The following is a 57671-nucleotide window of genomic DNA, read 5'->3' as shown; positions in this document are numbered from 1 at the left end:
TGCACCAGGTCCTTGGTGCCGACGAACAGCTCACTGGCTCCGGCGGCGCAGATCTCCGCGGTGGCGTGCACCGCCGCGGGCGTCTCGACGAACGCGGACAGCGGCACCTCGGGCGGCAGTCGCAGGTGCTCCCGGAGCTGGGCGAACTCCTCCGCGTCGTTGACGAACGGGACGGAGAGGTGCACCCGGTCGGCGTCCTTGCCGAGCCGCTCCCGGAGGGACCGCAGCACGGCGTGCAGCGCCTCCCGGTAGGCGGCCGACCCGAGCAGCCAGCGAGCGCCGTGCAGGCCCAGTTCGGGGTTGGGTTCGACCGCGACGGGGGCCAGTTCGGTGACGCCGGCGGCGTGGTCGGAGCGCAGGTCGAGCAGCCTGAGGACCAGCCGCTGGCCGGGCAGCAGCGCTTCCACGAAGGTGCACAACCGCCCGGCGACGGCCCGGCCGTAGAGCTCGATGGCGGCGTGGCCGCCGTCCAGCGAGTCGAGCGGCCGCAGGCCCGCGGCCAGGCAGAGGAACTCCTCCCGGATGAAGAAGGTGTCGACCTGCTGGGCGTTGGGCCCGCAGGCGTTGATCGTCTCGATGTCCTGCAGGTCCGCGATGACCGCGCAGGCCGCGCCGAGCCTGTCCAGCAGCGGGCCCCCGGCACCCGGGTCGGGGGCCCCGGCCGCGCTTTCGGACCCGATCACGATCGACTGGCTCTCCAGGTACAGCGTCACCTCGCCGACCAGGTCGTCGAGATCGGCCTGGTCGACGCGGAGCACGGGAATTCCCCTGCCCCGGCAGATGGACTGCATGTGGCCGGTCAGTCCGCCCGCGCCGCAGACGACGGCCCGCGCCGCCACGATCGCTTCGTACAATCCCGCCTCCAGCGAAGGGGCGACGAGGATGGACCCCTCAAGTGGACTTCTCGTGCGGTTACAAGTGCCTCGCAACACACTCTCCGTACCACCGGTCAGCAGGAATCCCTGAACTCGTCGCCCGTTCAACTAATCCTCCAGGTCTTCGGCGCTCGCTATCCCCAGCTGTCGACGCAACTGCCGCGGGGTCACCGAGACGTCGGTGAGCCGTTCGACGGCGGCCCGGTTGACCAGGACCCTCATCAGGCGGTCACGCAGGGGGGTATCCATGGACAATGAGGAAAGTTCGCCGACGAACCGAATGCGCTCGCCCAAACGCGAATCGAACACTTCCCGTTCGCTCCGATTACGTGCGGCCAACCTTCTCACCTCCAGGCCTACAGCCTCCTCGAATCCCCTCCGGGCCGCTTCCTCCATATTGCTGACATGCCCACGGAATTGGGCCAGGCGTCGATCCAATCCGCCTTCCCGCAGTTCCAGTTGCTCGATCGCCCGTGCGGCGACGGCGATCGACTGGTTCTTGATGGCGGCGAGATTGAAGGTGAATGCGCCGGTCCGGCCGTTCCGGACGATCTCGTCACCCTCACGCAGCACGCCGACCGCGGAGATCGGGCCGGCCGGCTTCCCGGCCGCGCTCAGCAGCACCCCCTGCTCGTCGACCTCCAGACCGCGCCCGGTCCGCCCGTGCGGCACCGCGATCCCCCGCCGGAGGAGGTTCCGCCAGAGGCGCTGGCCGACCCTGCTGTAGTCCGACTCCCGGCCGAAGTTGGACACCACCAGATCGGCCTCGACGGCGTGCTTCTCGTCCGGCGCCGCGACCGAGACGACCAGCCGCCCCGACTCCGTCGGCGTGATCCGCTCCACGTTGCCGACGACCAGGTCCACCGAGCCGTCCGCCGGGTGCATGGCGCGCTCGATCACCGCCATCGTGTACTCCACCGCGCCGACCCGTAACGCGGCGATCGCCGTCCCGAACTCGTCGAGCAGACAGCGTAGTTCGGCGGAGGGAATCTGCTCCAGCGCCTTCGGGAGGTGCGGCTCCCACGCCTTGGCCACCCGCTCCGACACCACCACCGGGTCGATCCCGGGGTGGTCCCGGAGGACCGCCGCGCAGGCCGCCTCCCACTCCCCCCGGACCCGGGCGAGAAACTCCTCCCTCTCCCGGTACGGCTCCAGCAGCGAGACCGGGCACGGAAGTTGCACCACCCCGTGCTCGTGGCCACCGGGGTACGTCCGGAAGATCGTCCCGGTCCTGGAGATCAGGCTGATCCTCCCGGTGTGCCCCTGGCGCAGCAGCAGGCCCGCCGAGTCGTAGGCGCTCAGCACCGAGCCGACGATCGCGACGGTCGCCTCGGGCGGGAGCCCCTCCAGTGTGCGGACACCGGCGGCGGAGTACGGGTTCCGCACGAAGGACGCGTGCCCGGCCACCTCGGCGGCGAAGGGCGGCTCCCGCATTTCCAGACCGGTCGCGAGCACCACGTGGTCGGCGGGCAGCACGGTCGTCCCGCGCTCCGGCCCGTCCTCGGCGGCGCCCGCAGATAACTGATGAATCGTCACATCGACTCCGGTCGGGCGTACTTCCAGATCGACCGCCTCCCCGTCCGCCTCGACCAGGACGACGCCCGGGCAGGCCTCCCGCCGGGCCTCGGCCAGCCGGTCGACCAGGTAGTCCTGGAAGAGCCGCCGGGGCGCCGGACCCTGCTCGACGAACTCGAACCGGGCCCAGGGCGCCGGCCAGTCCGTCCGGTCCGCCTCGCGGTTGGCCCAGCGGACGAAGTCGTGCACGTCCTCCCGGAACGCAGACATCCGACCCGCCTGGATGTTGAACACGTGGTCCCAGGGATTGCCCTCCCGGTGGTAGGCGACGCCGGCGGACCGGTATTCGGGGCGGCGCTCCAGCAGGACGACCTCCAACGGGCTGCGCGCGAAGCGGAGCAGCCGGATCGCGGTGGCGGTGCCGGCCAGGCCCGCCCCGACGACGAGCACTCTTGGACTCAAGCCTGTTCGACTCATGGTGATGCCTCTCCGTTGAGCGAAGGGAACCCCGGATCTGCTGTCCCACCCCGGACACGGGCGCTGCTGACGGAGTGCGACTCCGGCGGGAAGTGCCGTCCGGACTGGGGCGATCCGTCCTCCCCGGGGACTGACCATCGGTGCTACGGACACGGAAATTCCGTGCACAAGGCTAGGGGCAATGCCGGTGGATTCAGGGCGTCTTCCGCAGGATCGCGGTGGCCGGCGCCGATTCCGCGGCCGTCCGACGACGAATCCGAGCGGGTGCGCGGGGCGCCTCGGACGCGGCCGGTGGCAGCGCGGCGCGCCCGGCCCAGGCCCGACCCGGGCCCGGCCGCAGTCCACCCGGTGTCAGGGCAGGGCCGTCCGCGGGCCCGGCTGCCGGCCCGTCACCGTCGGGGCGGCCGGACCACCGCACCCCCGCGGTCGTCCGGCGCCCGACCGGGGTCGCCGGCAGCTCCGGTGCGACCGGGCCCCGGCAGCCCCTCCCCTACCGGGCCCCCTGCAACTCCCGCTGCCACAGGGCCTCGCAGAGCAGGTCCAGCCCCTGGCGCAGGTGCCGCCGGTAGGTGCCGTACGGCAGCCCGAGGCGGCGGGCGGCGGCCTCCTGGGTGGGCGCACCGGAGAAGTAGCTCGCTGCCAGGGCCTCCCGGGCCCGCACTCCGCGCGGGTCACGGGCGAGCTCGTCGACGGCCTGGCGCAGCAGGGCACGCAGGTCCTCGGCGGGGTCGTCGGAGTCGGCGACCAGGCGGGCCCGCATCAGGGCGCAGACGGCGAAGGGGCCCGGGTCGCGCCAGTGCGGCAGCGCCTCCCGCACTGCCTGGTCGAACGCGGTGCGCGAGAAGCCGGACGGTCCGGAGGGGGCAGCAGGCACCTCGGTGGCCGCGATGAAGTGGCGCAGCCAGGTCTCGACCGGCACCCTGCGCCAGTCGACGCCGAACACTCCGTACGTGTAGTCACCGACCCGGGGGCGCGCGCCGGTGTCGGCGAGGCTGCCCTTGACCCGCTCGGACCACGTCTCGGCGTCCCGCCAGACGGCGAAGCCGTAGGCCCGACCGCGGGCCCGGGCGGATTCCGCCTGGGCCCGGGAACTGCTCAGGTCGATGACCCGCGAGGGCACTTGGTACCGCTCGGGGTAGACCGAGAAGCGGCTGATGCCGATGTGCTCGCCGGGGGCGACCGGTGCGGTGGCGTCGGTGTGCGCCCAGGCGGCCGCCACGACGGGATCGGTGGCCAGGTCCACGGGGTCCGGCGGGGCCTGCAGGGCGAGTCGGGCCGTGAATGCCACGATCCGGCCGGTGCTCACCAGCCGGTAGACGCTGAAGGCCTGGGGCTGGCGCTGCACCCAGTGGCGGACCAGCTCCGCGGAGGCCGCGCCCTCGGTCTCCTCCGCCATCCGCAGCACGAGGTCGACGTCGTCCGGTTGCAGGGGCCGGTCGTGCACCTCGTCGTCGCGGGACCAGGTCCGCAGGCGGGCCACGATCTGCCCCTCGCGGAAGAGGTGGAAGAGCTCGTCGGTGACGGTCCAGACCCGCTCCTCGGGGGCCTCGCGCAGCAGGCGCAGGTACTCCTCCGCCAGGCGTTGGCGCATCGTCACGAAGGCGTTGGGGGCCCGCCAGCGCAGGTCGGCGGCCAGTGTCTCGCGTGCGGCGTCGTGCGGGTGGAGCCCCCGGTGGGTGGTCTCCACGAAGGGCAGGTCCCGCAGCCAGTCGAAGAGCAGGTGGGCGTCCTCGTCGGGCAGCACCGCGGTCAGCAGTTCCTCCGAGGTCGAGTAGGCCTGGGCCGCCACCTCCAGGGCGCGGCGGTGGGCCGCCGACGGCACCTCTCCGATCAACCCCACCAGCAGGGTGCGCAGGAGGTCGGCCGAAGGCGCCCAGGTCTCCTCGCCGCTCCAGCCCGTGGAGCCGGCGGCGGCCGCGAGCGACAGGGCCAGCGGATTGCCGCCGGCGAAGCGGAGCACCAGGTTGCGCATCTCGGGCCGGATCTGCGCCGCGGCCAGCAGGCTCCGGGCCTGCTCCTCGGAGAACTGCTCCAGTTCGGTGGTGTGCAGGAGGCCGGCCCACGCGGGGTCGGCGGTCCACTGCGGCTGCGGCGCGAGCCGGCCGCCCAGGACGACCAGGGTGCCGTCGGCGGCGCGGGGCAGGAAGCGCTGCCACAGCCAGCTCTCCAGCCACTGGCAGTGTTCGAACGAGTCCACGAACAGGACCGTGCCGGGGACCTCCAGGAAGGCACCGGCCGCCCGTTCGAAGTCGGCCGGGTCCCGGCTGACGAATCGCCCGTCGAGTTCGAGCAGGGGCCGGCCCGCCGCCCGGGCGCGATCCGCCAGCCGCCGTAGCAGCGTCGACTTCCCGATCCCGCCCGGCCCGTGGACGTAGAACGCGAACGGCGCCGCCGGGTCGTCGGCCAATGCCTCGGCGAAGCGCCGGAGTTCCTCGTCCCGGCCGATGAAGGCCTGTATTCGCGCCGTGCTCAGTCTCTCTCCGACGGACACCACAGCAGTTCCCCTCCCCATGTCCCCCCGGCACCGGACAACGCGGTCCGGCGGCCCCCACCGGGCCTCGCGGCGACAGGGGCCGGCAGGAGGCACCCGCGACGGCGGCGAAGTCCGCCCTCGCGCCGGCTGCTCCGACCGGTCGGACCGCCTGCACCGCGGTGGTGTCTCGTATCCACCGTTTCGGTAGCGATCCTAACCACGGCGCCGGCCGCGTCGACGGGTGGCACGACCTCCGGGGGAGTTCGTGGACGGCGTACGGCTGTACCGGGCGGCGGTTCGCAGGGAACCGGATTTCGGACGGGACGGACGGGGTCGACCCGCTCGGACCGGGTAGGTCGGACGGGCCTGCGGGGCGCCCTGCGCGCCGCGGCCCCCCTACCGGCCCGTCCGCCTCACTTGATGTGTCCCAGGTTCCCGTCGTCGGCCCGGCCGGCGATCAGCAGGGTGGTCTCCTCGACCCGCTGGAAGCGCCCGTCGGGGGCGAACTCCGCGAACAGGTACACCTCCACGCGGGCGGTGTGGCCGTCGTGGTGCTCGACGGTGACGGTGTGGCGGTCCGCCTAGCGCCGACCGTCGCGGAACTCGTCATGGACCTCGATGTGCCCGCCGCGGACCACGGAGCGAAGCCGGGTCATGTGCTGGGCGAAGGAACTCCGGTCGCTCCACACACCGTCGGTGCGCTGGCGGTAGTCGGGGGCGAAGTGCCGGTCGAGAGCCTCGGCGAGGTCGAGGCCCGGGGTGAACAGCAGGTCGTTGATGGCTCGGGTGATGTCGGTCGGGGTCGTCACGGTCTTCTCCCTGGGAGGGTGGTGGTGCGGGAAGGCCCCGGCGCCCGGGGCCGGTAGGGGCACGACGCCGGCCCGCCCGGTGCAGGGCCGGCGTTGACCGGCCTCAGCCCCGGCCGGTGGCGCCCGCGTGGACGGGGACGAAGTCGAGCGGCAGGCAGACAGGGCCCCGGGTGTACAGGCCGGCCTCCCGGTAGCGGGAGCCTGGGCTGTGGCGGACCTGTTGGAGCAGGGGAAGCAGCAACGCGGCCACGGTCTCCGTCTCGGCCCGGGCGAAGGCCGCGCCGACGCACTGGTGCAGGCCGGTGCCGAACGCCAGGTGCTGGGCAGCGGCGGTGAAGGAGCGGGAGGTGCCCAGGTCCGGGCGGTGGATGTCGAAGTCGTCCGGGGCGGTGAACACCTCGGGGTCGCGGTTCGCCGCGCCGATCATGCAGAAGACGGTGGCGCCCGCCGGGACGACCGCGCCGCCGAACTCGGCGTCCTGCTCGGCCTGGCGGGGGATCAGCTGGACGGGCGGCGTGTACCGCAGCGTCTCGGCGATCGCGGCGGGCAGCAGGGCCGGATCCTGGCGGACCTGCGCCAGTTGCTCGGGGTGGTCGATCAGGTGCTTGAAGAGGAGGGCGAGGGTCTTGTCGGCGGGCTCGACGGCGGCGACCAGCACATTGATGATCAGCGCGGTGACATCGCGGTTGCTCATGGCGATGCCGTCGAACTCCGCCGTGCACAGCTTCGATATCAGGTCCTCGCCGGGGCGGCGGCGCCGCCGCTCGATGACGGGGACGAGGTAGGCCTCCAACTGCTCGGCGCAGTCCAGGCAGTGGCGGCGGCGCTCGGGCGCGAGGTCGATGCCGGTGATGAACTCGCCGATGCCGCCGAGCCAGGCGCTGACCTGCCGCTGGTCCCGGTGGTCCAGGCCGAGGACGTCGAGGGTGACCCGGACGGCGAAGGGCTTGCCGAAGTCGTTGACGAGGTCCATCCGCCCCCGGGGCAGGAAGGGCGCGAGGAGCTCGGCGGCGTTGGCGCGGACGGCGCGCACCTGGTCCTCCAGCGCCTGCCCGGTGAAACCGCGGACGACGATCTTTCGCTTGGCGGTGTGCTCGGCCCCGGTCATCTGGGCGAGGACCGGCCCGCGCATCACCGGCTCGGCGCGTACCTGCAGCGTCCGGGTGCTGAAGGCCTCATGGTCGGTCAGCACCCGCTTCACGTCCTGGTGCCACGAGAGGAAGTAGCTGTCGATCGCGGGCTCGTGGTGCACCCGCGACCGCTCCCGCAACCCGGCGAAGTACCGGTAGGGATCGGCGGCGAAGTCCTCGGACAGGATGCTGAAGCGGGGATCGGCCATGGCGGGCGGAGACCTCTCAGGGGGAACGGGCGCAGCGGAACAACTCGCTCGGCCCCGCCCGCCGCGTGATCCATTATTGCCGGTCGTCGGGGCCGCCCAGGAACTCGACGAGGACCGGACCCGGATCGTCGGCGAGCAGGCTCCTCCGGTCGCCGTCCCGGCGAAGCTCCGTCGGCCGCCCGCCGAGCCGCCCGGACCGGAGGAGGGCGTCCTGGGCTCCGGCCGCCGGCTCCCACCGGTCCACCCGGTCCACCCGGTCCACCCGGTCCACCCGGTCCACCCGGTCCACCGGAATGGGGGCACCGCCGGTGGCACGCCCCGGACATCGTGCCCCGCCCCCGGCGGACGGCCGGATCAGTGGCTCGACGCGGCCCCGGCCGCCGCCCGCCCCGCCCGCCACTCGGGCGCGAGCACCGACCAGACCTCCTCGTCGTGCCGCTTGCCCCGGTAGAGGTAACTCTCGCGCAGCACACCGTCCTTGGTCATCCCGAGCCGGCGGGCGACGGCGATGCTGGGCGCGTTCTCGGCGGACACCACCCACTCCACCCGGTGGATGCCCCGCTGCTCGACGGCCCAGTCGACGATGGTCCGCACGGCCCGGGTCACCAGCCCCTTGCCGGCGGCCGACGGCTCCAGCCAGCAACCCGCCTCGGCGGTGCCCTGCGCGACGTCCATCCGGCGGAAGATGACGGCGCCGACCAGCGTGCCCTCGGTGCGGATGCCGTAGATCCGTCCGGTGTCGGCCGCGGTCCTGTCCGCATAAGCCTGGAGGAACGCCCGGCTGGACGCCAGGTCGGTGACGACGTCGGGGAGGCCGTTGTGCTGCCCGATGAACTCCCGTCCCCGGTCGATGTGGGCCAGGAAGTCCTCGGCCTGCCACGGTTCGAGCGGGGACAGCTCGGCGCCGTCGTCCCCCAGGGAAATCGCGTACATGGTCACTCCACGGTCGGTCCCGGTGCGCACTGCCCGGGGATCCTCTCATGGGCCTGCGCGGACCGCCGGGGCATTTGGCGGCGTACTGCCTCGAGGGCCGGGCCGCGCGGGCCGGCCCGGCCCCACGATCACCAGCGGTCGTGGACCGAACCGCGGATCCGCCGGTCGTACAGCGCGGTGACGGCGGCCAGGGTCGCCGCGGGGAGCGGCGGCAGGGCCGCGGCGGCCGCGTTGGCCCGCGCCTGCTCGGGGTTGCGGGCGCCGGGGATGACGCTGCTGACGCCCGGCTGCTGGATGATCCAACGCAGGGCGGTCTGGGCCGGGGTGGCACCCTCGGGGGCGAGCGCGGCGAACTCGACGGCCGCTTCGACGCCGGTGGCGAAGTCGACGCCCGAGAAGGTCTCGCCCTGGTCGAAGGCGGAGCCGTCCCGGTTGTAGGTGCGGTGGTCGTCCTTCGGGAAGACGGTGTCGCGGGTGTAGCGGCCGGAGAGCAGGCCGGAGGCGAGCGGGACGCGGGCGATGATGCCGACGCCGGCGGCCGCGGCGGCCGGCAGGACGTCGTCCAGCGGCTTCAGCCGGAACGGGTTGAGGATGATCTGGACGCTGGCCACCCCTGGGCGGGCGATCGCGGTGAGCGCTTCGGCGCAGGTCTCGACGCTGACGCCGTAGGCGGCGACGCGCTGCTCGGCCACCAGTGTGTCGAGCGCGTCGAAGACACGGTCCAAGGAGTAGACCGGGGTGGGCGGGCAGTGCAGCTGGACCAGGTCCAGCCGTTCGACGCCGAGGTTGGCGCGGGAGCGGTCGGTCCAGGCCCGGAGGTTGTCCAGGGTGTAGTGCTCGGGGAGCTGCTCCAGGCGGCGGCCCGCCTTGGTGGCGACCAGCACACCCGCGTCCGGGCGTTCGCGCAGGTAGCGGCCGATGAGCTGCTCGCTGCGGCCGTCCCCGTAGACGTCCGCGGTGTCGAAGAAGGTGACTCCGGACTCCACGGCCGCGTCGAGGACGGCGAGGGCGTCCTCCTCGCGGACGTCACCCCAGTCCGCGCCGAGCTGCCAGGTGCCGAGGCCGACGACGGAGGCCTTGCGGCCCGTCCTGCCGAGTACGCGCTGTTCCATGCCCAGAGCCTCTCACTTCGGACCGCCGGAGGCGGTCTCCGGGGTCCGCGTGTCCGTGGCTCCCGGCCGGGCACCGGTGACGACCGCCGGGGCCCGTGCTCGCCCGATTGTTAACGCTAACAATCCGCTCGTCAAGCCCCCGCGCAACATCCTCCGAATCGCCCCCTCCGCGAGACCCAACGGTGATCTCGGGCCACTTGACGAGGTTTCTGTGAGCGTTAACACTCATGTAACGCCAGGCCGGAGCGGCCGGGCGGCGACACCGCGGCGGACTCCCGCGGACCCGCCCGGCACCGCCGGACGGCACCCGGGAGCCCCCGCCCGGCCGACACCCCGAACCCGTCGGCCCAGGGCTCGCCCGCCCCCGCTCCACCCGCCCCGGGCCCACACCGAGGCCGCGCCGACCATGGCAGACCACTGGAGGAATTGTGCGGAAAGTACTGACGGGCCTCGCCACGGCCGGCCTCGCGTTCTCGCTGGCAGCCTGCGGCCAGAGCGCCAACGGCGTCGGCGACGGCGCGAGCGGCGGCAGCGGAGACACCAAGGGCGGCCTGGTCGGCATAGCGATGCCGACGAAGTCCTCGGAGCGCTGGATCAACGACGGCAGCAACATGGTCAAGCAGTTCCAGGCCAAGGGCTACAAGACCGACCTGCAGTACGGCGACAACGTGGTGGAGAACCAGGTGTCGCAGCTCGAGAACATGATCACCAAGGGGGCGAAGCTCCTGGTGGTCGCCGCGATCGACGGTTCCTCGCTCACCGACGTGCTGCAGAAGGCCGCCGACGCCCACATCCCGGTGATCTCCTACGACCGCCTGATCCGCGGCACCAAGAACGTCGACTACTACGCGACCTTCGACAACTACAAGGTCGGCGTCCTGCAGGGCACGTACATCGCCGACAAGCTCGGCCTCAAGGACGGCAAGGGTCCGTTCAACGTCGAGCTGTTCGCCGGCTCGCCGGACGACAACAACGCGCAGTTCTTCTTCAACGGCGCGATGAGCGTCCTCAAGCCGTACCTCGACAGCAAGAAGCTGGTCGTGCAGAGCGGGCAGAGCGACTTCAACCAGGTCGCCACGCTGCGCTGGGACGGCGGCCTCGCGCAGTCCCGGATGGACAACCTGCTGAGCAAGTCGTACACCTCGGCCGGCGTCGACGCGGTGCTCTCGCCGTACGACGGCATCTCGATCGGCATCCTCTCCTCCCTCAAGGGCGTCGGCTACGGCGGCGCCGGCAAGGCGATGCCGGTGGTGACCGGCCAGGACGGCGAGCTGGCCTCGGTGAAGTCGATCATCGCGGGCGAGCAGACCCAGACCGTCTACAAGGACACCCGCGAGCTCGCCAAGGTCGCCGTGCAGATGGGCGACGCCCTGCTGACCGGCGGAAAGCCGGAGGTGAACGACGAGAAGCAGTACGACAACGGCGTCAAGGTCGTCCCCGCCTACCTGCTGCAGCCGGTCAGTGTCGACAAGGACAACTACCGCCAGGTGCTGGTGGACGGCGGGCAGTACACCGCCGACCAGCTCAAGTAGTCCCGGGGCCCGGGACCCCGGGCCGCGCCGAGCCGGGCGCGTACGGGCCGGCGGCCGCTCACCCGAGCCGCCGGCCCGTACCGCCCCCGTCGAACGGATGCACCACCATGGCCGGACCCGTCCTTGAGATGCGTTCGATCAGCAAGTCCTTCCCCGGGGTCAGAGCCCTCTCCGACGTGAACCTGAGCGTCGCCCCCGGCGAGGTCCACGCGATCTGCGGCGAGAACGGCGCCGGCAAGTCCACCCTGATGAAGGTACTGAGCGGGGTCCACCCGCACGGCTCCTACGAGGGCGAGATCCGGTTCGAGGGCGAGCCCTGCGCGTTCCGGGACATCCGGGCCAGCGAGCGGCGCGGCATCGTGATCATCCATCAGGAACTCGCCCTGGTGCCCTACCTGTCGATCGCCGAGAACATCTTCCTCGGCAACGAGCACGCCCGCCGGGGCATCATCAGCTGGCACCGGACCGTCACCCACGCCACCGCGCTGCTCAAGCGGGTCGGCCTGCACGAGAACCCGCACACCCGGGTCGCCGACATCGGGGTGGGCAAGCAGCAGCTGGTCGAGATCGCCAAGGCGCTGGCCAAGGAGGTCAAGCTGCTGATCCTGGACGAGCCGACCGCCGCGCTGAACGACGAGGACAGCCGCAAGCTGCTCGACCTGATCCTGGAGCTGAAGGCGCAGGGCATCTCCTGCATCATCATCTCGCACAAGCTCAACGAGATCGCCCGGGTCGCCGACTCCGTCACCATCCTGCGCGACGGCCGGACCATCGAGACCGTCGACGTGAAGGCGGCGGGGATCTCGGAGGACCGGATCATCCGCGGCATGGTCGGCCGCGACCTGGAGCACCGCTACCCCGAACGCACCCCGGAGATCGGCGAGGTGGCGCTGGCCGTCGAGGACTGGACCGTCCACCACCCGATCGACCATCAGCGCAAGGTGGTGGACGGGGTCTCGCTGCACGTCCGGCGCGGCGAGATCGTCGGCATCGCCGGCCTGATGGGCGCCGGCCGCACCGAACTGGCGATGAGCGTCTTCGGCCGCTCCTACGGCCGCTGGGCCGGCGGCCGGGTGCTGCTGGACGGCAAGGAGATCCGCACCCGCACCGTGCCGGAGGCGATCGGCCACGGCCTCGCGTACGTCACCGAGGACCGCAAGCAGCTCGGGCTGAACCTCGCCGACAGCGTCAGCCGCAACATCTCGCTGGGGGCGCTCGGCAAGGTCGCGCGGCGCGGCTGGATCGACGAGCACGAGGAGACCAGGGTCGCCGAGGACTTCCGGCGGAGCATGAACATCAAGACCCCCTCGGTGTTCGCGCAGACCGGCAAGCTCAGCGGCGGCAACCAGCAGAAGGTCGTCCTCAGCAAGTGGATCTTCTCCGGGCCTGAGGTGCTGATCCTCGACGAACCCACCCGCGGCATCGACGTCGGCGCCAAGGCCGAGATCTACACGGTGATCGCCGGGCTGGCCGCGCAGGGCAAGGCGGTGCTGGTCATCTCCTCCGAGCTGCCCGAGCTGCTCGGCATGTGCGACCGGATCTACACGATGGCCGAGGGCCGGCTCACCGGTGAGCTGGACCGCGCGGACGCGACCCAGGAATCCCTCATGCGCCTCATGACCGTGAGCGCGGCGACCGAGAACGAGCAGGTGTAAGGCATGGCCCAGACCGAGACCACGCAACCCCCCGCGAGCGCGGCCCCCGAGCCCGCCCCCGGCAAGAGCGGCGGCGGCGTGGGCGCCCTGCTGGCCCGCGCGCTGCACGGCAACATCCGGCAGTACGGCATGCTGCTGGCGCTGGCGCTGATCGTCGTACTGTTCCAGATCTGGACCGACGGCACGCTGCTGATGCCGCTCAACGTCACCAACCTCATCCAGCAGAACAGCTACATCCTGATCCTCGCCATCGGCATGATGATCGTCATCATCTCCGGACACATCGACCTCTCGGTCGGCTCGCTGGCCGCCTTCGTCGGCGCGGCGGCGGCCGTGATGATGGTCCGGCACGACGTACCGTGGCCGCTCGCGCTGGTCGTCGCGCTGCTGATCGGCGCCGCCGCCGGGGCCTGGCAGGGCTTCTGGATCGCGTACGTCGGCATCCCGTCCTTCATCGTGACGCTGGCCGGCATGCTGCTGTTCCGCGGCGGCACCCAGATCCTGCTCCAGGGCCAGTCGGTGGCGCCCTTCCCCAAGGGCTTCCAGAAGATCAGCAGCGGGTTCCTGCCGGAGGTCGGCCCGCACACCAACTACCACAACCTGACCCTGCTGCTGGGGCTCGGCGTGCTGGTGGTGGCCGTCCTCCAGGAGGTCCGCGGGCGCCGGCAGGCCGCCGGGTACGGGATCGAGCTGCTGCCCATGGGCTTCTTCCTGGCCAAGCTCGGGGCGATCGCCGCCGCGGTGCTGGTGTTCACCCTGCTGCTGGCGAGCTACCACGGGTTCCCGGTCGTGCTGCTGATCCTGGGGGCGCTGCTGGTCGGCTTCGGCTACCTCATGCGCAACTCCATCCTCGGCCGTCACACCTATGCGATCGGCGGCAACGAACCGGCGGCGAAGCTCTCCGGTGTCAAGAGCAAGCGGGTCGTGTTCCTCGCCTTCGTCAACATGGGCGTACTGGCCGCGCTCGCCGGGATGGTCTTCGCGGCGCGCCTCAACGCCGGCACCCCGCAGGCCGGTATCAACTTCGAATTGGAGGCGATCGCCGCCGCGTTCATCGGCGGCGCCTCGGCCAGCGGCGGCGTCGGCACCGTACTGGGCGCCGTGATCGGCGGCCTGGTGCTCGGCGTGCTCAACAACGGCATGTCGCTGGTCGGGGTCGGTACCGACTACCAGCAGGTCATCAAGGGCCTGGTGCTGCTGGCGGCGGTCGGCTTCGACGTCTACAACAAGCGCAAGGCCGGGTCCTGATCCACCGTCGGTACCCCCACCCGCCGGACCGCCCAGCACGGCGGTCCGGCGGCGCTCCGCCCGGTCCCGGTCCGCCGGCGACCGGGCGGAGCCGGTCCGCGCGACGCCCGCCCGGGCCCCCGGACGGCGCCCCTCCCACCCTGGAGTGCCGCGCATGACCCCCTGGCTCACCCGGACCGTCGTCAAGGCCCTGGCCCTCGGCCTCGCCCTCGCCTACCTCGCCCTGGCCGGCCCCGCCGCTCTCGGCCGGCCGGCGGCCGGGCCCGCCGGGCAGCACGCCGCCCTCGACGCCGAGCAGGCCGCCGCGCCGCCGCCCCCGATGGGCTGGGCCAGCTGGAACAGCTTCGCCAGCAGCATCGACCTCGCCACCGTCAAGGCGCAGGTCGACGCCTTCGTCGCTGCCGGCCTACCCGCAGCCGGCTACCGGTACGTCAACCTGGACGACGGGTGGTGGCAGGGCGCCCGCGACGCCGACGGCGAGATGACCGTCGACCCCACCCGCTGGCCCGGCGGGATGGCCGCCGCCGCCGACTACATCCACGGCAAGGGGCTCAAGGCCGGCATCTACACCGACGCCGGCCGCGACGGCTGCGGCTACTACTACCCCACCACCCGCCCCGCCGCCCCCGGCACCGGCATGGAGGGCCACGAACTCCAGGACGCCGTGCGGTTCCAGCGCTGGGGATTCGACTTCCTCAAGGTCGACTGGTGCGGCGGCGACGCCGAGCACCTCGACCCGGAGCGCACCTACCGCGGCGTCGCCGCCGCCATCGCCGGGGCCACCACCGCCACCGGCCGGCCGATGCTGCTCTCGGTCTGCGAATGGGGCGTGGGCCGGCCCTGGAACTGGGCCGCCGGCACCGCCGCGATGTGGCGTACCGGCTACGACATCATCCACTGGGGCGAACGGCCCTCGGCCGGCGCCGTGCTGGCGAACTTCGACCGGAGCCTGCACCCGGCCGCCCAGCACACCGGCTCCGTCAACGACCCCGACATGCTGACCGCCGGCATGGACGGCCTCACCGACGCCCAGAACCGCACCCAGCTGAGCCTGTGGGCGATCGCCGGCGCGCCGCTGCTCGCGGGCAACGACCTGACCCGGATGACCGCCGCCACCAAGGCCACGCTGACCAACGCCGAGATGATCGCGATCGACCAGGACGCCCGCGGTCTGCAGGGCGTCAAGGTCGCCGAGGACAGCGCCGGCCTGCAGGTCTACGGCAAGGTGCTGAGCGGCACCGGACGGCGCGCCGTCGTCCTGCTGAACCGGACGGCCGCCGCGGCACCGGTCACCGTCCGCTGGACCGACCTCGGCCTCACCGGCGCGCCCACCGCCGTCCGCGAGGTCTGGGCCGCCGCCGACCGGGGCGCCCCCGCGACCGGCTGGACGGCGAACGTCCCGGCCAGCGGCTCCGTCCTGCTGACCGTCAGCGGCACCGAGGCGCCCGGCAGCGCGTACGAGGCCGAGGCCGGCACCGGCGGCGCCGCCTGTGCGAGCTGCTCCGGCGGGGCGGCGGCGGGGCCGCTCGGCAACGGCGCGGCGCTCACCCTGACCGGCGTCGAGGCGGCCACGGCGGGCATCGCGCTCGCCGACATCGCGTACGTCAACGGCGACCCGGTGGCGCGCACCGCGACCCTGCGGGTGAACGGGCAGGCCCCGACGGTCGTGTCGTTCCCGCCCACCGGCTCCTGGACCACCCCCGGGACGGTCTCCGTGCTGCTCTCGCTGGCCAAGGGGGCAACCAACACGCTCGGCTTCGACAGTCCGTCCGCCCCGGGCCCGGCCCTCGACGCCGTCCGGCTGCGGCCACTCCCCGGCACCGCGGGCACCGCCCTGGTCGCGGCCGGCTCCGACCGCTGCGCCGAACTGCCCGGCAACGCCGTCGCCGACGGCACCCGGGCCGTGCTCGCCGACTGCACCGGCGGCCAGAACCAGACCTTCACCGCCACCCCGCGCGGCGAACTGGTGGTCTACGGCAACAGGTGCCTGGCCGCACTCGACGACGGCGACGGCATCGCGGTGGACATCCGGGACTGCAACGGCACCGCCGGCCAGGCCTGGAGCGCCCACCCGGACGGGACCCTCCGCAACGGCCTCGCCGGCGCCTGCCTGGACGCCCGCGGCAGCACCGCCGCAGGCACCCCGCTCGGCCTGTGGAGCTGCGACGGGACGGCCGGCCAGCGCTGGCGGCTGGTCTGAGGGGATCCCGACGGGCGGGGAGAGTCGGTCCGGCGGGTACCGGCCGGAGCACATGCCCGATGATCTTCCCCTGCTAGATTCTCGGGACCGTCCGACGTCGAACCCGGGGAACCCGATGCCGCGCAGTGCCCGACACCACCTGCTCCTGACGGCGGCCGCCGTGCTCAGCCTCTCCGCGTGCGGCGGCGGCACCGCCTCCGACGCCCGCTCGGCGGCCCCGCCCCCGGCCACCCGGCCGGCCGCACCGCAGGGCCCGGCCCTCGCCGGGAAGGACCGGATGATCGTCGCCTGGTGCGAGCGGTTCGGCGCCCCCTCCCCGGTGTCCGGCGACGGCAAGGTGCACGTGATCACCGTCGAGGCGCTGTCCGTGCCGGACGGGACCAGGCTCGCGAAGCAGCAGGTCACCCTGCCCGAACGCGGCTCGGTGGACACCCTGTGCGGACAGCCCCGCACCACCACGGCGGCCGCCGCCCGGGCCCTGTTCAACGCGGACTTCACCCTGATCGCGGGCACCGCGCCCGGCCCCGGCGGGGACACCCCCGGCGCGACGGCCTTCAACCTGGCCGGCACCCCGGTGGAGGCCCCGAAGCCCGCCGCCGCGGGCCCGGACAGCGCGCCCGCGTTCCAGCCGGGCACCTCCGTCCTCTGGTACGCCACCGGCGACCGGCAGGTGACCAGCCGTGACCTGGGCACGCCGGGGTCCGCACCCGCCTCGCACGGAGCCGCGCCGGGGCCCGACTTCGTCCTCGCCGGCGACCAGCCCTGGCTCCGGCGGCCGCTGGAGAGCAAGCCGGACCAGGTGGCGGTGTCGCCCGACGGCACGACGGCGGCGGGCTCCGGCCCCACCCTCTGGCGCCGGACCGACCCGGCGTCCTCCTACGCGGCGGAGTACGTCGAGCCGCTGCTGATCGGCCGTCCCGCCAACGGCCGCGCCTCCCTGCCCGGCTCGGAGCGGGTCCAGTACTGCGAACCGGTCCAGTGGATCGACGACCTCACGCTGCTCTGCAACGGCCGCGACAACATCCACCTGCTCGTCCTCGGCGCCGACCGCGGGCGGCTGGAGACGACGACCGCGCTCCTCCCGCCCGACGACCACCGCTACGTCGAGAGCGTGACACTCTCCCCCGACGGCCGCTCGCTGGCGTATCTCGAGAGCGAGGACAAGCACACCGTCCTCTTCAGGCTCGACCTCGCCCCGGGCGCCGAGCCGAGCGTGGTGGGCCCGATCGGCATGCCCCCCGAGGGAGTGGTGAACCCCCTCACCCCGCGTCTGATCGCCTGGCTTTGACGGCCACCACCGTCGATGTCGGTGGCACGCCGTACGCTCGCCGACCGTGACCACTTCCACTCCGCAGCCGCCCGCGGCCGGCCCGCCGGGCACCGGCTGGACGGCCACCGGCCTGCGCTGGCAGGACGGCCGCCCGGTGCTCACCGCGCGCAACGGCGGCCGGGAGCACGCCCGGGCCGTCGCGAGCGGGACACCGGTGGGCTGGCTGGTGGGCGGCCCGCGCCGCTGCACCGGCGTCCGCACCTCGGGCGGGCATCATCCGTGCCCGTTCGCGGCGGTCGTCGAGCCGGCCGGCAAGGCCGTCCAGTGCCAGTCCTGCCAGGACGCCGACCCCGGGCTCGCCCTCGCCCGGGACCAGGTCCTGGACAACGGCCGCACCTACCGGCTCTACCTCGCCTGGTTCGGGCCGGGGGTCGTGAAGGTCGGCATCACCGCCGACCAACGCGGCACCACCCGGCTCCTGGAACAGGCCGCACTCGGCTGGACCTTCGTCGGCCGCGGCCCGCTGCCCGGCGTACGACGGGCCGAGCTGACGGTCGCCCAGGCCGGACTGGCCCGCGAACGGCTCACCACCCGCGCCAAATCGGCCTGCTGGTGGGACCTGCCGGACGCCGCGCTGCGCCGCCACGAACTGGCCGAGCTACGGGCCTCGGTGCTGCGCCTGCTGGCCGGCCACGCGATCGAACTGCAGGCGGACGAGCCACTCGTCGACCATGTGGAGCTGTTCGGGCTGGCCGCGGGCGCGCCGCCGCTCTACCGCGAGATCACCGCGCTCGACGACGGTGCCACCCTGGCCGGGACACTCCGCCCGCCGATCGGCCGGCACCTCTTCCTCGACACCGGCCCGCAGGACCCGCCCCTGCTGCTGGACACCCGCCTGCTCACCGGCTGGACGCTCGCCCCCGCCGGCCCGGCCTCGTGCACGGGGCTGGCGACGGGCGTGCGGCGCCGACCGGAGGACAAGGGCGCGCAGGAGCCGCTGTTCTGACGGGCCGCCGTCCTCGACGGATCACCGGGAGGGTCTTGGGCCGAGGGGGAAGGCCGAGGGCGAGGAGACGTACGTCGCAGCGCGGCTCGGCTGTCGCCGAACCTGCCCGGGCCCGCCGTACCCCGCCGCACAGCCCCCGATGTACGCCCGGTCGCCGCCCTACCGCTGCGCGGCGGGCCCGGTGCTGCGGCGCAGCACCATCTCCGGGGAGACCAGGGCGTGGTTCGGGCTCGCGCCTGCGTCGCCGTCGAGTTCGGCGACCAGCAGTTCGAGGGCCCGCCGGCCGAGTTCGCCGAAGCCCTGGCGGACGGTGGTGAGCGGCGGGGTGAAGTAGGCGGCCTCGGGGATGTCGTCGAAACCGACCACGCTGACGTCCTCGGGGATGGCCCGGCCGGACTCGTGCAGGGCGCGCAGCAGGCCGAGGGCCATGTGGTCGTTGGCGCAGAACACCGCGCTGACCTGCGGCTCCTCGGCGATCCGGAGGCCGGCCTCGTAGCCGGAGCGGGAGCTCCAGTCGCCGGTCAGCACGGCGGGCACCCGGGCGCCCGCGGCCTCCAGCGCCTTGCGCCAGCCGTCCTGCCGGGTGGTGGTCTCCAGCCAGCCGGCCGGGCCGGCGATGTGGTGCACGGTGGCGTGCCCGAGGTCGAGCAGGTGGCGGGTGGCGGCGAGGGCTCCCGCCTCGTTGTCCACCGCGACCATCGGCACCCGGGAGCGGCTGCCCGAGCCGATCGCGACGACCGGCACCGTGGTGGTCAGCTTGGCGACCGCGCTGACCGCCGAGATCTGCGGGGCGAGGACGACGACACCCTCGACGCCCTGGTCGCGCAGGCGGTCCACCGCCTCCTGCACGGAGCGGCTGTCGAGCGAGCGGAGACTGGCCACGCTCACGAAGTAGCCGGCGCTGCGGGCGGCCTGCTCGATGCTGTCGAGCATCGAGGCGGGCCCGTAGAGCGCGCTGCCGAAGCTGACCACACCGAGGGTCTGCGAACGCCGGGTGACCAGCGCCCGGGCCGCCGAGTTGGGGCGGTAGTCGAGTTCCCTGATCGCGGCCAGCACCCGGTCCCGGGTGTCGGGCCGGACGTGCGGCGCACCGTTCAGGACCCGGGAGACCGTCTGGTGGGACACTCCCGCGACCCGGGCCACGTCCGCCATCACGGGCTGGCGCGGCTCGGGCTCGGTGCTTCCTGCTGCCACTCGTGGCCCCCTTGTCGGTTCGGCACCACGACTCTCTCATGAGTGCGAACGGGAGTGTATTGGTTCACGCTCACAACGGCCGGCCCCGGTGCCGGGCGGCCGCCGGCCGGGCCGGGCGGGCAGGCGTGGCGGAGCGCGGTGGGGCGGCCGCCGGCTCAGTTCGCGGGACGCCCGGCGTCCGCCGGTCCGGGCAGGCCCAGCAGGCGGTGCATCCGGGCGTACTTGGCGGTGAGCCGCTCCCCGGTGGCCGGGTCCAGGGTGGACAGCCGGACCGGGTCGGCGTTGTGGGCGAGGTCGGCCTGCTTGACGAGCAGCGCGCCCGGGGTGGCCAGGATCCGCGCCGCGTACTCCTCGGGGGCCTCGCCGGGCCGCTTGGTGACGGCGGCGACGATCGCCTTGGCCGCCGGCGGGAGCGGCGCCGCGTCCAGCCACTCCTGGGTCAGCGCGTCGTCCTCGACCGCGTCGTGCAGCCAGGCGGCGGCGATCTGCTCCGTGCTGCCGCCGCGCTCGCGCACCCCGCCCGCGACGGCGGCCAGATGCTCGGCGTACGGCCGGCCCGCCTTGTCCACCTGCCCGTCGTGGGCCCGCCGTGCGATCGTCTCCACCTCGGCCAGGCTCAGAAAGTCCATCCCGACATGCTAGGGCCCGGGCCGAGGGGGCCGTCGGCGGGCCCGCTCAGCGGCCGTCGCCGGAGTCGAGGTCGCTGCCGAGCAGGCCCGCGAGCTCGTCCAGCGCGGCCTGGGCGTGCGCGTGGTCGCCCTCGGTGGCGAGTTCCAGGGTGTCGCCGTGGCAGGCCGCGAGGGTGAGGACGGCGAGCAGGCTACGGGCGTCCACCGGGTTCCGTCCGGGCTTGCGGACGGTCACCCGGACGGGCTGGCGGGCGGCGGCCCGGGCGAAGAGCGCGGCCGGGCGGGTGTGCAGGCCGGTGGGCGAGCCTACGGAGACGAGGAGTCGGGGCACGGGGGCCTCTCCGGGTGGTGGCGGCGACGGGTGGCGGTGGCGACCGAAGGCGGTGGCGCGGGTGAGGGCGGCGGGTGAGGGCGGCCGGCTCGGGTGCGAGCGGCCCGGGCGCGGCCGGCGGCGGGGCTCCGGGATGCGGCCCGGTGCGGGGACGGGACCGGGCCGCCCGGTGGCTCGGGGGCACGGCACGGACTCGGCGCACATGTGGTTTCACGTCCGCAAAAGGAGCGTTTCGATTGGTTCTACGCCCGACTTCATGATCGTGTCAACAGATTCGGGCATTCTGAGACGGCCCGATGTCCTTTGCTTCTCCGCCGGCCGCGCGTATCGTCTGGGTTTATCAGGCGTAATCGGACACGAAACGGACCCAAACCCACATGTATGCAGCGGAGCGGCAGCAACAGATCCTGCTGCTGGCCCAGCAGCGCGGCAGGGTCGACGTACCCTCGCTCGCCGAGGAGTTCGGCGTCACCCAGGAGACCGTCCGGCGCGACCTGAGCGCGCTGGACCGGGCCGGGCTGCTGCGACGGGTGCACGGCGGTGCGCTGCCCGCCGGCGGCCTCCACCTGGAGCCCGGACTGGCCGAGCGCGACAGCACGGCGGCCGGCGAGAAGGAGCGGATCGCGAAGGCCGCGCTCGGCCTGCTGCCCACCGAGGGCAGCGTGCTGCTCGACGCCGGTACCACCGTCTCCCGGCTCGCCGCCCTGCTGCCGGCGGACAGCACCCTGAACGTGGTGACCAACGCCCTGCCGGTGGCCGCCCGGCTCGCCGACCACACCGACCTCACCCTGCACCTGATCGGCGGACGGCTGCGGCACCGCACCCAGGCCGCCGTCGACGCCTGGGCCCTGCGGGACCTCGCCGACATCCACGCCGACCTGGCGGTGATCGCCACCAACGGCTTCGACGCCGAGGGCGGGCTCAGCACCCCGGACCTCGCGGAGGCCGCGGTGAAGCGCGCCATGGTCGGGGCCGCCCGGCGGGTGGTGCTGGTCGCCGACTCCGCCAAGTACGGCGCCCGGCACTTCGCCCGATTCGGCTCGCTCGGCCAGGTCGACGTGCTGGTCACGGACACCGGGCTGACCGACGAACAGGCCGCCGAGATCGAGAGCCTGGGACCGCAGGTGATCCGCGCGTGATCGTCACCATGACGCCGAACCCGAGCCTGGACCGGACCTACGAGCTGGCGCGGCTGCACCGGGGCGAGGTCAACCGGGCCGCGTCCGACCGGGTGGACCCGGGTGGCAAGGGCGTCAACGTGGCCCGCGCGCTGACCGCCGCCGGACACCGGACCACCGCCGTGCTGCCGCTGGGTGGCTTCCCCGGGCTGCTCCTCTCCGACCTGCTGCTCCGGCAGGGGATCGACGTGGCGACCGTACCGGTCCGGGGCGAGACCCGGACCAACGTCACCGTGGTCGAGGGCGACCATGTGCTCACCAAGATCAACTCTCCGGGGCCCGAGCTGACCGAGCAGGAGTCGGCCGCCCTGCTCGCCGCCGTCCAGGAGGACTTCGCCGGCACCCGGCCGGACTGGCTGGCCTGCTGCGGCAGCCTGCCGCGCGGCCTGGCCCCCGAGTGGTACGCCGAACTGGTCGACCGGGTGCACGCCCGCGGCGCCCGGACAGCCGTCGACACCTCCGGCCCGGCCCTGCTCGCCGTCCTCGGCGCCCGGCCCGACGTGGTCAAGCCCAACCGGGAGGAGCTGGCCGAGGCGGCCGGCCGGGAGGTGGCCAGCGTCGGCGACGCCTTCGAGGCGGCCCGCCATCTGCTCAAGCAGGGCGCCCAGCAGGTGCTGGCCAGCCTCGGCCCGGACGGCATGCTGCTGGTCTCCGAGGAGGGCAGCTGGTTCGGCACCGCGCCGGTCGCCGCCGTCCGCAGCGACGTGGGCGCGGGCGACGCCTCCCTCGCCGGGTTCCTCGGCGCCGGCGGCTCCGGGCCCGGGGCACTGGCCGCGGCGCTGGCGCACGGCGCCGCCGCCGTCCAGCTGCCGGGCAGCGCGATGCCCACCCCGGCCGACCTCGATCCGGACGCGGTCTCGGTCACCGAGGACCTCCCGCTGGAGCGGCCGCTGGCCGGCTGACCGCGCGCGCGAGGCGCCACCTGCAGACACCGGCCGCCCGCGGACCACGGCCGGGACGGACCCCGGGGGCAACGGGACCCACCAGGCACCGACCGCTGAAGGAACACCACCATGCACGACTCCGGCAGACTGATCACTCCCCCGCTCGTCGACCTCTACCTCGCCCCCGGGGAGAAGGCCGAAGCCCTGCGCTCGCTCGCCCAGCGGCTGCTCGCCGAGGGCCGGATCACCGACCTCGACGGATTCCTCGGCGATGTGGCCGCCCGAGAGGCCCAGGCGCCGACCGGGATGGGCGAGGGCATCGGCATCCCGCACTGCCGCTCGGCGTACGTCACCCGGCCCAGCCTCGCTTTCGGGCGCAGCGCGCGGGGGCTGGACTTCGACGCCCCCGACGGCAGCCCGGCCGACCTGGTGTTCATGATCGCGGCGCCGGACGGTGCGGACGACGACCACCTGCGGATCCTCGCCGCGCTGGCCCGCCGGCTGACGGACCCGGAGTTCACCGGCGCCCTGCGGGCGGCCACCGACCCGACCGCCGTCGCCGCCCTGGTGAACGGCGAGGACACCCCCTCGGCCCCCGCGCCGGACGCCGTACCCGCTGCCGTACCCGCCGCCGTACCCGCCGCCGAGGGCGCTGTACCCCCCGCTGTACCCGCCGCCGGCCCCGGGGCCGGGTCGCGGCCGCGCCTGGTCGCCGTGACCTCCTGCCCCACCGGTATCGCCCACACGTACATGGCCGCCCAGGCCTTGGAGCAGGCCGCCGCCCGGGCCGGCGCCGAGATCCAGGTGGAGACCCAGGGCTCGGCCGGCTCCACCCCGCTCGCCCCCGAGGTGATCGCCGCGGCCGGCGCGGTGATCCTCGCGCACGACGTGGAGGTCAGGGACAAGGGCCGGTTCGCCGGCAAGCCGACCGTGGACGTCGGCGTGAAGGGGGGCGTCCACCGGGCGGACGAGCTGGTCGCCCGGGCGCTCGCGGCCGCCCGGGCCTGCGACCCGGCCGGGTCGCCGGCCCGCCCTGAGCCGACGGGCGCCGGTGCCCCGGCAGGCGCCGGCGGCGGACCGCCCGCCGGCCGCCGGGAGGACCACTGGGGCAACCGGCTGCGGCAGTACCTGATGACCGGGGTCAGCTACATGATCCCGTTCGTGGCGGCGGGCGGGCTGCTGATCGCCCTGGGCTTCGCGATCGGCGGGTACGAGATCTCGTCCGCGCCCTCCGTGGTCGGCCACTTCGACTGGACGGCCCGGCAGAGCTGGGCCGCGGTGCTCTTCCAGTCCGGCGCGGCCGCCTTCGGCTTCCTGGTGCCGATCCTCTCGGGCTACATCGCGTACGCCATCGCCGACCGGCCGGCGCTGGCGCCGGGCATCGTCGGCGGCGCGATCTCGGTGACGGTCGGCGCGGGCTTCCTCGGCGGCCTGGTGTCCGGGCTGGTCTCGGGGTTCCTGGTGCTCTGGTTGGTGCGCCGGCGGGTGCCGAGGGCGATCCGGGGGATCATGCCGGTGGTGGTGATCCCGCTGCTCTCGGTCGCGGTGGTCGGCTTCCTGATGTTCGTGGTGGTCGGCTCGCCGATCGCCTCGGTGATGAGCGGGCTGACCGACTGGCTGAACGGCCTGTCGGGCACCAACGCGATCCTGCTGGGCGTCCTGCTGGGCGCGATGATGGCCTTCGACCTGGGCGGTCCGCTCAACAAGGTCGCCTACACCTTCGCGGCCGGCGCGCTCACCACGGCCGGCGCCGCCCCGGACGCGGGCAGCCTCAGGGTGATGGCCGCGGTGATGGCCGCCGGCATGACCCCGCCGCTGGGGATGGCGCTCGCGACCACGCTGCGGGCCCGGCTCTTCACCCGGGAGGAACGGGAGAACGGCAAGGCGGCCTGGGTCCTCGGGGCGTCCTTCATCACCGAGGGCGCGATCCCGTTCGCCGCCGCCGATCCGCTGCGGGTGATCCCCGCCGCGATCGCCGGCAGCATGACCGCCGGCGGCCTGGTGATGGCCTTCGACTCCACCCTGCGGGCCCCGCACGGCGGGATCTGGGTACTGCCGCTGATCGGCCGCCCCGTCCTGTACGTGCTCGCGGTCGCGGCCGGCACCCTGGTCACGGCGGCGCTGGTGCTGCTGCTGAAGGGCTTCCGCGGGGCGGCCCCGGCAGCCGTCCCGGAGCGGGAGGGCGTGCCGGCGGGCGTCTGATCCGTACGGTGCCCGGGCGAGGGCGGGGCGCGGCCGTCGGACCGCGCCCCGCTCCTGGTCCGGACACCACCTCGTCCGGCCGGCCACCGGCCCCTCGTCGGCCCACGCACCGGCGCGCCCGGACTGCCCGCACCCGGTCTGCCCGCACCGAGCGCCCGCACTGCCCTGAGCTGACTGCTTTGACCTGACTGCCTTGTCCTGACTGCCTTGGCCTGACTGCCTTGGCCGACGGTCGCCGCCCGCTCAGCCCCCACCGCCGGCCGGCCGTGCCGCGGACCGGTCGGGTCGGTCGGGTCGGTCGGGTCGGTCGGGTCGGTCGGGTCGTCAGTAGATCAGGTAGGCGGGCCGGTGTCCCTCGTCGTCGATCTCGCCGACGACCTGGCTGCGCAGCTTGCGGGAGAGTTCCTCCAGCGCCCGGGCGGCCGCCATCTCCTCGCCGATCCGGGCCAGCGGCCGGTCGTCGGCGCTGCGGACGGACTCACCGCGGGCGTTCAGACCCGGCGCCCGCGCGCCGACCAGTCTGGCCTCGCACTCGGTGTGTACCCCGTCCTCCTCGAAGCTCAGCTCCACATCCCACTGGTTGTGCATGCCGCACCTCCTGGCGCAGACCCCCCTCGTCGCACCCGCTCCCACCAGCGTGCGCCCGCGCGGGGCCCGGCGGCAAGACTTGGCGGGCAGCGCGACGCGCGACGCGCGCGCCGTCGGCGGACCGGCCCCGGCCAGGCCCCCGGCGGTAGGCTGGCGGCAGCGCGCCGTGGCACCGGACCGGCCGGACCGGCTCGGATACGGCGCAACCACCAGACCTTTGGGTGGTCCTCCGTGGTGGTCTTCCTCCTGGCTGTCGGCGCGGCCTGCTGCCTGGGTCTCGGGTTCGTCCTCCAGCAACAGGCGGCCCAGCGCGCACCGCGCTCCGACCTGCTGCACTGGCGGCTGCTGCTGGACCTCATGCGGATACCGCAGTGGCTGCTGGGCACCGCGTTCATGGTCTGCGGACTGGCGCTGAGCGCCTTGGCCCTGGACAAGGGCGAGGTGTCGCTGGTCGAGCCGCTGCTGGCCACCAACCTGCTCTTCGCGATGGCCCTGGCCCGAATCCTGACCCGCCAGTCGCTCGGCCGCTCCGGCTGGTGCGGGGTGCTGCTGCTCGCCGCCGGCGTGACGGCGTTCATCGTGGCCGGCAAGCCGCAGGGCGGCGGGACGGAGGCGGGCGCGCTGCGGCACTGGCTGACGGTGGGCATCGTGGTCGGGCTGACGCTGCTGCTGGTCTCGACCGCCCGCCGGATGCCGCTGCTGGAGGAGGCCACCCTGCTCGCGCTGGCCGCCGGCCTGCTCTACGGCCTGCAGGACGCGCTGACCCGGACGGTCGCCCAGCGGCTGGACGACCACGGGCTCGGCGAGGTGCTGCGGACCTGGGAGCCGTACGCGGTGCTGGCCGCCGGTGTGGTGGGGCTGCTCCTGGTGCAGAGTGCGTTCGAGGCGGCGCCGCTGCGGATGTCCCTGCCCGCGCTGACGGCGGCCCAGCCGCTCACCGGGATCGCCTGCGCGGTGGCCTTCCTCGGTGACCAATTACGGGTCACGCCCGGGGCGCTGGCCTGGGAGGCGGCCGGGCTGGTCTGCATCGTGGTCGGGGTGGTGGTGATCGGCCGTCACCCGGCCATGCCCGGCTCCGGCTACCAGCACGGCCACGGCCACCTGCACCGCACCGAGGACGGCCCCGACGACGGCACCGGGACCGGCTCGGGGCCCGACTCCGGCTCCGGCCCCTCCGGCGGCCCCGGTCCGGACGGCGACCGCGGCACCTGACCGGACCGCCCCGTCACCACAACGGCCGCAGCCCGGCGGTTCCGGGCCGCCGCTCCGCGGCCGGAGACCTATCGTGGACGCACCCACCCGCTCCCCGGCCACCGGTGCCGGCCCCGCCGGCCAGGCCCGACGCCGCTCCGAGGCGCCGCGGCGCCCGCCGGCCGCTCCCGGCCCGGGCCCGCCGAGGGACCGGCAACCGCAGGAGGCCCCCGATGTGCTGGAGCGCCGAGGCCGACCTGGTGGCGGGCGTCGTCGTCAGCGGCCTCGGCCTGGCCTGCCTGGCACGGGTCCGGCGGGCCGGGCAACTGCCGCTGGCCGCCCTCCCGCTGGTGCTGGGGGTGCACCAGCTGATCGAGTCGGCGGTCTGGCTCGGCGTCGACGGCCGGATCGGCCCCGGTCCCGCGCAGTGGGCGCGCACCGCCTGGGCGGTGATCGCCCTGCCGCTGCTGCCCGCGCTGGTGTCCGTCGGCGTGCTGCGCGCCGTCCCCGGGGCACGGGGGCGTGGTCGGCGTACGGCGCTCGCCGTCCTCGGGGTGCTCGTGGCGGCGGCGCTGGCGGTGGCCGTCGCGACGCACCCCGTCGCCGCCCGGGCGGACGGGCACACACTGTCGTACGGGGTGGGCGTCCCGTACGCGCCGGTGCTGATCGCCGGGTATCTGACCGCCACGGTGGGCTCGCTGGTGCTGAGCGGCGACCGGGTGCTGCGACTGCTCGGTCTGCTCACCGGCGCCGCCGCGCTGGCCGCCGCCCTGCTCTGGCGGCTGGCCTTCGCCTCGGCCTGGTGCGCGCTGGCCGCGCTGGTGAGCGCGGTGCTGCTGTGGTGGGTGCGACAGGACGGCCGCCCCGGCGCGGCCCGGTTCACCGCCCGGCGTGTCCCAGGGCGCGTAGGGCGGAGCGGGCCGCGTTGAACCCGCACATCCCGTGCACCCCACCACCGGGCGGGGTCGCGGCCGAGCACAGGTAGACCCCCGGGACGCCGGTCCGGTAGGGGTCGAGGGCGGCCCGCGGGCGCAGCAGGGTCTGCCGCAGGGTGTTGGCGCCGGTGCCGATGTCGCCGCCGACGTAGTTGGCGTTGTGCCGCTCCATCCCGGCCGGCGAACGGGCGGCCAGGCCGACGATCCGCTCCCGGAGGCCGGGCGCGAAGCGCTCCAGCTGGTCCAGCACGGCCTGGGTGGCGTCGCCCTGGTGGCCGTGCGGCACATGCGCGTAGGCCCAGACCGGATGCACGTCGCCGGCCGAGCGGCCGGGGTCGGCGAGGTACTGCTGCGAGACCAGGACGAACGGGCGCCGGGGCATCCGGCCGCGGTGCACCTCCCGCTCGGCGAAGGCGATCTCCTCCAGCGTGCCGCCCAGGTGCACGGTGCCGGCGCGGCGGCAGGCCTCGTCCGTCCAGGGCACACCGCCCTCGACGGCGAGGTCCAGCTTGAAGGCGCCCGGCCCGTACTGCCAGCGCCGGTACGCGCGCCGGACCCGGGCGGGCATCCGCTCCCCGCAGATGTCCGCGGCCGCGCCGGGTGACACGTCGAGCATCACGGTGGCGGCCCGCGGCAGCTCCTCCAGCGAGCGGACCCGCACGCCCGTCTCGATCCGGCCGCCGAGCTCCCGGAGCCCGGCGGCCAGCGCGTCCGTGACGGTACGGGAGCCGCCCCGGGCGACCGGCCAGCCGAACCGGTGCCCGGAGGCGAGCAGCATCAGGGCGAAGGCCGAGGTCATCGGGCGGTTCAGCGGCTGCATGGCGTGCGCGGCGGCGCCGGCGAACAGCGCGCGGGCCTGGTCGCCACGGAAGCGCCGGGCCGTCAGGGCGGCGGGCGGGAGCGCGCGCAGTCCGAACCCGACCGTCCGCAGCGGGTGCCGGGGCACCCGGAGGGCGGGCCGCAGGACGTCCTCGGCCAGCTCGTCGAACCCGGCGGTCAGCGGCCCGAACAGCTGCTGCCAGGCCGGTCCGTCGGCCCCGAGCCGCTCCGCCGTCACGTCCACCGGGCGGACCAGCACGCCGGCCGGGGCCGCGTCCAGCGGGTGGGCCAGGTCGATCTCGGGCCACCGCCACTCGACCCCGTACTTCTCCAGGCCGGCCGAGCGCAGGAACGGCGAGCCGACCCCGAGCGGGTGCACGGCGGAGCAGTGGTCGTGCAGGACGCCGGGGACGGTCAGCTCGCCCGACCTGGTGCCGCCGCCGATCTCGGACTCGGCCTCCAGCACGGTGACGGCGATCCCCTCCCGGGCCAGCACCAGCGCCGCCGCCAGCCCGTTGGGGCCGGAGCCCACCACGATCGCCTCACCGGTACGAGCTGCGTCCATGCTCCGCATCGTCGCAGACACCGGGCCGGTTTCCACCGGCGGCCCGGCCCGGCCCCCGGCACAAAGAGGTCAACCGGTCATCGACCAGACCGTCAGCTTGCCGACGATCTCGTAGAACTCGTCCGTCGGGTTGAGCGCGGTGATCTCCACCATGGCGAGGTCGCCCTTGGTGGTGACGGTGCACAGCAGGGTGCCGACGGGCATCACGGTGGGCAGCTGCTTCATGGTGACCGGGCTGCGCAGGGGGGCGCCGTCGGCGGCCTCGCGGCACTTCTCCGCCGTCTTGTCGGCGCTCTTCCCGGTGCCCTCCTCGAAGATCAGCTCGCTCCTGTCGGCGGCCTGGAAGTACTCCCACTCCTCCTCGTACACGTCCTGGCCGTTCTTCACCTTCGGCGCGTCGAGGTCGACCGTGGTGTAGAGCGTGTGACCCGCTCCGTTGACGGTCAGCGGCCGGTCCTCGAACTTGACCACGTAGCGTCCGGGCTTCGCGGCGCCGCCGGAGGGCTTGGCACCTCCGCCGGCCTGGGCGCCGCCGGAGCTCTGGGCGGCGCCGGGTACCACCGCCGCAGGGCTCTGCGTGCCCTGCGCGTCACGGGTGTCGTCGTCCTTGCTCCCCTGCCCCACGATCCAGCTCACCGCCGAGACCGCGACCACCGCCGCCACCACGGCGGCCAGCGCCAGGCGGACCTTCCGGTTTCCTCGTGCGGCCGGCGTGGGCACGGTCGGGGCGCCGAACGGCGGCGGGGCGGCGCTCCCCGGGTACGGCGGCGGGGTGGGGGTGCCGTGGAACTGCGGCGGCGTGGGAGTCCCCTGGTACGGCGGCGGGGGCTGCGGCGCCGCGAACGGGGCCTGGGCCGGCTGCTGCGGCAGGTGGCCGGGCTGCGCCTGCGGCTGGTGGCCGGACTGCGGATAGCCGGTCGGGGGCCCGGTCGGGGGCCCGGTCGGGGGCGACTGCGGGGCGTTCGCCGGGGCCGCCGGCGGGACGGCCGGCGCCGGCGGGGCCTGGGTGACCGGAGCGGCGGTCGGCGCGCTCAGCGGGCCCTGGTCCGCCGTCGCCTGCGCCTCACGGGCCTGCTCGGCCCGGCGCGCGATCTCGGCCATCACCTGGTCGGGAAGCCAGCCGGTGAAGTCGTGCGGTGCCCGGCCGGCGGCCTCCTCGCAGAGCGCGACGAGTTCGCCGGCCGTCGGCCGGTCGGCCGGGTCGGCGGCCAGGCAACGCTCCAGGATGCCCCGCAGCGGCTCCGGGTAGCGGCTCAGCTCCGGCGGCCGGAACGCGGTGTTGGCGATCTTCGCGACCAGGGTGATCGTCCCGCCCTCGCCGTACGGGTGCCGGCCGGTCGCCGCCACCGCGGCGACCAGGCCGAGCGAGAAGATGTCGCTGGCCGGGGTCAGCGGCTCCCCGCCGGCGTGCTCGGGCGACATGAACTCGGGGGTGCCGATCAGCCCGCCGCTGCGGGTCAGCTTGGTGGAGTCGGCGGCGCGGGCGATCCCGAAGTCGATCACCCAGGGCCCGTCCGCGCCGAGCAGGATGTTGCTCGGCTTGAGGTCACGATGGATCACCCCGGCCGCGTGGATCGCCCGCAGGGCCTCCGCCACCGCGGCGACCAGCTGCAGGCTGACCGTCACCGGCAGCGGACCGCCCAGGTCGAGGGTCTCGTCGAGGGCCAGGCCCGCAACGAACGTCGAGGCCAGCCAAGGGCGTTCCCCCGTGGTGTCGTGATCCACCACCGGGACGATGTGGTACCCGGACACCTGGCGGGCCGCCCGCACCTCGTGCTGGAAGCGGCGGCGGAACTCCGCGTCGTCGGTGTACTCCCGGCGGATCACCTTCAGGGCGACGGGCTGGTTGCCCCGCGTCCTCGACAGGTAGACCACTCCCATGCCGCCCGCGCCCAGCCGGGCGAGCAGCCGGTAGCCCGCCAGCTCCTGGGGGTCGTCGGGGCCTGTCGGCCTCAGATACCCGTTGCTTCCCACGCCGTTGATGTGATCGCCCTCCCCGGTCTGATCGCAGAGTGATGGTACTGGCGGCCGGGCGACCGGGGGAACGAATCCGCACTCCCGGCGGGTTCGGCGGCCCGGCCGGCCGCCCGCCCGGCCGCTCCGTCGGACGCGCTGCGAACCCGCCCGCGGGCCGCGCCCTCGGCGTACAGTGCCAGCTGGGTACGGCGCCGGCCGGACCGGCGGTTCGCCGCCCGCCGCATGACGGGCGATCAGCGCTTGGCTGGAGGCGTGGTGGAGAAGAATCTGACGTCCTCGGCGGACCGGGCCGACTACCTGGTCGACCTCTCCAACGTCGTCCGCGACACCACGCTCGGCGGGACCGGCCCGCGGTCGCTGCGCCGGCTGGAGCTGGTGGTCAAGGCACTGGTGGCGCTCACCGGGGATCCCGGGGTGACGCTCTACCTGGTGGCCGACCGCAGCCTGCTCGCCGGGGCACGGGAGTTCACCGATCCCGAGGACGTCCGGCTGCTGCGGCACTGGGTCGGCGAAGGGCTGGTGGAGGAGGTCGGCGACGCCGACGAGCGGGTGCTGGAGATCGCCGGGATGACCGGCACCCGGGTCGTCACCGGCGACCACTACGTCCCCTACCGGGACGAGCACCCCTGGCTGCAGGGCAACACCTGGCAGTTCCTCAGACCCGAGCGGCGGCACGGCCGGCTGCCGGGGCCGGGCGTGGTGGTGCTCGTCCCGATGGACATGGGGCACCGCAGCGCGGTGGAGATCTCCCGCAAGCTGGAACTCGACGCCCTGAAGAAGCAGGGCCTGCTGGACGCCCGGCGGACCCCGCTGGCCGAGGTGGTCCGGCGTTCCTGGAGCTGCCCGGAGCCGCGCTGCTCGCTCTACGACACCCGCAGCGGCGGGCGGATCCTGCTGCCGCGGATGCGGCGCGGGGTGCCCACCTGCGAACTGCACGGCGCGGCGCTCCTGGAGGCCGGCCCGCGGACCGGGACGGCGCAGCTGAAGGCGGTGCTCGACGGGCTCTGCGCGGCCCGCTACACGCTGGACGAGGGCTCGCTGACCGTCGTCGGACGGAGCCCCGGCGCCGACGGCATCGCGCTGCACGCCCTGCTCCCGCCCGAGCGTGCGGCCCGGGTCAGCCGCCGGCACCTCGGGGTCTCGGTGCGCCAGGGGACCGTCCGGGTCGAGGACGTCAGCACCTACGGCACCCGGATCCGGCGGGCCGACCGGCGCGGCCGGCTCGGGCTCTGGCAGCAGCTGCCCCCGCGGACCGAGCAGGGGTTCCGGCCCGGGGACGAACTGGAGCTCGCGCCCGGGGTGGTCCTGGTGCGCAGCGGCCGGCTCTTCCCCGCCGAGCTGTCCGACGTCTGGCGCACCGCGGTCGGCCGGACCCCGCCGCCGACGTACGCCTCCAGCCCCACCCGGGTGCCGGACCGACGGCTGCCCTGACCACGGCGGCCGCGGCGCCGGCACACCGGGTGCCGGCGGGGTGCGAGGGCGGTTCCGGCCGGTGCTGCGGGCTGTGGGTTGTCTCACCTGTGCCGGAGGTCACATCGGCCTGCGGGGCACCATCGGCAACCGCGCTCACCAGGCACTTTGTCGGCGAACGAGCCGCCCGGCGGGCGGCATATGCCAATTTCGGTGGTTGCGCCGGACCAGCGGTTTACCGCAGGCTCCACCTTCATCGGGCTCTCATCCGCTCCTGCTGCGGATGGGGCCTGCCACGTTGAGGGGGGGTAGGAAAGGTTCCCCCACAGCATGCTCAATAACGCGAAACACCGCCGCAGCAAGCCGGCCGCCTGGAAGCGCGCGGCCGCCGCCGGGCTCGCCACCGCGACCGTGGCCACCGGTGCCGCCGTCTGGGCGGTCCAGTCCCAGGCCGCGACACTCCCCGTGGTCGTCGACTCCCTGACGCTCTCCACGGACACGCCCTCGGCCACCGCCCCGGTGACCGCGACCGCCAAGGTCCATGCCGGCAAGCGGATCAGCCTGCAGAGCCTGACCGTCGCCGTACGAGCGGCCAACGGCGCCAACTACGACTTCCCCGGGGCGATCCAGACCACGCTGGGTACCTCGCAGACGACGTTCAAGCCCGACAGCCGCACCTTCCCCGCCGGCAAGTACACGTACTTCGTCGCGTACAAGGCCGGCGGCGTCTGGAAGAACCTGACCCCGGTCGGCACCTTCACCTCGGGCACCGGCACGCCGGCACCGTCGCCGACGCCGACCCCGACCAGCACGCCGACCCCGACGGCCACGCCGACGCCCACGCCCAGCGCGACGGCGACGCCCAGCCCGTCCGCCACGGCCACCCCGAAGCCGAGCCCCTCGCCGACCCTGACCCCGTCGCCGACCGCCACGGCCACGCCGACGCCGACCCTGACGCCGACGCCGAGCCCGAGTTCCTCCTCCTCCCCCGCCGGCAGCGGACCGCTCGGCATCGCCGGCAGCTGGCGATCGGTCTTCGCGGACGAGTTCAACAGCAGCAGCCTGGACAGCTCCAAGTGGACCCCCAACTGGCTCGGCTGCCCGACCTGCACCACGCCCCCGGTCACCGGCTCGGAGACGGCGGCCTACGCCCCGTCCCAGGTGAGCGTCGGCGGCGGCTCGCTCCACCTGACCACCGCCAAGCAGGACACCGTCGCGAACGGCAAGACCTACCCGTACCGCTCCGGCATGGTGCAGTCCAACGGCAAGGCCCAGTTCACCTACGGCGCCTTCGAGGCCAGGATCTACCTGCCGGCCGCCGGCACCACGATCGCCAACTGGCCGGCCTTCTGGACCGACGGCCAGAACTGGCCCACCGACGGTGAGATGGACATCATGGAGGGCCTGGGCGGCGACGCCTGCTACCACTATCACTCGCCCTCCGGCGGCCCCGGCGGCTGCACCCCGGGCAACTACAGCGGCTGGCACACCTACGGTGCCGAGTGGAAGCCGGGATCGGTCACGTACTACTACGACGGCAAGCAGGTCGGCCAGATCACGTCCGGCATCAGCACCTCGCCGCAGTACCTGATCCTGAACAACGCGGTCAGCCCGGAAGGCGGCCAGATCGTGGCCCCGGCCGACATGCAGGTCGACTACGTCCGGGTCTGGCAGCACTGACCCGACCCCGGCGGCCCCGCCGCCGGCCATCCGTCCCGCCGTACCCGCCCGTCCTCGTGACGGGCCGGGTCCGGCGGGACGGCCGCGTCCGGGCCTCCCCAGCAGGCCGGGCCGGGGGACGGAAGCGGACTGCGTGTCACATCGGAGGCCCGCCAGGCCGGTTGTCCGGACCAAGGAGCGGGACGGACCGTCGCGCGCCGGGCCCGGCACCCCTATCCTGATCCCGACCGGGAGTGATCAAGGAGCGCGGAGGCAGCCATGGCCGAGAACACCTCATGGATGGACGGAACGGCGGAGGACTTCCGCCCGCCCAGCGATCTGCGGCCCGACATCCCGCACCCGGCCCGGATATACAACTACTTCCTCGGTGGCAAGGACCACTTCCCCGCCGACCGGGAGGCCGCCGAGAAGGTCCTGGCCTTCGCCCCGGCGACGCCCTCGGCGGCCCGCGCCAACCGCGCCTTCCTGCAGCGTGCGGTCCGGTACGTGGCGGGTGAGGGGATCACCCAGTTCCTGGACATCGGCACCGGCATCCCGACCGCGGGCAACACCCACGAGATAGCCCAGCAGGTCGATCCCGCGGTGAAGGTCGTCTACATCGACAACGACCCGATCGTGCTGGCCCACGCCCGCGCGCTGATGGCGGGCCCGGGCCACGGCGCCACCACCGTGCTGCAGGCCGACCTGCGCGACCCGAAGTCGATCCTCACCGACCCCCGGGTCCGCGAGGCGATCGACCTCGACCGGCCGGTCGCGCTGATGCTGGTCGCCGTCCTGCACTTCGTCGACGACGAGCAGGACCCGCAGGGGATCGTCCGCACCCTGCTGGACGCGCTCGCCCCGGGCAGCTTCCTGATCCTCTCCCACGCCACCGGCGACTTCGACCCGCCGGAGCACTCGGTCGCCGGGAAGGCCGCCTACCAGAAGGCCGCCGCCCAGGTCAGCCCGCGCCCGCACGCCGAGGTGCTGCGCCTCTTCGACGGCCTCGAACTGCTGGAGCCGGGCCTGGTCGCCCTGCCGAAGTGGCGCCCGGAGGACCTGGAGTCCGCCGATGCGTGGACCCCGGGCTACGGGGCCGTCGCCCGCAAGTCCTGACCTGCCGGGCCCGGTCGGCGGCCCACCCGCGACGGCGTGGGGGCGGACGGCTCCGGCCCCGCGCCCGCCGCGGCCCGGATCAGCCGGCGGGGGCGGCCGGCGCGGCCGCACCCGTACCCCTCGTGGCCGCCTCCGCTCCCGCGGGCCCGCCCGGGTCCGTGGCCCGCCCGCGGCCGCGCAGGCGGTCCATTTCCCGCCACTCCGGCCGCAGGCCGGTCAGGTTGGTGGTGAGGAAGTACGCGGTACCGGCCACCAGCAGCGCCGGGGCCAGGCCCACGGCCGTCACCGCCGCCCCCGCGAGCAGCCCGCCGAACGGGATCCCCGCCCAGGCGAGCGAGTCGCCCAGCGCCCGGACCCGGCCCAGCAGCCTGGCCGGCACGCGCTCGAAGGAGAGGGCGCCGAGGATCGGGTTGAGGAATCCGGAGCCGAACCCGCCGACCGCGAAGACCGCCAGGACCGCCCACATCGGCGAGCCGAACGCCAGGACCAGGAAGCGCGGCGCCCCGGCCAGCAGGAACCCGGCGAAGAACACCACCCGGCGCCGCATCCGGTGCGCCACCGCCGCCGCGATCAGGCTGCCGGCCACCGCCGCGATCCCGAACACGCTGCTGACCAGGCCGATCCCGGCCGGGCCCTGCCCGGACTCCTTGGCCCAGACCGGCACCAGGACGGTCATGAAACCCGCGTCCAGCACGTTGGTGACACCGACCATGATGATCACGGTCAGGAGCAGCGGCTCCCCGCGCAGGAAGCTGAAACCCTCGCCGAAGCGCCGCCAGTAGCCGGGCCCCGGCTCCCCCTCGGGCAGCTTCGGGAGGTCGGTGGCGCGGCCCATGCCCTTGGGCAGCGCGATCGCGATGATCACCGAGCCGAGGCCGAAGGCCACCGCGTTGACCACCAGCCCGGACATCGGCCCGAGCAGCGCCACCAGCGCGCCGCCGGCCGCCGGCCCGATCGTCGAGGCGAGCCGCTCGGTCACCCCGCTCAGCCCGGTGGCCCGCTCCAGCGGCACCCGGCTGCGTTCGGCCGCCTCCGGGATCATCACCTCCTTGGCCAGGTCACCCGGCCCGCGCACCGCGCCGACCACCGCGACCAGGGCGAGCAGCGCCCAGAAGGAGAGCAGGCCCTGGCTGTGCAGCAGCGGGACGAGCCCCACCGCGACCGCGCTGACCGCGTCGGTGCTCCAGGACACGACGCGCGGCCCGAGCCGGTCCACCACCGGTCCCGAGAACGCCTTGACCAGCACGTACGGGGTCATCTCGCAGAAGACGACCAGGCCCGTCCGGGTGGCGCTGCCGGTGGTGGCGAGGACGAACCAGGGCAGGGCGATGGCCGAGACCCGGGTGCCGGTCAGCGAGACGGCGAGCGCCGCCAGCAGTCCGGCGAGCGGCCGGGTCCGGCCCCGGCCGGCTATGCCGGCGGGCGTCGGGCTGCCGCCGGTCATCGGTCCTCCCGGAGGTCGGCGGGGGCCGGAGGCCCGGCCGCGGGGGCGGGGGTTGCCTGCGCCTCGGGGTCGGCGGCGGGCCCGGGGCCCTCGGTCGGCTGCGGCAGCAGCTGGACGACCACCGACACCCGGCGGGTGTCGTCCGGCGCGGCGGCCTGGTCCTCCGGCCGGGCCTGCCGGTACCGGCCGACGAGTTCGACGAGCTCCGTGCCCAGCCGGGTGGCCTCCTCGGGCGTCAGCCTCAGCGCCCAGTCGTTCAGGTCGAACACGTCCCGCCAGGGGCGGGGCATCGTGGGCAGCGCGCTCAGCGCCCGCTGCGCCGTCTGCGCGTGCGCGGTGACGATCGACTGCAGATAGCCGAGGGCCGCCTCGGGCTCCTGGTCGGCGAGCCCCATGTCGGTGAACCAGGTGCTCCGGTGGACGGCGTGCCACCAGCGCTCCCGGGCGTTCCCGCGCTCGGTGTCCTCGGCGACGAAGCCGGCGGCGGCGAGCTGGCGCAGGTGGTAGCTGGTGGCGCCGGAGGTGAGGCCCATCCGTTCGGCGAGCCGGGTGGCGGTGGACGGTCCGTGCGTGCGCAGCAGCCCGACGAGCTGGACCCGGACGGGATGCGCCAGGGCCCGTAGGGCCTTGGCGTCGAGCACCACGGCTCCCTCGGGTCGCGGCGGCCCGGCGGGCAGGCCGGCTTCTTCGTCTGTCATGGCCGAAATCCTAAACCGCAAAGAGTTGTTTGCAAAAGTCTCTTCGCAAAGAACTCTTTGCGATCCAGGAGGCGGGCCCCCACCGCGGGCGGCCCGCCTCCGGAAGCCCGCTCAGCCGCGACGCTCAGGGGCCTCGCCGTCCACCGCCCGCAGCACCAGGACGAAGGTCAGTCCGCCGGCCGGGGTCTCCTCCACCCGCAACCGCCCGCCCGCCGCCCGCGCGGCGCCCTCCGCGCCCTCGACGGCCGTCCAGTACTTCGCCTCGCCCGGCCGGCTCGCGCCCCGGTCGACCACGCGGATCTCCACCCGCCCCGCTCCCCCGCTCGCGACACCGGCCACCGCATCCGCCCTGACCAGCACCTTCGTCCCCGGCGGACGGCGCCGCAGGGCGTGCTCCAGCAGTGCGGCCACCGCCAGCCGCAGCTGCGCGCCGTCGGCGGAGACCGGCGGCAGGTCGGCCGGAAGCTGCACCCGCACCGCCGGGACGCGCCCGCCCCCGGCCGCCAGCCGGACCGCCTCGGCCGCGTCGGCCACCACGAGCCGCGCCCCGGGCCGTCCCGGCGGGTCCGATGCCGCCGCAGGCGCCCCCGCCGTCCCCGGCCTCGCCAGCGGCGCCCCGCACCCGCCGGGGTTCCGCCCGGCGTGGACCTCGGCCAGCGCATCGGCCGACAGCACCTCCGGGACGGCGATCGGCGCACCACGGCCGGACCGGCGGTCGGGCCTGCCGGTCAGGAAGGTCCAACGCTTGCCCTGCGGCATCTCGGCTCCTCGTCACACTGAACAATCCGTCCGGGGTGGTCGCGGACTCCCCCCGGGCGGTCACACCCGGCCCGTCCGGCCCACCCGAGCGGGCGGGCACGCCGGCACAGCCCGGACCCGCCGTCCGGAACCGGCAGGCCGACCGACCGACGGCGGCGCCGGCCCGGGGCGGCAGTTCACCCGGTGCGAAGTGCGCGGACCTGAACAGGATGTGACGTACCGGGCCAGTCTGGGTGAATCCCGCCCCGAAGTCGTCGCACTGCGGTCCCGTACCGACCCGCCGAACGGCGGGGTACGGACCGGCCGCGAACGCCCTCCCGCCCTAGACTTGGCGCCATGCCCCGGCTCAACGACGAGGTCAAGGCACTGCTCCAGGAGTACGCGGACCTCATCTCGATCACCGGCGGGGACGCCTTCCGGGCCCGCGCCTACGAGAAGGCCGCCCGGGCGGTCGGCGGCCACGCCGAGGACATCGGGCAGCTGGACGTCAAACGGCTGCAGGAGATCCCCGGCGTCGGGAAGTCCACCGCCGAGAAGATCGGCGAGTACCTGCGCAGCGGGCGGATCGAGGCGCTGGAGAAGCAGCGGGCGAAGATCCCGCCCGGGGTGCGCGAGGTCATGGGCATCCCCACCGTCGGACCCAAGAAGGCGATGGCCCTCCACCGCGGCCTCGGCATCGGCTCGGTGGACGAGCTCGCCGAGGCGGCCCGGGCCGGCCGCCTCGGCGAGGTGGCCGGCTTCGGCGAGCGCAGCGCGGAGCGGATCCTCCAGGGCATCGAGCTGCGCCGGCAGGCCGGCGGCCGGATCGGGATCGGCGTGGCGACGGCGCTGGCGGAGGAGATCGTGGCCGCGCTGTCCGCCGTACCCGGGTGCGTCCGCTGCGCCCACGCGGGGTCGCTGCGGCGGATGCGGGAGACGGTCGGCGACATCGACGTGCTGGCCACGGCCGAGGACTCGGCGCCGCTGATGGCCGCGTTCACCGCGCTGCCCTACGTGGCCGAGGTGATCGTCGGCGGCCCCACCAAGACCTCGGTGCGTACCGCCGAGGGCGTCCAGGTGGACCTGCGGGTCGTCCCGCCGGAGGACTGGGGCGCGGCGCTGGTGTACTTCACCGGCTCGAAGGCGCACAACATCAGGCTGCGCCGGATGGCCGTCGAGGCCGGCCTGAAGCTCTCGGAGTACGGGCTGTTCCGGGCCGGCCCGGACGACGACAAGCTGGCCTCCGCCTCGGAGGAGGAGGTGTACGCGGCCCTCGGACTGCCCTGGATCGCACCGCCGCTGCGCGAGGACGGCGGGGAGATCGAGGCCGGCCTGCGCGACGAGCTCCCCCTGCTGGTGACCGAGCGGGACCTGCGCGGCGACCTGCACACCCACACCGACCTGACGGACGGGCTGGCCCCGCTGGAGGAGATGCTCGCCGCGGCCGCCGCGCGCGGCTACGCCTACTACGCGGTCACCGACCACGCCCCGGACCTGGTCATGCAGCGGATGACCGACGAGAAGATGCTGGCCCAGCGCGCGCTGGTCCGCGAACTCGACGGCCGGTACCGCAGGATGCGGGTACTGCACGGCACCGAGCTGAACATCGGGCCGGACGGGGGCGTGGACTGGCCGGCCGAGTTCCTGGACGGGTTCGACGTCTGCGTGGCCTCGATCCACTCGCACTTCGGGCTGGACCGGGCCGCCCAGACCCGGCGGCTGGTCCGGGCCTGCGAGAACCCGCACGTCCACGTGATCGGGCACCCCACCACCCGCCTGATCGGGCGCCGGGCACCGATCGACGTGGACCTCGACGAGGTGTTCCGGGCCTGTGCCCGGACCGGTACCGCGATGGAGATCAACGGCTCACCGCACCGGCTCGACCTGCGCGACGAGCACGTCCGGCGGGCCCGGAGCCTCGGCGTCCGGTTCGCCGTCGACAGCGACGCGCACTCCACCCGCGACCTCGCCAACCCGAGGTACGGCATCGGCACGGCGCAGCGCGCCGGGCTCACCCCGGAGGACGTCGTGAACACCTGGCCCTGGCAGCGGCTGAAGCGGTTCCTGCGCAAGGATTCGCCCCGGTGAACCCTGGTGTCTGCGCCCGATCGGGCGCACTATGGAAGTGGACCCGCGAGGTAGGCGAGGGAGTTCGACCGCAGGAGGCAGTGGCGACAGATCGAGGTCTGCCGCTGGTACCTCGGTCGACGATCGAACTGAGCGGCCGGAGGACGATGGTTGAGTCCGGAGGCCAACCCCCACCCCGCGGGTCCACCCATTCCCCCGGCCGGTGACACCGCCCGGGGGTTTCGCACGACCGGGGCTTCCCCTTCCGGGGCCTCGACCAGGGCGTCGACCGGGGCGTCACGGCCCGTCCCGGGCGTGTTCATCCACGGCTCACCGCGGACCCGCGGGCCGGCCACCGGCGGTTCACCGGACGGGAACAGGCTGCGAGGCGCTCCGTCACTGCGTCGTCCCGCTCTCGAAGGGCCCGGTCGTGAAACCCTCCGCCGCATTCTCCGCCACCCTGTCGGTGGCCCTCTCCGCCACCGTGCTGCTCGCCGGTGGCCCGGCCGCCGCCCAGGGGCGGCACGGTGGCGGGCACCCGGACGGGGAGCCGTACCCGTACGGGACCAAGACCCCCTACGAGCCGCAGGGCCGGCCGAAGCAGTACGAGCGGGCGCCGAAGGGCTACCTCCCGGTCTTCACCGAGAACGTCGCCCGCCACGGCTCCCGGGCCATGACGGACAGCGAGGACGGCGACCGGGTGCTGGCGGTGCTGGCGAGCGCCGAGCAGCGCGGTGCCCTGACCGGGCTCGGCGCCGAGCTGGCGCCGCAGGTGCGGGCGCTGCTCGGGGCCGCCTCGGCCGTCGGCTACGGCAGCCTCGCGGGCCGCGGGGTGACGGAGCACCGGGAGACCGCCCTGCGGATGGAGCAGCGCCTGCCCGAGCTCTTCCGGTCCATCGCGACCGAGCACCGGTCCGTCGTGGTGGAGACCTCGGGGGTGGCCCGGGCGGTGGCCAGCGCGAACGCGTTCACCGCAGGGCTGACCGAGGGGGAGCCCGCGCTGGCGGGGCTGGTCAAGGCCCCGGTCACCGACAAGGACCTGCTGTACTTCCACAAGCAGCCGCAGAACGCCGACTACCAGGCCTACCTGGCGAGCGATCCGGAACTGGCGGCCGTGCTGGCCCGGATCGAGGGCGGGCCGCGGACCGAGCAGGCGGCCCGGCACGTGGCGGAGCGGCTGTTCGGCGCGGAGTTCGTCGCATCGATGTCCGCCGAGGACCGGATCGGCTTCGCCCGCGCCCTCCACCAGCTGTACAGCTCCGCTCCCGACCTCGCCGAGGAGGCACCGGCCGTCGACCTCGACCCGTTCCTGACCTCCCGGGACGCGCAGTGGTTCGCCTACCTGGACGACGCCGAGGAGTTCTACCAGAAGGGCCCCGGCTTCGCCGGACGCACCATCACCTACCGGATGGCGCAGCCCCTGCTCGACGACCTGTTCGCCCAGGCGGAGGCGAACGCCGCCGGAACCAGCCACGACGGGGCCGTGCTGCGCTTCACCCACGCCGAGGAGATCGAGCCGCTCGCGGCGCTGATGGGCCTGCCGGGCAGCACCGAGCCCGCCGACCCGGACGAGCCGTACACCTACCGGAACGACGAGTGGCGCGGCGGGCAGGTCTCCCCGATGGCCGCCAACATCCAGTGGGACCTCTACGCCGGCGGCAAGGGCAAGGGCAGCGCGGGCAAAGCCCCGGCGTACCTGGTCCGGATGCTCTACAACGAGCAGGAGACGGCCTTCAAGTCGTCCTGCCGGCCGGTTGCCAAGGGCAGTTACTTCTACGACCTCGCCGAGCTGAGGCGCTGCTTCGGCCGGGGCTGACCGGAAGCCGCCCGGTTCGGACGCCCCGGTCGGCCGACCGGGGCGGCCGACCGGGGCGGCCGGGCAGGGCGGCCGGGCAGGGCGGCCGGGCAGGGCGGCCGGGCAGGGCGGCCGGGCAGGGCGGCCGGGCAGGGCGGCCGGGCAGGGCGGCCGGGCAGGGCGGCCGGGCAGGGCGGCCGGGCAGGGCGGCCGGGCAGGGCGGCCGGGCAGGGCGGCCGGGCAGGGCGCGGGCGCTGTACCCCTGGAGTGCGGTCCGGACCGCGAGGCGTCCTCGGCCCGGACGCGCCCCCACAGCTGTCGCGCGCCGTAGGATCGGGCCGGTACGAACGCCGCCGGCCCGCCCCAGGGGGACCACCGTGACCCAGCCCCGCACCGCGCGCGCGGCTGACCTCGCCGCCCGACTGGCCGCGGTCGGACCGTACTTCGAGATCCTCACCGGTACCGGCGGGCCGGCCGGCCTGCGGCCGCTGCGGGAGCTGTACGCGACCGGGCCCGACTCCGTACTGGCCGCGCGGATCCCGGCTGTCGCCGAGCGGCTGGGGACGGCGGAGCTGCGGGTGGCCGCCTCCATCCTGCAGCTCGGACTGGCCTCCCGCCTCTGGTCGGTGGCGCTGGGCGCCGCGGCGCTGGGCGGCACCACGGTCGACCTGCACCCCGATCGGGTCGAGGCCCTGCTGCCGCCGCAGGGCCCGCTGGTGCTCCGGCTCCGGCAGCAGGCGGGCCACCCGGAGCCGGACCGCGGCCACCCGGCCGACCGGCCGGAGCCCGAGGCCGGCGCGCGGACGCCGGAGCCGCCCTCGGCGGCCCGGCTGTACCGCGCCGTGGTGACCGACAACCTGGTACCGCTCGCGGCGGCGGTCCGCGCCGTGGCGCCGGTCTCCGAGGGACTGCTCCGGGGCAACGCGGCCTCCGCCCTGGCCGGCTCGCTACGCGTGCTGTACGGCTGGGCCGCCGCCCGCCGGCCCGAGGCCGCCCGGACCGCCCGGCGGCTGGCGGACGACCTGCTGGCGCTCGACGCCCTCACCGGCACCGGCACCCTCACCTGCGCGGGGCCCGCGGCCATGCCCGCCTTCCGCCGCACCAGCTGCTGCCTCTACTACCGCATCGGCCCCCGGGCCGGCATCTGCGGCGACTGCGTCTTCGACGCGCCGCCGGGCCGGCCCTGAGCCGCACCGGCCGACTCCGAATCGCACCGGCCGGGCCGCCGGTGACGGAAGTCCGGGCGTGCCGGTGCCCCGCTCCGCACCGGGCCCGACCTGCACCGAGCCCGACCCGCGCCGCCGGGCCCGGGCCCGTGTCCGGCCACGGCCACGAATGATAGCCATGTATTCAATGTCCATGTACTGTATATGCCATGAGCAAGGCATCCCCGGGCCCCACCCCCGGCTTCCTGGTCTGGCGACTGTCGACGAAGTGGCGGGTCGCCGTCGACCGGGCCCTCGCCCCGCTGGGCCTGACCCACGCCCAGTACTCGCTGCTCGCCTCCCTGCTCGGCATGCAGCGCGCCGGGCAGCAGCCCAGCCAGCGCCAACTCGCCGAGCACACCGGCCTGGAGGCGCTGTACGTGTCGAAGCTGGCCCGCGCCCTGGAGGACGCCGGTCTGGTCGAGCGCGCGAAGGACCCGGCCGACTCCCGGGCCGTCCGCCTGTCGCTGACCGAGCAGGGGCTGGGCACCACCCGCCGGGCCGTCGACGTCGTGCAGCGACTCCTGGGGCAACTCCTGGCCCCCCTCGGCGGCTTGGCCAGTCCGCGCACCGAGGCGCTGGTCGCGGACCTGACCACCCTGCTCGACGTGCCGCTGGACGCCGCCGTGGACGCGTCCCTGGACGACCCCGCAACAGCGCGGCCCTGACCCCGCTCCGGGCCCCGTACCCGGCAGACACCGGAGCCGTCCTGCCTGCGGGCCCACCCGGCTCGCGGCGCCGGCCGTGCTCCGGCCGCCTCGCCCCGGTGTGGTGACCGCCGCCGCCGGTGCGCCGTTCGTCTACCGTGGACCGACGGGCGCCGGACGGCGCCGGCCCGACAAGGAGGCAGCGCGTGAGCGAGAACGAGCCGACAGCCAGCCCCACCGACTGGGTCGCCGAACAGGCCCGCCGCTACGAGGAGTCCGGCGGAACGGCCGGCACCACCATCCAGGGCGCGCCCTGCCTGCTGCTGGACCACCTCGGCCGGAAGAGCGGCCGGTGGCGGCGGACGGTGCTGATCTACGGCCGGGACGGCGAGGACTACCTCGTGGTCGCCTCGCTCGGCGGCGCCGACCACCACCCCCTCTGGTACCTGAACCTGACGGCGAACCCGGAGGTCCGGCTCCGGGTCGGCCCCGAACGCTTCACCGCCACGGCCGAGGTGCTCCCGGCCGAGGAGAAGGCGCGGGTATGGCCGAGCCTGGTGGAGGTCTTCCCGCCGTACGCGGGCTACCAGAAGAAGACGGACCGCGACATCCCGGTGATCCGCCTCCGCCGGGACACCCCCGCGGGCGGCTGAGCACCCCCGCCCCGCCCGGACCCAGGGCGCCGACGGCCCTCGACGCCTCCGTTCACCACTCCGTCCGACGGGTCAGCACCGCACGCAACCACGGCTCCTGGACGGCGGCCATCCGCGCGAGCGCGCGCCGGAAGGCATACTGCGACGGCCAGTACAGCGACCGCGGGTACGGCGGCAGCGGATCGTCCCGCTCCACACCCGCGGGCAGCCCGCCGACCGCCGGCAGCCTGGTCCGGTGGGGCGGGAAGGCCAGTTCGGCCCAGAGCGAGGCCTCGACGGGCACGGCCACCGCGCCGCCCTGCGGCTGCCACACCTCACCGGTCTGCGGGTGGACCGGCACCAGGAGCAGGTCGGCGGCCGGCTCGCCGGCCCCCGGACCCGCCAGGTCCAGCCGCTGCGCGCCCTCCCCCGAGGGCAGCAGGGCGGCGATCGTCGGCCCGAGGGCCTCGGCCACCGGACCGGGCGCCACCTCGACCGGCCCGCCCCGCGCGGCCACCACCAGATGGGCGAGGGCCACGCCCGCCGGGATGTCCCGGAACTCGCCCAGCCCGTACCGCAACGCACCGTCGGCAGGGAGCTCCGACCAGTCCATGACCGGCCGCTCCGGCGGGCCGGGCAGCCTGACCACCGCGTCCGGGAGGAGCCGGACCACCTGCCACTGCCCGCAGTCGTCCATCCGGGTGCCGACCGGCAGCCCGCAGCCCAGGCAGGCGAGGTTCGGCCCGCCACGTCCGTCGATACCCGTGCAGTAACCCTCGGTGCGCCCCGGGATCAGCCCGGTGCCGCGCATGTCGCCGGGGGCGAGCAGCACGGTGCCCGGCGGCCCGTCGGACAGGTTGCCGAACGGTTCGAAGATCCCTCGCGCCGCCAACTCCTGCGCCCCGATCTCCTCCCACGGCCGCCACGGCGGCCCGTGCGGATCGGGGTCGACGGCGTAGCTGCCCGCCTCCAGGAGGGGTGGGTGCAGTCGCTCCCAGTGGCTGTCGCTCAGGTGGATCGGCAGTGCCACCTCCGACACCGCCGCCGTCAGCACCGCACCGCACCCCGCACACCCGAACACTGCCAAGCCGTCCCCTCGCCGTCGGAGCCCCTGCATCCCACCAGGCCGGCGGGCCGGCGGCAACGGCCTTTTTTGCAGCCGGCGCCGACCGGCGGGCGGCGGGTGTGCCGGGCACCGGCGGCCGCCCAGTGCCTCGGCGCACCGGTCATCCGGCCATCCGGCCATCCGGTGGGCGGCCGGGCCGCTCCCTCCGTATGCTCCGGTCATGCTCCTGTGGATCAACGGCCCTTACGGCGGCGGCAAGACGCAGACGGCGCACGAGATCCGGCGGCGGCTCCCGGGCAGCGTGGTCTGCGACCCCGAACACGTCGGTTTCGGCCTGCACCGGATGACGCCGCCGGCGCTGCGCGGCGACTTCCAGGACTTCCCGGCCTGGCGGCAGGGCGTCTACGAGGTGCTGGACCTGGCGCTCGGCCGGCAGGACGGGGTGGTGATCGCCCCGATGACGGTCGTGGACCCGGACTGCTTCCGGGAGACCGTCGGCCGGCTACGTGAACGCGGCCACGACGTCCGGCACTTCACGCTGCTGGCCGACCGGGAGACGATTCTGGGCCGGCTGCGCGAGCGGCGCCTGGGGCACGTCGTGCGGTTCGCCGCCCGCCGGGGCGCCCCCTTCGGCCGCGAGAGCTTCGCCCGCTCCCGGCTCGATCTGTGCCTGGAGCGGCTGCGCGGGGAGGAGTTCGCCGAGCACCTGGAGACCGGTGGCCGCACGGTCGCGCAGGTCGCGGACCTGATCGCGGCCTCGGCCGGGCTGACCCTGCTCCCGAACACCGACGGCGCGCTGCGCGGGCGGCTGCGCCGGGCCTGGACCGGGGTTCGCCACATCCGGGTCCGCTGAGCCGGCGGCGGGCCCGCCGCCGATGGAGCTGGCCCTTCCGGGCAGGCCTGATCGGCCCCCGGGATCATTCTTTGGGAGCGCTCCCATATGCTCCGATACGGACACCGCCGACCGCGCCGAGCGGCCGCCCCGACCAGAACGGGCCCCATGACCGCCCCCACCGATCACCGCACCGCCCCCGCCACTCCCACCACCCCGCCGGTCCGCTGGGGCATCCTCGCCACCGGCGCCATCGCCACCGCCTTCGCCGAGGACCTCGCCCTGCTCCCGGACGCCCGCCTCACCGCGGTCGCCTCGCGGACCGAGGAGTCCGCCCGACGCTTCGCCGACCGGCACGACATCCCCCGGGCGTACGGCAGTTGGGAGCAGCTGGCCAAGGACCCGGAGGTCGACGTCGTCTACGTCGCCACCCCGCACGCCCAGCACCACGCCGCCACCGCCCTCCTGCTGGCGGCCGGGAAGCCGGTGCTCTGCGAGAAGCCCTTCACCCTCAACCTGCCCGAGGCGCAGGACCTGGTACGCCTGGCGCGCGAGCGCGGGGTCTTCCTGATGGAGGCGATGTGGACCTATCTGGACCCGGCCGTCCGCCGCCTCACCCAGCTGATCGACGACGGCGCGATCGGTGAAGTAAGAACCGTCCAGGCCGAGTTCGCCTTCGCCGCAGAGCCCGGCACGAGCGGGCGGCTGCGCGACCCGGCCGCCGGCGGCGGTGCGCTGCTGGACATCGGGGTCTACCCGCTGGCCTTCGCCCAGTTGCTGCTGGGCACGCCGGACAGCGTCCAGGCCTGGGGGCGGATCGCTCCCGACGGCGTGGACGACAACACCGGCATCCTGCTCGGGCACCCGGGCGGGGCGCACGCCGTCCTGTCCTGCTCGATCGTCTCGGACAGCGCGCAGCGGGCCGAGATCGGCGGCTCGCTGGGTCGGATCGAGATCCCCCGCGACTTCTACCGGCCGGACTCCTTCGTGCTGCACCGCCGCGGGCACGAGCCGGAGGAGTTCCGGTTCCCGCGCGAGGCCGGGCACGGCTACCGGTACGAGGCGGCGGAGGTGATGCGCTGCCTGCGCGCGGGGGCGGTCGAGTCCCCGCTCGTCCCGCTGGACGGCACGCTGGCCCTGATGGGCACCCTGGACACCGTCCGCCGGCGGATCGGCCTGCGCTACCCGGGGGACCGCGACTGACCCCGGTCGGCACCGCGGGGCGGCGGGGCGGGGCGGAAGTCCCGGCCGCCCCGCGGCGCCCCGGCCCTGCCGACGCTCCGCCCTGTCGGCACCCTGTCCTCGCGGCACCCTGTCCTGGCGACACCCCGAGGCCAGGACACCGCGTCCACCCCCTCCGCGCCCGCGCGGCTCCAGAATGTTCGCCACGGACCGCTCCCGCCCGGAGCCGGTCCCGGTCGGCGCCGCCCCGTCGGACGGCGGCAGGTTCGGAGCTGGGAGGGTGTCATGCGAGGAAGCACAGCGGCGACCGCGGGGCCGCCGGCGGGCGGGCGACGGCCGGGCGGCCGCCGATGACCGGCGGCGGCGGCCTGCCGCTCTCGGGCGTCCTGGTCGCCGACTTCGGCCGGGTACTGGCAGCCCCGTACGCCACCATGCTGCTGGCCGACCTCGGGGCGGACGTCGTCAAGGTCGAGCACCCGGCGGGCGGCGACGACACCCGGGCCTGGGGGCCGCCGCACGCCGAGGGCGAGGCGACGTACTTCCTCTCGGTGAACCGCAACAAGCGCTCGCTGACCCTGGACCTGCGGGATCCCGCCGACCACGCCCGCGCGGTCGAACTCGTGCGCCGCGCAGACGTGTTGTTCGAGAACTTCCGCCCCGGCACGATGGCGCGGCACGGCCTCGGGTACGAACGGGCGCAGGCCCTCAACCCCGGCCTGGTGTACTGCTCGGTGAGCGGGTTCGGGCCCGGCCCGGGTGCCGCTCTGCCCGGGTACGACCTGCTGGTGCAGGCGGTCGGCGGCCTGATGAGCGTCACCGGCCCGGGCCCGGGCGAGCCGGTGAAGACCGGCGTGGCCCTGGTGGACGTGCTCACCGGGCTGCATGCCGCCGTGGGGGTGCTGGCCGCGCTGCGCGAGCGGGAGGCGACCGGCGAGGGCCAGCACGTCGAGGTCAACCTGCTCACCTCGCTGCTGTCGAGCATGGTCAACCAGGCCGCCGGCTACACGCTGGCGGGCGCGGTGCCCGGGATCCTCGGCAACCGGCATCCGTCGATCGCCCCGTACGAGGTGTTCGAGGCCGCCGACCGGCAGCTGGTGATCGCCGTCGGCAACGACCGTCAGTTCGCGGCGCTCTGCGAGGGGCTGGCCGCGCCGGAGCTCGCCCGGGACCAGCGGTTCGTGACCAACACCGACCGGGTCGCGCACGTGGCCGAGCTGGCCGCCACGCTCTCCGCCCTGCTGGCCGGCCGGACCGCCGCCGAGTGGTTCGAACTGCTCACCCCGCTCGGGGTGCCCTGCGGCCCGGTGAACGACCTGGCCGGCGCCTTCGGCCTGGCCGAGTCGCTGGGCCTCGGGCCGCGCGCCACGGTGGCCGGCGAGCACGGCCCGCTGGACCTGGTGGCCAACCCGATCGGCCTCTCCCGCACCCCGCCCCGCTACGACCGGCGGCCACCGCGCCTGGGCGAGCACACCGAGGAGCTCACCGCCTGGCTGGACTCCTGACGGCCGCGCCCCGGGCCACCGGGTGGCCGGCCCGGCCGGCGGGGCGTCCTCGACCGTCCGGTCGGCGGCCCGTCAGCGGATCCCGGACCCGGGGTTCGCCGCGTCCCACTCCTGACGGGCCACGCCGATGGCATCCCGGTGCTCCAGCGACCAGTCGGCGAGCGCCCGGACCAGGTGGGTCAGGCTGTGCCCCATCGGCGTCAGCGCGTACTCGACCTGGGGCGGAACGGTCGGGTGGACGGTACGGGTGAGCAGCCCGTCGCGCTCCAGCCTGCGCACGGTGAGCGTCAGCATGCGCTGGGAGATGCCCGGGACGGCGCGCTGCAACTGGCGGAAGCGCCGCATGCCCTGCGCCAGTTCGACGACGACCAGGACGGACCACTTGTCGCCGATCCGGTCGAGGACGTCGCGGATGCCGCAGTCCTCGTGCTCCTCGCAGCTGACCACGGGCTCGGTGGTTATCCCGGTGTGCCCTACCGACATGGAAGTGCCTCCTTATGCCCGGTCGGGCGAAACCGCAGGATGTTGCTGGTTACCGAAGAGAACCTACCCCGCAAGGAGCACCCCTTGATCCTCCTCACCGGCGCCACCGGCGGCCTGGGCACCCTGATCGCCGAGCGGCTGGCCGACCGCGACGACGTCGTCCTCGGCACCCGCGCACCGGAGCGCGTCCGCGTGCAACTGCCCGTACGCCGCCTCGACTTCGACGCCCCCGAAACCCTCGCCGACGCCTTCGCCGGGGTGGACGTCCTGCTGCTGGTCTCCGCCGGGTACGGCGAGGACGACACCGTGATCGCCCGCCACGGGGCCGCCGTCGACGCGGCCGAGCAGGCCGGTGTGCGGCACATCGTCTACACCAGCCTGACCGGCGACGGCGACCACCTGCCCTACGCCCTCCCGCACCGCTGGACCGAGCGCCGGCTGCGGGGCGGCTCCGCGGACTGGACGATCCTGCGCAACGGTCTGTACGCCGAACTGCTGGGACAGCTCGCCGCGCCGGCCCCGGACGGCAGGCTCACCGCCCCGCTGGGCCGGGGCCGGCTGGCCGCGGTGGCCCGCGCCGACCTCGCGGACGCCGCGGCGACGGTCGTCCGCGAGGCGGCCGCGCACGCGGGGCGCTCCTACGAACTGGTCGGCGAGCACGCCGTCGGCGGCGACGACCTCGCCCGCGCCTACGGTCCGGGCGTCGCCTACGAGTCCGAGCCCCTCGCCCTGGCCCGCGAGCGCCTGACCGCCGCCGGCGCCGCATCCTTCCAGGTGCCGATGGTCCTCGGGACCTGCTCCGCCGTCGCGGCCGGCTTCCTGGACCGTACGGGCGGCGATCTCCGCGCTCTGCTCGGGCGGGCGCCCCGCTCCGCGATCGAGGTCGCCACCGGCCGGAGCCGGTAGCCCGGCGGCCGGTTCCTCCCCCGCCACCCGACAGGAGCCGGCCCGACACGAGCCACCGGCGAAGCCGGCCGACCCCGGCGCCGCGACCGTGTCGCAGGCCCCGCTCCCCGGTCGCGGCCGTACGACGCCCTCGGCCCAGCCGTCCGGTCGGTCGTCCGGTCGTCCGGTCAGCCATCCGGTCAGTCGTCCAGGGCGATCGCGTTCTTGGCGTGCTCGACCGAGGCCTCGGAGGCCGGCCCGCCCGGATTCTCGGTCGCCAGGGCCTGGTTGAGGTCGACGAACGGCCGCATCCGCTGCTCGTAGCGGGCGAAAGCGACCCGGTGGTCACCGTCCGCGCGGCCCAGCGCGTCGGCCAGGACGTACGCGCCGACCAGCGCCAGGCTGGTGCCCTGCCCGGACAGCGGGGACGCGCAGTAGCCCGCGTCACCCAGCAGCACGGCCCGCCCGGCGGACCAACTCGGCATGCTGATCCGGGCCATGGCGTCGGCGTAGAAGTCGGGGGCCGCCCACAGCGCCCGCAGCAGCCTCGGCGTCTCCCAGCTCAGCTCGGCCATCCGGTCGGCGATCAGCTGCCGCTGGACGTCGGCGCCGCGCGGGCCGGGGTCGAGCGGGCCCGACTCGAAGCCGAAGGTGATCCGCAGCTCGGTGTTGTCGCGCACCGGGGAGATGCCGTAGCCGGCCGAGCCGTCCCGGAGCCAGACCTGCCAGTTGTCCAGGCCGAGGAAGTTCTCGGCGCCGAAGACGGCCAGGTGCATCCCCAGGTGCTGGAGGTACTGCTCGGTCGGCCCGAACGCCAGCCGCCGGACGGCGGAGTGCAGGCCGTCCGCGCCGACCACCAGGTCGAAGCGGCGCCGCCGCCCGCTCTCGAACAGGACTCGCACGCCGTGCTCGTCCTGGTCGAGTTCGGCGACGGCGTCCCCGAACACGAACTCGGCCTCGGCGCGGACCTTTTCGTACAGGACGCCGACGAGGTCCTCGCGCAGCAGCTCCAGGTCGTCGCTGTCGAGCCGGCCGCTGCTGAAGGTCGACTCGGTGGAGCGCGAGAGCTCCTTGCCGTCGGCGTCGAGCACCGACATCCCCCTCATCCTGGTGCGCAGCGCCGTCAGCTGGTCCAGCAGGCCCATCCGCCGGACGACGGTGAGGGCGGCGCCGCGGACGTCGATCGTCTGGCCGCCGGTCCGCGGGGCGGGCGCCCGTTCGACAACGGTCGGGGCGAAGCCCTGACGGCGCAGCCAGTGGGCCAGGGCGGATCCGGCGATGCCGCCGCCGGAAATCAGGACAGTCTTCATGGCAAGCTCCTTTGTACGATGTACGCGCTTCTGAATGTACGCCGTACGCGCAGCCCTGCCAATCGCCCTTTTCCCTTCTGTGTACTAGCTCAGAGACCTCCATCCGGGCCATTCGAGCGAGCCTTCCCTGCTAGGCTCTGCACTAGTACAGGATTCACGCGTCCGAAAAATATTTCTTGGGAGCCCGCCGTCGTGACCCCGGAGACCGACCCACCGTTCCGGCGCATCGCCGCCGAACTCCGCCGACGTATCACCGAGGGCGAGCTCGCCGCGGGCGAGCGGGTGCCGTCGACCCGCCGGATCGCCGAGGAATGGGGGGTGGCCCTGGCCACCGCCACCAAGGTGCTGACCACGCTGAGCCTGGAGGGGCTGGTGGAGTCCCGCCCCCGGGTCGGCACCGTGGTGGCGCCCGGGGTCCGCACCCCGGGCCCGGTCCGCGAACAGGGCCGGCACCGGGGCCAGGGTCGGCACCCGGCCCGGACGCCGGGCGAGCCGCCCGCCCGGGCGAGCCGCCGGACGGACCACGCGCCACTCCCCGCCCCGGGCCCGGAGCAGGAAACCGGCCCGGAGAGCCAGCCTGAGAGCGACCAGGAGCTGACCCGGGCCCGGATCGTCCGCGCCGCCGTGGAGATCGTCGACGCCGAGGGGCTCACCGCGCTCTCCATGCGCGGGGTGGCGGCGCGGCTGGGCGTGGCCGCGATGTCCCCCTACCGGTACGTCGGCAGCAAGGAGGAACTCCTGCTGCTGATGGCCGACTCGGCATTCGGTGAGGCGGCGTACCCCGCCACCGCCCCGGAAGGCTGGCGCGCACAGCTGGAGTTGAGCGCGCGGACGCTGTGGTCGCTGTTCCGCCGGCACCCCTGGCTGGCCCAGCTCGGGTCGCTCACCCGACCCCTGCTGCTGCCCAACCTGATGGTCCACGCCGAATGGGCGCTCAGCGCGCTGGACGGCCGCGGCCTCGACGCCAGGACCATGCTCGACGTGCACGTGCTGGTCTACGGCTACGTCGAGGGCATCGCGGCCAACCTGGAACGCGAGGCCCAGGCCGAGGCCGCCAGCGGCCTCTCCGAGGACGAGTGGATGGACCGTCAGGCCCCCGCCTTCCGGGCCATCACCACCTCGCCCCGCTACCCGGTGTTCAGCAGGCTCGTCCAGTCGATCGAGGGCGGCTACGACCTCGACCTCGACACGCTCTTCGAGTTCGGGCTCCGCTCCCTGCTCGACGGCCTCACCGACCTGGTCGAGGGCCGGACGCAACCCCCGGCGGGGGCCTGACCACGGACCGGCCGGGGCCCGGTGGCCCGAGGAAACCGTTCGGAACGCCGGGCCCCGGCGAGCTACCCCCGCGCACCCTCCCGCGCCCAGTCCTCCGGAGGCACCAACCGCCCCTGCCGGACCGTGAACCCGGCCTCCACCAGGTACGGCCGCGCCTGCTCCATCAGCGACAGCACCCGCAGCGAGGTCCGCGCGCAGAGGAACGCCATCGGCAGCTCGACCAACCCCGCCATCAGCAGGGCCACCGGCAGCTCCCCGGCGGGCGCCAGCATCACGTCGAACCAGGCGTCGACCACCAGCAGGGCGGCCGCCACGGCGTTCACGGCCGCGCTCTTCACCGACAGCCGGAGTATGCGCACCGCCGGCCCGGCGAACACGATCACCAGCAGGGCGTCGAACCCGCCCCAGGCGACGTTCCACCGCTCCGCCTGCTCCCGCTCCGGCAGGGTCAGGAACAGCCAGGTGGTCCACGGCACCAGAACCGCCGCCGCGGTCAGGAAGAACAGCGCCAGCCGCGGCGCGACCACCCGGTCCGCGCTGCTCCCCGGGGTGTCCAGCAGGGCCGGCGGATGGAGAAAGCCCGGCAACCGCCGCTCCCAGGTCACCCTTGCCCGCTGCTCACCCATCCGCCCGCACCTCCGAGACCGCCGCACCGCTTCCGGCGGGTCAGTCTCGCACCGGCGGGCCGCACCGACGGGCCGCACCGACGGGCCGCACCGACGGATCCGGCCGGCTCAGCCGAGTTCGAAGATCCCGTACGAGAACCCGTCCGCCCGCAGCGTCCCGGCACCCAGGCCGACACCCCTGGCCTCCAGCACCCGGGCCCCCGCCACGGCCCGAGCCGCGAGCGGGAGCGGCAACTCCACCGGCTCCCGGCCGGGGTTGACGGCCACCAGGTAGCGGCCGCCGCGCAGGTGGACCAGTGGGTAGCCGTCGTGCAGCACCTCGACCGTGCCGTGCGCGCCGAGGGCGGGGTGCGCGCGCCGCAGCGCGATCAGGCGCCGGACCAGCTGGAGCAGGGAGTCGGGGTCGGCCCGCTGGGTGGCCACGTCGGGGCGGTCCGGGTCGGGGTCGACCGGCAGGTAGAACCGGTCCGCGGGAGCGGTGGAGAAACCCGCCTCCGGACCCGGCTCCCACTGCATGGGGGTGCGCGACCCGGCCCGGTTGTACCGGGGGCCGAGCACGCTGCCCTCGGTGTCGGGCAGGCCGGGCAGGTAGCGCATGCCGATCTCGTCGCCGTAGTACACGGCGGGCACGGTCGGCCAGGTGAGCTGGAAGGCGAACGCGGCGGCGAGCTGCTCCCGGGTGCGCGGGCCGGTGCACAGCCGCGAGAAGTCGTGGTTGGCGGTGGGCAACGCGAGGTGCCCGGCGCCCTCGGTCAGGTCCGCGGCGGCCCGCCAGGCGTCGATGAAGTACCGCGGCGAACCCTGGCCCGCCGCGTCGAATTAGCACGGGCCCTGCTGCCATTGCTCGTGCACCGTACCGGCGTTGTTGTTCCAGAGCGAGCGCAGCGGCAGGCCGTCGTCGGGGCCGCCGAACTGCAGGAAGAAGTCGGCGTGGAACCCGGCCGCGACGGCCGCGGCCGGGTCGCCCCACTCGGCGAAGAGCGCCGCCTGCGGGTGCTCGCGGTCCAGCCGGTCCCGTAGTTCGGTCCAGAGCTTGGCGGTCTCGGTCTTGCCCGGGTCGTCCTTGACCAGCGAGGAGGCCATGTCGACCCGGAAGCCGGCGATGCCGAGCCGCAGCCAGTGGTCCATGATCTCGTACAGCGCCGCGCGGTTGGCACGCGGGCCCTCGGCGTCCACGCCCTGGCGCCAGGGCTCGGCCGCGTTCGTCCGGGCGTAGCCGAAGTTGAGTGCGGGCTGGCAGTCGAAGAAGTTCGGCAGGTACCAGCCGGCCCGGGTGCCGGGCGAGGCGACGAATCCCTCGGCGGGCCGGTCGGACCAGATGTAACGGTGGTCCGCCGCGTCGCCGGCCGAGGCGAGGAACCACGGGTGCCGGTCGGAGGTGTGCCCGGCCACCAGGTCGAGCAGGACTTTGATGCCCCGGGCGCGGGCCGCGTCCACCAGCGCCACCAGGTCGTCGGTGCCGCCGTACCGGGGCGCCGTGCTGAGGTAGTCGGAGACGTCGTAGCCGGCGTCGCGGAACGGGGAGGCGAAGCACGGGTTGAGCCAGAGCGCGTCGATGCCGAGCCAGGCGAGGTGGTCCAGGCGGGCGGTGATGCCGGCGAAGTCGCCGATGCCGTCGCCGTCGGAGTCGGCATAGGTCTGCGGATAGATCTGGTAGAGGACGGCGTCGGTCAGCCAGGCGGGGCCGGGGCGGGTCGAGGTCATGGGGATGGATCCTCCTGCCGGGTCCGGGGTGGTGCCGGACTACGGATTCTCGTCCATCGCGGGCCGGTACGACAGCGTGGGCCGGTCGACGCCCGGGACGTCCCCGGGGGCGGGCGGTGCCGCGCCCCCGGGGAGGACGGGTCAGCCCTGGGCGCCGTCCAGGTCGCCGTCGGGGATCCAGGAGCCGTGGATGCCGGCGGTCACGCGGCGGGGCAGGTGGACGGTGGCGACCCGGTCGAGCCCGGCGGCGTCCAGGACCAGCAGCTGGGAGGTGTCCTGCTTGAGGTCGGAGACGACGGTGAGCAGATAGCCGTCGTCCTCGTTGGTGGCACCGGCCGCCGGGACGAACACCGCCTCGCTGGGCAGCCTGGCGTCGCCGACCTGGTGGATGCGGCGGGCTCCGGTGATCCGGTCGTACTTGACCACGCCGTAGCCGCCGAAGCCCTCCTGGTCCGGGAAGGACACCGCGTACTGGTAGCGGTGCTCGGTGCCCAGGTAGTCCTCGTTGAGAGTCGGGAACTCCACCGCGAGGTCGTCGATGATCTGCTCGTCGACCGTACCTGCCGCCATGTCGATCACCCAGCGGCGGGTGTAGGAACGGGTGTTGGGCTCGGTCCCGCGCCCGGGCGCGCCGACCCACCAGTTCCAGGACAGCTGGAACCCCTCGCGGTCCACCGTCGGACCCTCCAGCACGATGCGGCCCCGGCCGTCCTCGTACGCGTTGGCCGCGTGCAGCATGTTGCCGGGCTCGATGGAGAACCAGCGGATCTGCCCGGCGCCGTCGGCCCCACGGGGCATCACGCCGATCCGGGAGGGCTGCCGGTCGCTCCAGCCGTAGGGGATGCCGGAATGCTCGGCGGGGTCGAAGGTGACGCTGCCCTCGACGAACACCACATGGCGGCGGGTCACGGCGAAGTCGTGCTTGAGCGAGGCGGTCGCGCCGGGGACCTCGGCGCTGTGCACGATCTCGCCCTTGGCGTCGGCGACGTAGTACGTCAGGAACGGCGGGAACGGCGAGGACCCGAAGAAGTGCAGCTCCCCCGACACCGGGTCGACCTTGGGGTGCGCGGTCATCGCACCGCGCAGCTTGCCGCCGAAGTCGTGGGCCCCGACGGTCTCGAGCTCCGGGGTCAGCTCGAAGGGCAGGTTGGCCTCGCACAGGGCGAGCAGCCGGCCGGCGTGCTCGATGACGTGGGTGCCGGCGGTGCTGGCGGCGAAGTCGATGCCGTGCTCGGTCACGTACGGGGCGCCGTCGAGTGCGGGGGTGTGCACCCATCGGTTGCGGTACCACTCGGCGCGGCCCTCGCGCAGCCGGATGCCGTGCACCATGCCGCTGCCCTTGAACCAGTGGCTCGGGGTGACGCCGGGCTTCGGGTTGTGGCTGTTGCGGATCAGCCGGCCGGTCAGCTCGGGGGGCAGGGTGCCCTCGACGGTGAGTCCGGTGGCGGTGATCTCGTCGGCGACGGGGGTGTAGTGGCCGGTCAGGTACGGCTTGCTGGTCATGGTCGGACCCTCGGGTTTCTTCGGTCGTGGTCGGTCGTGCTCGGTCGTGGTCGGTCGTGGGCGGCGCGGTGGCTGATGCCGTCGGTGGTGCGGTCGGTGGTTCGGTGCGCTCAACCCGACTGCTCGGCGCGGGCCTTGAGGCTGTCGAGCCAGCTCTCCAGCGAGGTCCGCAGGGCCGTGGCGAGTTCGTCGGCGGCGGCGTCCACGGGCTCGCCGCTCCAGGATTCCTCGGTATGGACGACGACCTGGTCGCCGCTCTGCTCGAAGGTCCAGCTGTGGATGCCGACGATGCCCTCGACGGTCCCGCCCCAGACGATCCGCCGCCCGGGGACGAGTTCGCTGATGGTGGAGGTGATGCTCAGCCCGTGGGTGCGCCAGCTGAAGCTGCTGCCGACCTCCGTCGGGCCGCCGAGCGCGGCCTGGTCGATGTCGACGTTCCAGACCGGCCAGTTGTCGATGTCGGTGTGCAGCGCCCAGACCGTGGCGAGCGGCGCGTCGATCGCTCTCGTCAGGCGGACGACGACGGGGGCGGTGGTGTCGATGGTGTGCATGCGCTGTCCTTGTGGGTGGTCGGGACGGATCGGTGGTGGTGCAGGGATCCGTGACGGTCGCGGGATCGGTGGGGACGACGGGACCGGGTCCCGGCCGTCGGGTGCGGATCAGATGGTGAGCGCGGATCGGGTGCTGGGCGCGGATCAGGTGCTGGGTGCGTGGTCGGTCGACCGGCCCGGCCGGGGCGCCGCCGTCGGCACGGCCGCCGTCCCGGGGCGGGCAGGGCCGGCCCCGCCCTGCCGGCGGGTGCGACGGGTGAGCGGCACGGCGAGGAGTGCGGTGGCGGCCAGGACCGCGGCCGAGACGGTGAAGGCGGCGCGGTACCCGGCGGTGAGGGCTTCCAGGCGGGGCTGGTGGGTGGCCGCGTGGGCGGTGACCGAGCCGGCCAGGGTGGCCAGGGCCG

General features: G+C 74.5%; 48 protein-coding genes and 1 pseudogene (2 of these 49 running past the window's edge). 24 read left to right on the top strand and 25 right to left on the bottom strand.

What is annotated here, in order from left to right; all coding sequences use genetic code 11:
- From OG689_RS33665 to OG689_RS33630, 8 genes are all read right to left on the bottom strand, one after another.
- A protein-coding gene (locus OG689_RS33665) for a putative PEP-binding protein (protein WP_266324625.1) crosses the window boundary here: on the bottom strand, positions 1–983 show its 5' portion. It extends 241 nt beyond the left edge of the window; only the first 983 of its 1224 coding nucleotides appear in the window; its start codon is at positions 981–983; the stop codon falls past the left edge of the window.
- Entirely contained in the window at positions 984–2867 is a 1884-nt protein-coding gene (locus OG689_RS33660) for an FAD/NAD(P)-binding protein (protein WP_266324623.1), read from the bottom strand.
- 490 nt (positions 2868–3357) lie between these two features.
- Entirely contained in the window at positions 3358–5358 is a 2001-nt protein-coding gene (locus tag OG689_RS33655) for an AAA family ATPase (protein ID WP_266324621.1), read from the bottom strand.
- 563 nt (positions 5359–5921) lie between these two features.
- The gene (locus OG689_RS44910; RefSeq protein WP_323189349.1) at positions 5922–6149 is read right to left on the bottom strand and encodes a hypothetical protein; all 228 of its coding nucleotides are present in this window, start codon (positions 6147–6149) and stop codon (positions 5922–5924) included.
- Positions 6150–6252: 103 nt separating this feature from the next.
- Positions 6253–7488 carry a cytochrome P450, cyclodipeptide synthase-associated gene (locus OG689_RS33645; protein WP_266324619.1) on the bottom strand — a complete coding sequence of 412 codons (1236 nt, stop codon included), beginning with the start codon at positions 7486–7488 and terminating at the stop codon, positions 6253–6255.
- Positions 7489–7561: 73 nt separating this feature from the next.
- Positions 7562–7768: a hypothetical protein gene (locus tag OG689_RS33640; protein WP_266324617.1), complete on the bottom strand. Its 207-nt coding sequence runs from the start codon at positions 7766–7768 to the stop codon at positions 7562–7564.
- 74 nt (positions 7769–7842) lie between these two features.
- Complete coding sequence (locus tag OG689_RS33635) at positions 7843–8421, bottom strand: GNAT family N-acetyltransferase (RefSeq protein WP_266324615.1); 579 nt, start codon at positions 8419–8421, stop codon at positions 7843–7845.
- A gap of 128 nt (positions 8422–8549) precedes the next feature.
- Positions 8550–9533 carry an aldo/keto reductase gene (locus OG689_RS33630; RefSeq protein ID WP_266324614.1) on the bottom strand — a complete coding sequence of 328 codons (984 nt, stop codon included), beginning with the start codon at positions 9531–9533 and terminating at the stop codon, positions 8550–8552.
- A gap of 428 nt (positions 9534–9961) precedes the next feature.
- On the opposite strand from OG689_RS33630, the gene chvE reads away from it, so the two are divergent.
- The 6 genes from chvE (at position 9962) to OG689_RS33600 (ending at position 18444) form a co-directional block, all read left to right on the top strand.
- The gene (gene chvE / locus OG689_RS33625; RefSeq protein ID WP_266324612.1) at positions 9962–11065 is read left to right on the top strand and encodes a multiple monosaccharide ABC transporter substrate-binding protein; all 1104 of its coding nucleotides are present in this window, start codon (positions 9962–9964) and stop codon (positions 11063–11065) included.
- Between the two features lie 107 nt (positions 11066–11172).
- The gene (gene mmsA / locus OG689_RS33620; protein WP_266324610.1) at positions 11173–12720 is read left to right on the top strand and encodes a multiple monosaccharide ABC transporter ATP-binding protein; all 1548 of its coding nucleotides are present in this window, start codon (positions 11173–11175) and stop codon (positions 12718–12720) included.
- 3 nt (positions 12721–12723) lie between these two features.
- A complete protein-coding gene (mmsB, locus tag OG689_RS33615) occupies positions 12724–13968 on the top strand; it encodes a multiple monosaccharide ABC transporter permease (RefSeq protein WP_266324608.1) in 1245 nt (414 codons plus the stop codon).
- Between the two features lie 154 nt (positions 13969–14122).
- Positions 14123–16168 (top strand): ricin-type beta-trefoil lectin domain protein, encoded by a 2046-nt coding sequence (locus OG689_RS33610; RefSeq protein WP_266324606.1) that lies wholly within the window; start codon positions 14123–14125, stop codon positions 16166–16168.
- 115 nt (positions 16169–16283) lie between these two features.
- Positions 16284–17456, top strand: coding sequence for a hypothetical protein (locus OG689_RS33605; protein WP_266324604.1), 1173 nt, complete (start codon positions 16284–16286; stop codon positions 17454–17456).
- Between the two features lie 46 nt (positions 17457–17502).
- Entirely contained in the window at positions 17503–18444 is a 942-nt protein-coding gene (locus tag OG689_RS33600; protein ID WP_266324602.1) for a DUF2797 domain-containing protein, read from the top strand.
- A 159-nt stretch (positions 18445–18603) separates the two neighbouring features.
- Here OG689_RS33600 and OG689_RS33595 read toward each other — a convergent pair whose 3' ends face one another.
- The 3 genes from OG689_RS33595 to OG689_RS33585 form a co-directional block, all read right to left on the bottom strand.
- Positions 18604–19596: a LacI family DNA-binding transcriptional regulator gene (locus OG689_RS33595; protein WP_266327636.1), complete on the bottom strand. Its 993-nt coding sequence runs from the start codon at positions 19594–19596 to the stop codon at positions 18604–18606.
- Between the two features lie 197 nt (positions 19597–19793).
- Complete coding sequence (locus tag OG689_RS33590; RefSeq protein ID WP_266324600.1) at positions 19794–20267, bottom strand: HD domain-containing protein; 474 nt, start codon at positions 20265–20267, stop codon at positions 19794–19796.
- A 46-nt stretch (positions 20268–20313) separates the two neighbouring features.
- The gene (locus OG689_RS33585; RefSeq protein ID WP_266324598.1) at positions 20314–20598 is read right to left on the bottom strand and encodes an HPr family phosphocarrier protein; all 285 of its coding nucleotides are present in this window, start codon (positions 20596–20598) and stop codon (positions 20314–20316) included.
- Positions 20599–20975: 377 nt separating this feature from the next.
- Here OG689_RS33585 and OG689_RS33580 point away from each other — a divergent pair, with 377 nt between their 5' ends.
- From OG689_RS33580 to OG689_RS33570, 3 genes are all read left to right on the top strand, one after another.
- Positions 20976–21737, top strand: a complete 762-nt coding sequence (locus OG689_RS33580; RefSeq protein ID WP_266324596.1) for a DeoR/GlpR family DNA-binding transcription regulator — start codon at positions 20976–20978, stop codon at positions 21735–21737.
- Entirely contained in the window at positions 21734–22678 is a 945-nt protein-coding gene (pfkB, locus tag OG689_RS33575; protein WP_266324594.1) for a 1-phosphofructokinase, read from the top strand. Before OG689_RS33580 ends, pfkB begins: the two co-directional genes overlap by 4 nt.
- A 111-nt stretch (positions 22679–22789) precedes the next feature.
- Positions 22790–24862, top strand: coding sequence for a fructose-specific PTS transporter subunit EIIC (locus OG689_RS33570; RefSeq protein WP_266324592.1), 2073 nt, complete (start codon positions 22790–22792; stop codon positions 24860–24862).
- A gap of 324 nt (positions 24863–25186) precedes the next feature.
- On the opposite strand, the gene OG689_RS33565 is transcribed toward OG689_RS33570, so the two are convergent.
- Positions 25187–25450 (bottom strand): dsRBD fold-containing protein, encoded by a 264-nt coding sequence (locus OG689_RS33565; RefSeq protein WP_266324590.1) that lies wholly within the window; start codon positions 25448–25450, stop codon positions 25187–25189.
- 231 nt (positions 25451–25681) lie between these two features.
- Here OG689_RS33565 and OG689_RS33560 point away from each other — a divergent pair, with 231 nt between their 5' ends.
- Together OG689_RS33560 and OG689_RS33555 are read left to right on the top strand one after the other, a co-directional pair.
- Entirely contained in the window at positions 25682–26662 is a 981-nt protein-coding gene (locus OG689_RS33560; RefSeq protein ID WP_266324588.1) for a DMT family transporter, read from the top strand.
- Between the two features lie 212 nt (positions 26663–26874).
- A complete protein-coding gene (locus tag OG689_RS33555; protein ID WP_266324586.1) occupies positions 26875–27570 on the top strand; it encodes a DUF6629 family protein in 696 nt (231 codons plus the stop codon).
- On the opposite strand, the gene OG689_RS33550 is transcribed toward OG689_RS33555, so the two are convergent.
- Positions 27521–28969, bottom strand: a complete 1449-nt coding sequence (locus OG689_RS33550; protein ID WP_266327634.1) for an NAD(P)/FAD-dependent oxidoreductase — start codon at positions 28967–28969, stop codon at positions 27521–27523. The genes OG689_RS33555 and OG689_RS33550 overlap by 50 nt on opposite strands.
- Before the next feature lie 60 nt (positions 28970–29029).
- Positions 29030–30934 carry a serine/threonine-protein kinase gene (locus OG689_RS33545; RefSeq protein ID WP_266324584.1) on the bottom strand — a complete coding sequence of 635 codons (1905 nt, stop codon included), beginning with the start codon at positions 30932–30934 and terminating at the stop codon, positions 29030–29032.
- Positions 30935–31192: 258 nt separating this feature from the next.
- On the opposite strand from OG689_RS33545, the gene OG689_RS33540 reads away from it, so the two are divergent.
- From OG689_RS33540 to OG689_RS33530, 3 genes are all read left to right on the top strand, one after another.
- A complete protein-coding gene (locus tag OG689_RS33540; RefSeq protein WP_266324582.1) occupies positions 31193–32368 on the top strand; it encodes an FHA domain-containing protein in 1176 nt (391 codons plus the stop codon).
- Positions 32369–32677: 309 nt separating this feature from the next.
- Entirely contained in the window at positions 32678–34027 is a 1350-nt protein-coding gene (locus OG689_RS33535) for a glycoside hydrolase family 16 protein (protein WP_266324580.1), read from the top strand.
- Between the two features lie 258 nt (positions 34028–34285).
- Entirely contained in the window at positions 34286–35122 is an 837-nt protein-coding gene (locus tag OG689_RS33530) for an SAM-dependent methyltransferase (protein ID WP_266324578.1), read from the top strand.
- Positions 35123–35201: 79 nt separating this feature from the next.
- Here OG689_RS33530 and OG689_RS33525 read toward each other — a convergent pair whose 3' ends face one another.
- From OG689_RS33525 to OG689_RS33515, 3 genes are all read right to left on the bottom strand, one after another.
- Positions 35202–36566: an MFS transporter gene (locus OG689_RS33525; RefSeq protein WP_266324577.1), complete on the bottom strand. Its 1365-nt coding sequence runs from the start codon at positions 36564–36566 to the stop codon at positions 35202–35204.
- Positions 36563–37264 (bottom strand): helix-turn-helix domain-containing protein, encoded by a 702-nt coding sequence (locus OG689_RS33520; protein ID WP_266324576.1) that lies wholly within the window; start codon positions 37262–37264, stop codon positions 36563–36565. The genes OG689_RS33525 and OG689_RS33520 overlap by 4 nt, the downstream gene beginning before the upstream one ends.
- Positions 37265–37375: 111 nt before the next feature.
- Positions 37376–38023, bottom strand: a complete 648-nt coding sequence (locus tag OG689_RS33515) for a hypothetical protein (RefSeq protein WP_266324575.1) — start codon at positions 38021–38023, stop codon at positions 37376–37378.
- 336 nt (positions 38024–38359) lie between these two features.
- Between OG689_RS33515 and polX the strand changes: the two genes are divergently transcribed.
- From polX to OG689_RS33490, 5 genes are all read left to right on the top strand, one after another.
- Positions 38360–40090 (top strand): DNA polymerase/3'-5' exonuclease PolX, encoded by a 1731-nt coding sequence (polX, locus tag OG689_RS33510; RefSeq protein ID WP_266324574.1) that lies wholly within the window; start codon positions 38360–38362, stop codon positions 40088–40090.
- A 409-nt stretch (positions 40091–40499) separates the two neighbouring features.
- On the top strand, positions 40500–41885 hold the full coding sequence (locus tag OG689_RS33505; RefSeq protein ID WP_266324573.1) for a histidine-type phosphatase: 1386 nt from the start codon (positions 40500–40502) through the stop codon (positions 41883–41885).
- A 356-nt stretch (positions 41886–42241) separates the two neighbouring features.
- Positions 42242–43051 (top strand): (2Fe-2S)-binding protein, encoded by an 810-nt coding sequence (locus tag OG689_RS33500; RefSeq protein WP_266324572.1) that lies wholly within the window; start codon positions 42242–42244, stop codon positions 43049–43051.
- Between the two features lie 188 nt (positions 43052–43239).
- On the top strand, positions 43240–43737 hold the full coding sequence (locus OG689_RS33495) for a MarR family transcriptional regulator (RefSeq protein ID WP_266324571.1): 498 nt from the start codon (positions 43240–43242) through the stop codon (positions 43735–43737).
- Between the two features lie 185 nt (positions 43738–43922).
- Entirely contained in the window at positions 43923–44369 is a 447-nt protein-coding gene (locus tag OG689_RS33490; RefSeq protein ID WP_266324570.1) for a nitroreductase family deazaflavin-dependent oxidoreductase, read from the top strand.
- A gap of 52 nt (positions 44370–44421) precedes the next feature.
- On the opposite strand, the gene OG689_RS33485 is transcribed toward OG689_RS33490, so the two are convergent.
- The gene (locus tag OG689_RS33485) at positions 44422–45378 is read right to left on the bottom strand and encodes a hypothetical protein (RefSeq protein WP_266324569.1); all 957 of its coding nucleotides are present in this window, start codon (positions 45376–45378) and stop codon (positions 44422–44424) included.
- 256 nt (positions 45379–45634) lie between these two features.
- Between OG689_RS33485 and OG689_RS33480 the strand changes: the two genes are divergently transcribed.
- From OG689_RS33480 to OG689_RS33470, 3 genes are all read left to right on the top strand, one after another.
- The gene (locus OG689_RS33480) at positions 45635–46267 is read left to right on the top strand and encodes an AAA family ATPase (protein ID WP_266324568.1); all 633 of its coding nucleotides are present in this window, start codon (positions 45635–45637) and stop codon (positions 46265–46267) included.
- Positions 46268–46414: 147 nt separating this feature from the next.
- Positions 46415–47449, top strand: coding sequence for a Gfo/Idh/MocA family protein (locus OG689_RS33475; protein WP_266324567.1), 1035 nt, complete (start codon positions 46415–46417; stop codon positions 47447–47449).
- A gap of 329 nt (positions 47450–47778) precedes the next feature.
- Positions 47779–48930 (top strand): CoA transferase, encoded by a 1152-nt coding sequence (locus OG689_RS33470; protein WP_266324566.1) that lies wholly within the window; start codon positions 47779–47781, stop codon positions 48928–48930.
- 72 nt (positions 48931–49002) lie between these two features.
- Here OG689_RS33470 and OG689_RS33465 read toward each other — a convergent pair whose 3' ends face one another.
- The gene (locus OG689_RS33465; RefSeq protein WP_266324565.1) at positions 49003–49413 is read right to left on the bottom strand and encodes a helix-turn-helix domain-containing protein; all 411 of its coding nucleotides are present in this window, start codon (positions 49411–49413) and stop codon (positions 49003–49005) included.
- An 84-nt stretch (positions 49414–49497) separates the two neighbouring features.
- On the opposite strand from OG689_RS33465, the gene OG689_RS33460 reads away from it, so the two are divergent.
- The gene (locus OG689_RS33460) at positions 49498–50319 is read left to right on the top strand and encodes an NAD(P)H-binding protein (protein ID WP_266324564.1); all 822 of its coding nucleotides are present in this window, start codon (positions 49498–49500) and stop codon (positions 50317–50319) included.
- A gap of 179 nt (positions 50320–50498) precedes the next feature.
- On the opposite strand, the gene OG689_RS33455 is transcribed toward OG689_RS33460, so the two are convergent.
- Positions 50499–51608 carry an FAD-dependent monooxygenase gene (locus OG689_RS33455; protein ID WP_266324563.1) on the bottom strand — a complete coding sequence of 370 codons (1110 nt, stop codon included), beginning with the start codon at positions 51606–51608 and terminating at the stop codon, positions 50499–50501.
- A gap of 192 nt (positions 51609–51800) precedes the next feature.
- Between OG689_RS33455 and OG689_RS33450 the strand changes: the two genes are divergently transcribed.
- Complete coding sequence (locus OG689_RS33450) at positions 51801–52883, top strand: TetR/AcrR family transcriptional regulator C-terminal domain-containing protein (RefSeq protein WP_266324562.1); 1083 nt, start codon at positions 51801–51803, stop codon at positions 52881–52883.
- Positions 52884–52945: 62 nt separating this feature from the next.
- Here OG689_RS33450 and OG689_RS33445 read toward each other — a convergent pair whose 3' ends face one another.
- The 5 genes and pseudogenes from OG689_RS33445 to OG689_RS33425 form a co-directional block, all read right to left on the bottom strand.
- On the bottom strand, positions 52946–53509 hold the full coding sequence (locus OG689_RS33445) for a hypothetical protein (RefSeq protein ID WP_266324561.1): 564 nt from the start codon (positions 53507–53509) through the stop codon (positions 52946–52948).
- A gap of 108 nt (positions 53510–53617) precedes the next feature.
- Positions 53618–55213, bottom strand: a pseudogene (locus tag OG689_RS33440) (alpha-amylase family glycosyl hydrolase).
- Positions 55214–55354: 141 nt separating this feature from the next.
- On the bottom strand, positions 55355–56716 hold the full coding sequence (locus OG689_RS33435; protein ID WP_266324560.1) for a carotenoid oxygenase family protein: 1362 nt from the start codon (positions 56714–56716) through the stop codon (positions 55355–55357).
- 110 nt (positions 56717–56826) lie between these two features.
- The gene (locus tag OG689_RS33430; RefSeq protein WP_266324559.1) at positions 56827–57267 is read right to left on the bottom strand and encodes an SRPBCC family protein; all 441 of its coding nucleotides are present in this window, start codon (positions 57265–57267) and stop codon (positions 56827–56829) included.
- Between the two features lie 144 nt (positions 57268–57411).
- On the bottom strand, positions 57412–57671 hold the final stretch of the coding sequence (locus tag OG689_RS33425; protein WP_266324558.1) for an MFS transporter. The gene runs 1255 nt beyond the window's last position; the window shows 260 of its 1515 coding nt (coding positions 1256–1515); its start codon lies beyond the right edge, outside the window — the gene reads right to left on this strand; its stop codon occupies positions 57412–57414.

Origin of the sequence: Kitasatospora sp. NBC_00240 (genome assembly GCF_026342405.1) — a bacterium.
In the GTDB taxonomy this organism is placed as follows: domain Bacteria; phylum Actinomycetota; class Actinomycetes; order Streptomycetales; family Streptomycetaceae; genus Kitasatospora.
The sequence above is the reverse complement of the archived record's forward strand: the minus strand, read 5'-3'. Positions and strand labels throughout refer to the sequence as shown.

What these genes read in the sequence shown, in the direction of transcription:
- OG689_RS33570 (WP_266324592.1), top strand. Translation starts at nt 22,790, where the DNA reads ATGCACGACTCCGGCAGACTGATCACTCCCCCGCTCGTCGACCTCTAC.
- OG689_RS33495 (WP_266324571.1), top strand. Translation starts at nt 43,240, where the DNA reads ATGAGCAAGGCATCCCCGGGCCCCACCCCCGGCTTCCTGGTCTGGCGA.
- OG689_RS33445 (WP_266324561.1), bottom strand. Translation starts at nt 53,509, where the DNA reads ATGGGTGAGCAGCGGGCAAGGGTGACCTGGGAGCGGCGGTTGCCGGGC.
- OG689_RS33475 (WP_266324567.1), top strand. Translation starts at nt 46,415, where the DNA reads ATGACCGCCCCCACCGATCACCGCACCGCCCCCGCCACTCCCACCACC.
- OG689_RS33455 (WP_266324563.1), bottom strand. Translation starts at nt 51,608, where the DNA reads ATGAAGACTGTCCTGATTTCCGGCGGCGGCATCGCCGGATCCGCCCTG.
- OG689_RS33605 (WP_266324604.1), top strand. Translation starts at nt 16,284, where the DNA reads ATGCCGCGCAGTGCCCGACACCACCTGCTCCTGACGGCGGCCGCCGTG.
- OG689_RS33470 (WP_266324566.1), top strand. Translation starts at nt 47,779, where the DNA reads ATGACCGGCGGCGGCGGCCTGCCGCTCTCGGGCGTCCTGGTCGCCGAC.
- OG689_RS33430 (WP_266324559.1), bottom strand. Translation starts at nt 57,267, where the DNA reads ATGCACACCATCGACACCACCGCCCCCGTCGTCGTCCGCCTGACGAGA.
- OG689_RS33480 (WP_266324568.1), top strand. Translation starts at nt 45,635, where the DNA reads ATGCTCCTGTGGATCAACGGCCCTTACGGCGGCGGCAAGACGCAGACG.
- OG689_RS33550 (WP_266327634.1), bottom strand. Translation starts at nt 28,969, where the DNA reads ATGCGGAGCATGGACGCAGCTCGTACCGGTGAGGCGATCGTGGTGGGC.
- OG689_RS33565 (WP_266324590.1), bottom strand. Translation starts at nt 25,450, where the DNA reads ATGCACAACCAGTGGGATGTGGAGCTGAGCTTCGAGGAGGACGGGGTA.
- mmsA (WP_266324610.1), top strand. Translation starts at nt 11,173, where the DNA reads ATGGCCGGACCCGTCCTTGAGATGCGTTCGATCAGCAAGTCCTTCCCC.
- OG689_RS33530 (WP_266324578.1), top strand. Translation starts at nt 34,286, where the DNA reads ATGGCCGAGAACACCTCATGGATGGACGGAACGGCGGAGGACTTCCGC.
- OG689_RS33515 (WP_266324575.1), bottom strand. Translation starts at nt 38,023, where the DNA reads ATGCCGCAGGGCAAGCGTTGGACCTTCCTGACCGGCAGGCCCGACCGC.
- OG689_RS33555 (WP_266324586.1), top strand. Translation starts at nt 26,875, where the DNA reads ATGTGCTGGAGCGCCGAGGCCGACCTGGTGGCGGGCGTCGTCGTCAGC.
- OG689_RS33595 (WP_266327636.1), bottom strand. Translation starts at nt 19,596, where the DNA reads ATGGCGGACGTGGCCCGGGTCGCGGGAGTGTCCCACCAGACGGTCTCC.
- OG689_RS33465 (WP_266324565.1), bottom strand. Translation starts at nt 49,413, where the DNA reads ATGTCGGTAGGGCACACCGGGATAACCACCGAGCCCGTGGTCAGCTGC.
- OG689_RS33630 (WP_266324614.1), bottom strand. Translation starts at nt 9,533, where the DNA reads ATGGAACAGCGCGTACTCGGCAGGACGGGCCGCAAGGCCTCCGTCGTC.
- OG689_RS33525 (WP_266324577.1), bottom strand. Translation starts at nt 36,566, where the DNA reads ATGACCGGCGGCAGCCCGACGCCCGCCGGCATAGCCGGCCGGGGCCGG.
- OG689_RS33660 (WP_266324623.1), bottom strand. Translation starts at nt 2,867, where the DNA reads ATGAGTCGAACAGGCTTGAGTCCAAGAGTGCTCGTCGTCGGGGCGGGC.
- OG689_RS33535 (WP_266324580.1), top strand. Translation starts at nt 32,678, where the DNA reads ATGCTCAATAACGCGAAACACCGCCGCAGCAAGCCGGCCGCCTGGAAG.
- OG689_RS33635 (WP_266324615.1), bottom strand. Translation starts at nt 8,421, where the DNA reads ATGTACGCGATTTCCCTGGGGGACGACGGCGCCGAGCTGTCCCCGCTC.
- polX (WP_266324574.1), top strand. Translation starts at nt 38,360, where the DNA reads ATGCCCCGGCTCAACGACGAGGTCAAGGCACTGCTCCAGGAGTACGCG.
- OG689_RS33580 (WP_266324596.1), top strand. Translation starts at nt 20,976, where the DNA reads ATGTATGCAGCGGAGCGGCAGCAACAGATCCTGCTGCTGGCCCAGCAG.
- OG689_RS33590 (WP_266324600.1), bottom strand. Translation starts at nt 20,267, where the DNA reads ATGGACTTTCTGAGCCTGGCCGAGGTGGAGACGATCGCACGGCGGGCC.
- mmsB (WP_266324608.1), top strand. Translation starts at nt 12,724, where the DNA reads ATGGCCCAGACCGAGACCACGCAACCCCCCGCGAGCGCGGCCCCCGAG.
- OG689_RS33645 (WP_266324619.1), bottom strand. Translation starts at nt 7,488, where the DNA reads ATGGCCGATCCCCGCTTCAGCATCCTGTCCGAGGACTTCGCCGCCGAT.
- OG689_RS33520 (WP_266324576.1), bottom strand. Translation starts at nt 37,264, where the DNA reads ATGACAGACGAAGAAGCCGGCCTGCCCGCCGGGCCGCCGCGACCCGAG.
- OG689_RS33610 (WP_266324606.1), top strand. Translation starts at nt 14,123, where the DNA reads ATGACCCCCTGGCTCACCCGGACCGTCGTCAAGGCCCTGGCCCTCGGC.
- OG689_RS33435 (WP_266324560.1), bottom strand. Translation starts at nt 56,716, where the DNA reads ATGACCAGCAAGCCGTACCTGACCGGCCACTACACCCCCGTCGCCGAC.